Genomic DNA, 57,671 nt, shown 5'->3' with positions numbered 1-57,671 from the left:
TAAGTGAGTTTGTGAAAAATAATAAAGATCCACTGTTTTCAATTGGAGTTACAGGCTCTTTATAAAAACAAATTAGAATATTAACTCTAATTTATGGGTTTGTTTCAATTATGAATCGGAAGTTTTCGTAATAAGTAAACTAGTGGTATGATGACCGACCTCGACCCGATAACAACCGATTGGATATAAAATTAATGGTCATTAAGGCAAAAAGTCCGGCAGGCTTTGCAGAAAAGTACATTATTGAGAGTATATGGAACGGCCGCTTTGCCCCTGGCTCGATCTTGCCAGCAGAGCGTGAACTATCCGAATTGATTGGCGTTACTCGAACAACACTGCGTGAAGTACTGCAACGATTGGCTCGTGATGGTTGGCTGACAATTCAGCATGGTAAACCAACCAAGGTGAATCAGTTTATGGAGACATCGGGTCTGCATATACTTGATACACTGATGACGCTCGACGTTGATAACGTGACCAACATCGTGGAAGATTTGCTTGCTGCGCGCACCAATATTAGCCCGATCTTTATGAGTTATGCGTTTAAAGCGAACAAAGAGGCTTCTGAGCGCACGATGAGAGCGGTGATTGAGTCTTGCGAGGCGCTTGTAGCGGCTGAGAGTTGGGAAGCGTTTGTCACCAATTCGGCATACAAAGATAAGTTGTTGCAGCAGATCCGTGAAGACAACGAAAAGGATCCGCAAAAGCGTGAAGCGATTCTTATCGCAAAAACCTTTAATTACTATGACTATATGCTGTTCCAGCGCTTGGCTTTCCATTCGGGAAATCAGATTTATGGCCTTATTTTCAATGGATTGAAAAAACTTTATGACCGCATCGGCTCATATTATTTTTCCAATCCTGCGTCGCGAGAATTGGCGCTTAAGTTTTATCGCCAATTGCTTGATATTTGTGAAACGGGCGAGCGTGAGCAGTTGCTGATGGCCATTCGTCAATATGGCTTTGAATGTGCGCAAATTTGGAATGAGATGAAACAAGCGCTACCAACCAACTTTACTGAGGACGACAATTAAGTATGGTGGCTGTGCCAGCATCGCTTTGTTGTCGAGTTGTCAGGAAATAAAAAAACCGCCATCGCTGGCGGTTTTTTTATTTGTGCAGATTACATCACGCGCATACCTGGCTGGGCGCCTTCGTGCGGCTCAAGGATCCACAGATCTTTGCCACCAGGGCCTGCTGCTAGGATCATGCCTTCAGACATGCCAAATTTCATCTTGCGAGGCTTGAGGTTAGCTACCACGACAGTGTATTTGCCGACCAACTCTTCAGGATTGTATGCGGCTTTGATACCCGAAAATACTTGGCGCATTTCACCGCCGATGTCCAATTGGAATTTCAGCAGTTTGTCTGCCTTAGGCACCGCTTCACAAGAGACAATTTTAGCAATGCGCAGATCAACTTTGGCAAAGTCATCAAACTCAATTTCTGCTGCAATTGGATCTTTTTCGAGCTCGCTATGAGTTGATTGCTGAGCCGCTTCTGCTTGTGCTTTGGCAGCCATTTCAACGGCGGCATCTTCTTTAGAGGCTTCAATCATAGCTTCGATGTTTTTAGGATCGATACGATTAAACAGCGCTTTAAATGCCGTGATCTTATGAGCCGTCAATGGTGTCGCAATACCATCCCAGGTGAGCTCTTGGTTAAGAAACGCTTCGGTGCGCGCCGCTAGAGCTGGCATCACCGGTTTCAAATAGGTCATCAGTACGCGGAATAAGTTGATGCCAACCGAGCAGATTTCTTGTAACTCTTGATCTTTACCTTCTTCTTTTGCAACCACCCAAGGTGCCTTTTCATCGACATACTGGTTGGCTTTGTCAGCCAGTGCCGTGATTTCACGAATGGCGCGGCCAAATTCACGGCTTTCATAGAGTTGAGCGATACGCTCAGCCGCAGCAACAAATTCGTTGTAAAGCTCAGGCTCGGCAAAATGACTCGCTAGCTCACCATCGAAACGCTTGGTGATAAAGCCTGCATTGCGTGATGCGAGGTTAACAATTTTGTTGACCACGTCAGCGTTAACACGTTGCGAGAAATCTTCGAGATTTAAGTCAAGATCGTCAATACGGCTATTGAGCTTTGCCGCGTAGTAATAGCGTAGACATTCAGGGTCAAGGTGTTTTAGGTAAGTGCTGGCCTTAACGAATGTCCCCTTAGATTTAGACATTTTTGCGCCGTTTACCGTTACATAGCCATGAACGAATACGTTATTTGGTTTACGGAAGCCTGAGCCGTCAAGCATTGCTGGCCAGAAAAGGCTGTGGAAGTAGACAATGTCTTTACCGATAAAGTGGTAAAGCTCGGCGGTGCTCTCTTTTTTCCAGTATTCGTCGAAATCAAGGCCGTCGGTTTTGTCACACAGGTTTTTGAATGATGCCATGTAGCCAACAGGTGCATCGAGCCAAACATAGAAGAACTTGTTGCTTTCGCCTGGGATCTCAAAGCCAAAATAAGGCGCATCGCGAGAAATGTCCCACTGCTGAAGGCCTGACTCAAACCATTCTTGCATCTTGTTGGCGACTTCAGATTGCAGTGAGCCTGAGCGAGTCCACTCTTTAAGCATGCTTTCAAATTGAGGCAAATCAAAGAAGAAATGCTCTGAGTCTTTCATCACAGGTGTCGCGCCTGAGACCGCTGATTTAGGATGAATAAGCTCGGTTGGACTGTATGTTTCACCGCAATTGTCGCAGTTATCACCGTATTGATCTTCTGCGCCACATTTCGGGCATGTCCCTTTGACGAAACGATCGGGTAAAAACATCTCTTTTTCAGGATCAAACAATTGAGAGATGGTACGGCTTGAAATGAAGCCGTTCTTTTTCAACTGCAGATAAATATGTGATGCCAACTCGCGGTTTTCATCGGAATGAGTGCTGTGGTAGTTGTCAAAGCTGATATCAAAGCCTGCGAAATCTTTTTGGTGTTCTTCGCTGACGGCAGCAATCATTGCTTCAGGTGTGATACCCATCTGTTGCGCTTTAAGCATAATCGGCGTGCCGTGCGCATCATCAGCACAGATAAAGTTTACAATGTTGCCACGCAGACGCTGATAGCGAACCCAGATGTCGGCTTGGATATGCTCGAGCATATGACCGAGATGGATTGAACCATTAGCGTATGGAAGGGCGCAAGTTACCAGCAATTTCCTTGGATCGTTTGCCATACTTAATATTCGCTTCTTAGATAGGTATAAAAGAGCGACAATGTTACCCGAAGCGCGAGCTATCTCCAAGGTATCAAGTATGGTTATCTTGAGGTTACTGGGGATACGCAACCTGTTCAACCGCAAAACGCGGTGCTAGCATTGGTGTAAAGGAGGACCTATGCGTCAGTTTTCATCGAAACAGGATATATGCGATTGGCTTAACCAGTTTGAGCATGAATTGCTTGCACCAAACTGGGCCAATATTTCAGGCGTCGTGACAATGACGCCCAGCGGAGCCGTAAGTATTACCTTACCGTTTGCCAGTGTGGCATTGCAAAAAGAGCTCAACGCTTGGGTATGCCGCGAGCAAAGCGCAGGTGTGCCCAATCTACCCTATGATATTGACGTTGCTGTGCGTGCGCTTGAGACGCCAGTGAATGGCGAAATTGCTGGGGTAAAAAATGTGATAGCAGTGAGCTCGGCAAAAGGGGGAGTGGGTAAATCCACCACTGCGGTGAACCTCGCGCTAGCACTTAGCGCAGGAGGGGCGCGCGTTGGCTTATTGGATGCCGATATTTATGGTCCTTCTGTCCCCTTGATGTTGGGGAAACTCAATCAGCGCCCGGACGTTCGTGATGGTCAATGGATGCAGCCGATTGAGGCTTATGGCATTTACACCAATTCAATTGGCTATTTGATGAACAGCGACGATGCCGCAATTTGGCGCGGGCCGATGGCGGCAAAAGCATTGACTCAGTTAATCAATGAGACCGAATGGCCTAACTTGGATTATTTGGTGATTGATATGCCTCCGGGTACGGGCGATATTCAACTGACGTTGTCACAGCAGATCCCGGTAACCGGCAGTATTATTGTGACTACGCCACAAGATTTGGCGCTAGCAGATGCGCGCAAAGGCGCGGCGATGTTTGCTAAAGTGGATGTGCCCGTTCTTGGTATTGTTGAAAATATGAGTTACCACGTTTGTTCTCAATGTGGTGCGACAGAGGCCATTTTTGGTAGTGGCGGCGCGGCTGAAATGGCTCAAGAGTATCATTTGGCCTTGCTGGCGCAGTTGCCGCTGCATATTGCGGTAAGAGAAGACATTGACCGAGGTACGCCGACGGTTGTGGCAAGGCCTGATAGCGACCATGCCAAAGCGTATTATCAACTTGCGGATCAGGTCGCGAGTACTTTGTTTTGGCATGGAAAGCCCAGAGCGGAGACCATTCTCTACACTAAAGTCGAATGATATACCCAAGTGACTATGTAACCGTTAGCTGGGGCGGCAATGGTGGTTAAAACCGTTCGCCGCTTTGCTTAAAACGTCGAACACGCTCGGCTCATTCCCAAAGAAATGAATCGAGCGTGTTATTGTTGGTGCCAAGGGGATATACCCGCCTTACTTGAAGTTACAGCGTTATTCTTTAAACATTAAAGAACTGGCGCTCACAACTCACAAACCTCATTACATAGCGAGCCTATGCTCAAAGGCTTTGTTTGCTTGTCACTTACCTGGAGCGCCAGTTGTTTGGGTATATCGGCAGCCGCTTGCTTAGTTACAGCTTGCGTTTCCGATGGCTTTCCAAACACCCCATTCACCAGAGTCACTCGGATTTTGGCCTTGGGTCCACCACTTGGCTTCCCACAATGTGCCATCCCAACTTACGGTATCTCCACCTGTGTATACAGAATCACTGTTCCATTCGTTATCGCACTGCGCTGGTGGCGGTGTATCAGCGTTAACAGTGATGCTCGTCGATAGGGTATCACTCGCTTTGCCATCGCTTACCACGACAGTGAATTCTAGAATAGTGTCTTTATCGTAGCTAGGAGCATTAAACGATACTTGGCTACCATTGACGGTGGCATTGAGCCCGCTGGGTAAAGTCCAATTAAAGCTGAGCACATCACCATCTGCGTCACTTGAGGCGGATGCGTCAAGTGTGATAAGCGAGCCCGCGGCTGCCGTCGCTGGTGCATTAATGACCGCTTGTGGTGCTTGATTATCAGTTTGGTTGTTGTCTGCGGCCGTTACTGTCACTGTCACCGTGTCTTGCGCTGTTGCGCCTTCATTATCGGTTACGGTCAAAGTGAAGGTAAGCGCTTCATCTTGGCTGACTTGTGCTACTGAAAAATTGGCAGAGGCACTTGTTGCATTTTCTAGAGTGACGCCAGTACCGCTGGTTTGCTCCCAAAGATAACTAACAATTTGACCGTCGTTATCGCGTGACGCTGAACCATCCAATGTGACAGTAGCAGGCCCTTCAACTGTAACGTTGTTACCAGCGTTGGCATTCGGCGCGCGATTGCCAACGGTAGTCTGCAGCCCTTCATGCATGGCGTTCAGAATATCGCCATTATCAGCATCAATTTCCCATGAGAAGAGGCCAGCCAAACCTAAACTGCGAGCGTATGCGCCTTTGGCTTTAACAGAGCGCTCATCATCAAATGTGATAAGTTCACCAGTGGTACGATTCCAAACCCAAGCCGCTTCCGCTTGTGCATCGTAGCCGTATTCAAACCCATTGATACCTTGACTATTGGCACCAAGCATAAAGGCTTTAACCCCTTTATAGTCGATAACCCCGTCTTCCCAGACCCCTTGAGCAGTTGAGCCTTTGAGTTTACCTGTTGCGCTTCCCGTCATGGGATCGCCGGCGGTCGTTAGTGTATCCGGTGTCACGCCTTCCCAGCCACGGCCGTACATAGCGGCACCGAGAACCAGTTTATTGGCGGGAACACCTTGATCAAGGAGGATCTGAATTCCATTATCTGCGGTGTACGCTGGACCTTTATATGGAACGCCTTCGGCATCGGTGCCTGAGCCATCACACTGACCCTCGCGCATAAATTCGCCACAATAAAGACCGGCTTGATGGCCGGGAACGTTGTTCCAGCCGCCATAAAAGTCGTACGTCATTGTGAAGATGTAGTCCATGTACTGGACCGCTTCTGCATAATCAACGTCTTCAAGTTTGTCGTGCCCCATACCGATGGCAGACGAAAGCTCGTAAGTGCGTCCGTTTTGTTCTTCAAGCTCGTCAAGCATTGCACGTAATTCACGCATCAAAGCAATATACGCATCGCCATCATTTTCAGGATCGCCAAGATTAGCCGCTTCGCCGCCCCCTCCTGGGTATTCCCAATCAATATCGACACCGTCGTAAAATTTCCATGTATTAAGAAATTCTTTTACTGACGCAACAAAGACGTCGCGATTGGCTTTGTCTGTGAAGCTATAGAAGGGGTCAGATAGCGTCCAGCCACCGATAGAAGGGAGAATTTTGAGGTCAGGCTTGCGCTGTTTTAGCGCCATCAGCATGGCATAGTTCCCCTTGATGGGCGAACTGAATTCATGACCTGCTTGGGGAAAGCTTTTTTGATACGCTGCCCATGGGTCGTGAATGACCACTTCAAAATCATCCATTCCCTGACAAGCTGTTTGCAGGGCATTAAAACTGTTACCGCCAACAGATTTAACCGATTCATTCGGACCACAGATTGGAATAAATCCATAAATAATGTGGGTCAGATTGTCTACGGGAATGTTATCAACGGTGTAATCACGCCCATAAATACCCCATTCCACAAAATAGGTGCCAACAACCGTATCCGGAGTCGTGCCAAATGTTTTGTTATTGGGATCAATATTCATCGCAAGTGGATCTAAATGGGCACCATCGGTATCGGCAACAACGATTTCCGCGGCTTCGCTGGTGCTACATCCTGTGTCATCACACGCTTCTATCGTCAACTGATAGCGACCGCCTTGACCATATTGAAAATCCGCACTGGTTTGCGCACCTGTAATATCGCCAGACGCGACTTTGACGCCGTCAAAATAAATATGGTAGGTATCGCCGGGCGTACCGCTCCATTGATTGAACTTGATACTAATGTCTGCTTGATCTTTGTAAGTTACCATCTGGTCATAACCAGATGTCGTTTCCATTGCCAACTCGATTTTGGAGAACTGCAAATTATTTGAGCCGTAAACATCTACGCTTGGGGTCGCGGGCGCGGCTACTGCGGTGCCGCTAAGAGCAAAAAGCACACCAGTGGCACACAGAGTAAGTCGTTTCATATCCATATTCTCGTGTTATGTGAGTGGTCCTACCGAATTTGCGTCAAAGACATCACTATTTTTCCGTAATAAATGAAGGAGCAAAAATCGATAGTGAATCGTCAACACACGGCTCATTTCTTAAAGCAAATGACTTAAATGAGGTAAGTTGCGCTGACAAAAAACAGTATTTGTTGATGATTATTTCTTATGCAAAAAAAGAAAGCGAGAATTTGGCAGAGCACTCAAAAGAGGTCGAATGTTATCATTTTGTTGCGTTCATTTACGACGGAAAGTTAATTTTATAAAATGCAACCATGTGCACTGCCAAATGGCGCTCGATAAAATAAGAGTTGAGGTCACTTAGGTATATCTAGTTCAATGTAAAACCATAAGTTTTTCATACGACTTAAATTGTAGGAGTCGCTAATTTGAGTCAGTGTCCCACTTGGTAATCCGCTGATCACTGGCCTATTTGTTGAGGGAGCCTTGCTGATTCGAGCCGAAAAAATAGTTTTGAATGAGCAATGATATTGGTTACACCAAGGAGACAGTGAATGAAACAGATTGCACCGATCATAATGATATTCGCGCTAGCAGGTTGCACCACGATGACATACCCAACGAGCCAAAGTCCTGCTGTGTGGGAGGAGTTTGGACAGACACAAGCGTTGGACGGTGAGCTTAAAATGACGGAGACAGGACTGATGGCAAAAGCCCCTGTTGTCGATCCTGGGCTCTATCAAGCATACAGTTCGGGATATGATGCAGGCCTAGCGGTTTACTGTAATCGAGACCCTTATGAAATGGGCATCAGTGGTGAGATTTACCGGGGCATTTGCGATGGTATTAATCCTTCCTTTGCCGACGACTACAATGAGGGCATGGAGATGGGAAACAGTGGCTTCACCGGCGATTATTAGGAGAGCAAAGCCCACTCGTGTCACCTATACCCAAATAACTTGAAGATGCAGGTAGGCGACCAGCGAACAAAGCCTCTGAGCACTTCGTGAACATAGACAGACTATGTGATGAGGTTTGTAAGTGCCCGTGAACACCGCTGCTACCTCAAGTGGGACGGGTATATCCGTTAGGCAGCGAATTCGTCAGGAATAACTCATTAGTCGATTTAAACGGAAAAGCCCGCAACGAAAACGCTGCGGGCTTTAGGTGTATGGTCGGACTGAGAGGATTTGAACCTCCGACCCCCGACACCCCATGACGGTGCGCTACCAAGCTGCGCTACAGTCCGATGGAGGTACAATAGTCGGATTGGCGATGAGCGTCAAGGGGTTGTTTGCTAACAATATTCGATTTTCGGTGTGTTTGATTAAAAGCCGAGCGATTTGCCTCATTTGTGGCTAAATCGTCACATCGATTGACTGACTGTTAGTCGCGCGCCGTTCTCGTCGATAGCGTCTTTCATACCATTGATATCGTAATTTGTGATTGTCGCACGCGGATCTTCTGGCTCTGCGACGGCGCTCTTGACGATAGAGACCGTTGATTAGCACAGTGTCATCAATGTCACCCTCGTTACAAGAGGTTTGGAATGAGTGTCGATGATTTTTCATTATTCAGGTCACTTAGAATGTCCAGTCAACATTGCCTCCAGTCAGCGTAGCAATGGGCGAGGCGAGGTTCAGGTCAACAGACGAAAGTGAATTGAAAAAACAAGAGCAAGATCTCTTTTTGAGCTTTAAATTAAAAAAAGCGGTCGATTCTCTTGAAAAAGCCGCTATTGTCCCCATTTCTGAAACGTCTTATCACATCACCTAAGCTTAGCGGTGCAATTTAACACTCTGTTGCGCAGTTTTATCGCGGGTGAGGCGATTCTTTTGGTAAATTAGGCCATTGATTGCGCACATAGTGGCGCGTGTCTCGACAGTCGCGGTACAGATCGCTAGAATGTCGCGTCGAATTGCTGTCCTGAGACTAATTGGAGATACCTTTTGGGTTATCACGTTTTTGTGAGTCGTGAAGATATCGCTGAATAGTCTGATGTTGCCTTGCAGCATCAATACTCGATGAATCAAGTGTTCGGACAGAGCACAAACAAGGATGAAGCCAACTTTCGCAACATATCATGTTGAATTTGATGGCTCCTATGCTCAGTCAAACTGAGCCTTTTTTGAGGTTTATAAATAATGCAAGTTACTGTTGAAACGCTAGAAGGCCTAGAGCGCCGCCTTAACATTACTGTTCCTGCTGCAAACATCGAAGATGCAGTGACAGCGGAACTACGCAACATCGCGAAAAACCGTCGTTTTGATGGTTTCCGTAAAGGTAAAGTGCCACTAAAAATGGTTGCACAGATGTACGGCAAAGCAGTGCGTCAAGATGTGCTTGGCGAAGTGATGCAACGTCATTTCATCGAAGCGATCATCAAAGAAAAAATCAACCCAGCGGGCGCACCAACATTCGCTCCAGTTGAAAATGCTGCAGGCGTAGACTTAGTGTTCACAGCAACGTTTGAAGTTTACCCTGAAGTTGAGCTGAAAGGCCTAGAAAACATCACAGTAGAAAAGCCAGTTGCTGAAGTAAAAGAGTCTGACGTTGAAGAGATGATCGAGACACTTCGTAAGCAACAAGCGACTTGGAAAGAAGCTGATGTGGCAGCAGAAGCTGGTACTCGTGCAACAATCGATTTCGTTGGTTCTATCGATGGTGAAGAGTTTGAAGGCGGTAAAGCTGAAAACTTCCCTCTAGAAATGGGCGCAGGCCGCATGATCCCTGGTTTTGAAGACGGTATCACCGGCAAAACAGCAGGCATGGAATTTGAAATTGATGTGACGTTCCCTGAAGATTACCACGCTGAAAACCTAAAAGGTAAAGCGGCTAAGTTTGTTATCAAACTGAGCAAGGTAGAAACTCGTGAACTGCCAGAACTTAACGAAGAATTTGTGGCTAAGTTCGGCGTTGCAGAAGGTGGCCTAGACGCGCTTAAAGCTGAAGTGCGTAAGAACATGGAACGCGAACTGAAGCAAGCTGTTAAAAATCGCATCAAAGATCAAGCCATCGACGGCTTGGTGAAAGAGAACGATATTGACGTACCAAGTGCACTTATTGACCAAGAAATCAATGTGCTACGTCAACAAGCGGCACAACGTTTTGGTGGCAACGTAGAAGCGGCTGCGCAGCTTCCTCGTGAACTTTTTGAAGAGCAAGCAAAACGTCGCGTTGTCGTTGGTCTGCTTCTTGGTGAAGTGATCAAAACCAACGAACTTAAAGCGGATGAAGAGAAAGTGAAATCGCTAATCGAAGAGATGGCGACTGCATATGAAGATCCTTCAGAAGTTATTGCTTACTACGAGCAAAACGAAGAGATGATGAACAACATGCGCAATCTTGCTCTAGAAGAGCAAGCTATTGAAGCGATCATCGCTAAAGCGCAAGTTGCAGAGAAAGAAGTTGGCTTTAACGAACTGATGAACAAGCCTGCTTAATCTGCCATATCTTTGGTAGAAAAGTTGACGAACCGTTAATTTGTCTGCTAACAATGGTCCGTATGATAGTCGTCATTCGGGCCATTTATTTTAGGGATATAACAATATGAGCTACCAAGAGAAAAATGCCATGTCACCAATCATTGATGCATTGGTACCCATGGTTATCGAGCAAACCTCCCGTGGTGAACGTTCTTTCGATATTTACTCTCGTCTACTGAAAGACCGCATTATTTTTCTAACCGGACAAGTTGAAGATCACATGGCAAACCTTGTGGTTGCGCAGTTGCTTTTCCTTGAGTCTGAAAATCCGGATAAAGACATTTTCTTATACATTAACTCTCCGGGTGGTAGTGTGACTGCGGGTATGGCGATTTACGATACCATGCAGTTTATTAAGCCGAATGTCAGCACGCTGTGCACAGGTCAAGCCTGTTCTATGGGAGCGTTTTTGCTGGCAGGTGGTGCGCCGGGTAAACGTTTTGCGCTGCCAAATTCACGAGTGATGATTCATCAACCGCTTGGTGGTTTCCAAGGGCAAGCGTCAGACATTCAAATTCATGCCCAAGAGATTTTGACTATCAAGGGCAAACTGAACAAATTGTTGGCTGAACACTCAGGTCAACCATTAGAAGTGATTGAGCGCGATACAGATCGCGATAATTTCATGTCAGCACAGCAAGCGGCTGATTATGGCATTATTGACTCAGTGCTGACCCACCGCGGTCAGTAAACTAAGCAGCGCAATTTAACTGAATCTGATATACACTCAATTGTAATGAGTTAAGGCTACGAGGTTAGCGAATGACAGACAAAGGCAAAGAGGGCGGTAACGGTAAGCTGTTGTATTGCTCTTTCTGCGGCAAAAGCCAACACGAAGTCCGTAAGCTGATCGCAGGTCCTTCGGTCTACATCTGTGATGAATGTGTCGATTTGTGTAACGACATTATTCGCGAAGAAATTAAAGATGTGTTACCGAAGAAAGAATCTGAGGCGTTACCGACGCCGAAACAGATTCGCGGTCACCTTGACGACTACGTTATTGGTCAAGAACATGCAAAGAAGGTACTTGCTGTAGCGGTATATAATCACTATAAGCGTTTGCGTAATGGTGATACCACTAGTGAAGGCGTTGAGCTCGGCAAAAGTAATATTCTACTTATTGGCCCAACGGGAAGTGGTAAAACGCTACTCGCAGAGACCCTTGCACGTTTCCTTGATGTACCGTTTACCATGGCAGACGCAACAACACTAACCGAAGCGGGTTATGTTGGTGAAGATGTTGAGAACATCATTCAGAAACTGCTGCAAAAATGCGATTACGACGTTGCAAAAGCGGAGCGCGGCATCGTCTACATTGACGAAATTGATAAGATTTCGCGTAAAGCGGAAAACCCGTCTATCACTCGCGATGTTTCTGGCGAAGGCGTTCAGCAAGCATTGTTGAAGTTGGTTGAAGGCACAATTGCCTCTGTGCCACCACAAGGTGGGCGCAAGCACCCGCAACAAGAGTTCTTGCAAGTTGACACGTCTAAAATCCTCTTTATCTGTGGCGGCGCATTTGCTGGCTTGGATAAAGTGATTGAGCAGCGTGTTGCAACAGGAACAGGAATCGGTTTTGCTGCCGAAGTTCGCTCAAAAGACGACATGAAAAACGTTGGCGAGTGGTTTACTCAGGTTGAACCAGAAGATTTGGTAAAATACGGACTTATTCCAGAATTCATTGGTCGTTTGCCTGTCACGGCAACACTGACTGAATTGGATGAAGAAGCTCTGATTCAAATTCTCTGTGAGCCGAAAAACGCGTTAACCAAGCAGTATGCCGCGTTGTTTGAACTTGAAAATGCCGAACTTGAGTTCCGTGAAGACGCGCTACGCGCCATTGCAAAAAAAGCGATGGAGCGCAAGACAGGTGCGCGTGGTTTACGTTCAATTCTCGAAGGTGTGTTGCTTGATACCATGTATGACTTGCCATCAACAAACGATGTGAGCAAAGTGGTTATCGATGAATCAGTCATCAAGGGCGAGTCTGATCCCTTACTGATTTATAGCAACAGCGAAACGCAAGCTGCTAGCTCCGAGTAAATCCGCAATATCCGACTAAGGGGGTAAGTTATTACCCCCTTTTTTTATTCTTTTATTGAATCCCAAAAAATTGCCCCCATATACAGCGTAAAGTAACGCGTAAACGTAAAGCGGAAGAGAGAATTATATGAACTTGGAACGTTCCGAGCGTATCGAGATCCCCGTACTGCCACTGCGTGATGTGGTAGTTTACCCTCATATGGTGATTCCTTTATTTGTTGGCCGAGAGAAATCAATCAGCTGTTTAGAAGCAGCGATGGAAAATAATAAGCAAGTATTGCTGGTCGCCCAAAAGCAAGCTGACACAGACGAACCTACCCGCGACGATCTGTTTGAAATGGGTACAGTTGCAACGATTTTGCAATTGCTTAAGCTGCCCGATGGCACAGTCAAAGTACTGGTTGAAGGCCAGCAGCGCGCCAAAATTGAGCGTTATCTCGACAGTGAATTTTTCTTGGCTGAAGCGCAGTTTGTTCAAACTCCTGAACTGGATGAGCGTGAGCAAGAAGTGATTGTTCGCAGTGCGACGAATCAGTTTGAAGGTTTTATTAAGCTCAATAAAAAAATTCCACCTGAAGTGCTCACGTCACTCAATGGCATTGATGATGCTGCGCGTTTGGCCGACACCATCGCGGCTCATATGCCACTCAAGTTAAATGATAAGCAGCAAGTGCTCGAGCTTGTTGACGTCACTGCACGGCTTGAGTTTTTGATGGGGCAAATGGAGTCAGAAATTGACTTGCTGCAAGTTGAGAAGCGCATCCGTAACCGCGTGAAAAAGCAGATGGAAAAATCTCAGCGCGAGTATTACCTCAATGAGCAAATGAAGGCAATCCAAAAAGAACTCGGTGAAATGGAAGATGCTCCAGACGAGTTTGAAAGTCTTAAGCAAAAGATTGAAGAGTCTAAAATGCCTGCTGAGGCGCGCGAAAAGACGGAGCAAGAATTACAAAAGCTGAAGATGATGTCGCCGATGTCTGCTGAGGCGACTGTCGTGCGCAGCTACATTGATTGGATGATCAGTGTGCCGTGGGCGAAGCGTTCTAAAGTGAAGAAAAACTTAGCCAAAGCCGAAGAAATCTTGAACGAAGATCATTATGGCCTTGAACGAGTAAAAGAACGCATTCTTGAGTATTTGGCGGTGCAAAATCGTATTAACAAGTTGAAAGGACCGATTCTGTGTTTGGTTGGTCCTCCGGGTGTTGGTAAAACATCGCTTGGGCGTTCAATTGCATCAGCTACCGGTCGTCAGTACGTCCGCATGGCATTGGGTGGCGTGCGTGATGAAGCGGAAATTCGCGGTCACCGTCGCACCTATATTGGTTCACTACCGGGCAAGCTGATTCAGAAAATGGCAAAAGTGGGAGTGAAAAACCCACTGTTTTTGCTCGATGAAATTGACAAAATGTCGTCGGACATGCGTGGCGATCCTGCTTCTGCGCTGTTGGAAGTTTTAGATCCAGAGCAGAATAACTCGTTTAATGATCACTACCTTGAAGTTGATTACGACCTGTCTGATGTGATGTTTGTTGCGACATCAAACTCAATGAACATTCCAGGCCCATTACTTGACCGTATGGAAGTGATTCGTCTTTCAGGTTACACCGAAGATGAGAAGCTGAATATTGCAAAACGCCATCTGGTTGACAAACAAGTTAAACGTAATGGTTTGAAACCTAATGAGATTGTCATTGAGGACTCGGCGATTACAGGCATTATTCGTTACTACACTCGCGAAGCCGGTGTACGTGGCCTTGAGCGTGAAATTTCAAAGATCTGCCGTAAAGCGGTCAAGAATATTCTGCTTGATCCGACGTTAAAATCAGTGACTGTTTCAATGGACAATCTGAAAGAGTTTCTCGGCGTGCAGCGATTTGATTACGGTAAGGCTGACGACAGTAACCGCATTGGGCAAGTGACTGGCTTGGCATGGACGGAAGTGGGCGGTGATTTGCTCACCATCGAAACGGAAGCGATGCCAGGCAAAGGCAAATTGACTCAGACTGGCTCTTTGGGCGATGTGATGCAAGAGTCAATCCAAGCGGCAATGACAGTGGTTCGCTCACGCGCAGAAAAGTTGGGTATTAATACCGACTTTTATGAGAAAAAGGATATTCATGTCCATGTGCCGGAAGGCGCCACCCCGAAAGATGGTCCAAGTGCGGGTATTGCTATGTGTACCGCATTGGTGTCGAGCTTGACCGGCAATCCTGTTAAAGGTGATGTCGCTATGACGGGTGAAATTACCCTGCGTGGCGAAGTGCTACCAATTGGTGGATTGAAAGAGAAGCTTCTTGCGGCACATCGTGGTGGTATTAAAACCGTCTTAATCCCGAAAGATAACGAGCGTGACTTGGAAGAGATTCCGGAGAATGTCATCGCAGATCTTAAAGTGATTCCAGTACAATGGATTGATGAAGTACTCAATGTTGCTCTTGAGCGCGCACCCGAAGGGGTTGAGTTTGGTGTCTCAAAATAGTGATGTGCTCCAAAAATAAGTAAAACTCTACGCTGACAAAGTCAAAAAGGCTTGTCAGCGTTTTTTTTGGGCGCTAAGTTAATCTCCGAAGGCTGCTAGCCCTTATCTAATAAGGCTTGGCAGTAGTGGTTAGATATAAAATTATGGACGTCATCTACAACAATAACGACAGATGGCAGTAAGGGGAATAACTGTGAACAAAACTCAACTTGTAGAATCTATTGCAGCAAATGCTGATATATCTAAAGCTTCCGCTGGCCGTGCCCTAGACGCATTCATTGAAGCTGTTAGCAATACTTTAGAAACTGGCGATCAAGTAGCGCTCGTTGGCTTTGGTACTTTCAGTGTGCGCACTCGTGCAGCGCGTACGGGTCGTAACCCTAAAACGGGGCAAGAAATCCAAATCCCTGAAGCAAAAGTGCCTGCATTCAAAGCTGGCAAAGCACTGAAAGACGCTTGTAACTAAGTTTGATGTATTTTTGGTCGAACGAGGCCACGGTTGTCGGTTTTAGAAACAAGTACAATTGAACTTTTTTAATTTCTGCGCATCGTACTGATGCGCTTTTCTTTTTCTGATATTATCGGCGACATTATTTATTTCAGAAGCAATTCGCTTCGTTCGTGGAGAACAGTAACATTATGATGGATCGATTACGCGAAGGCGTGAACAGCATCGCGGTGAAAATTATCCTGGGTTTGATTATCCTTTCTTTTATCTTTACCGGCGTTGGTGGTCTTGTAGGTAACGGTGGTAACGCCGCGGCAAAAGTGGGTAACAATGAAATCCCACGCGGTGAGTTTGAAATCGCATATCAAAACGAACGCAACCGAATGCAAGCTCAAATGGGCGATTATTTTGCGCAGTTGCTTGCCGATCCTGCCTATGTTGAGCAATTCCGCCGTTCAGTACTGGATCGCATGATCAACGATGCATTGATTGACCAGCAAGCGCAGTCGATGGGGCTTCGCGTCAGTGACGCTCAAGTGCGTAGCGAAATTCTGGCCATGACAGAGTTCCAACGTGACGGTCAATTTGACCAAGAAATCTACCAAGCGGCACTTCGTCGTGCAGGTTTTACTCCGGACTCGTTTGCAAGCTACATGCGCAGCCAAATGGTTCGTGATCAATTAATGGCGGCGTTGAGCACCAGTGAGTTCTCTCTACCTAATGAAATCGCGCTACAAGGTAAGCTCTTTACTCAAACGCGCGATATTCGTACGTTAACCATTGGCCTTCAAGAGTTTGCTGACAAAGTGACACTTAACGAAGAGCAAATTCAGCAGTATTACGAGCAAAATCCAGAAATGTTCACTCGCCCTGAACAGGTCAAAGTCTCTTATGTTGAGCTGTCAGCCAATGCGCTTAAAGAGCAAATTGAGATTTCTGACGAGCAAGCTGAGCAACATTACCAGCAGCAGTTGGACAAATACTCTTCTGCTGAGCAGCGTCGCGTAAGCCATATTTTGCTTAGTGATGCCGCTGCCGCTGACGCTGTTGCGAAAACTCTAGCCGAAGGCGCTGATTTTGCAGAGCTGGCGAAAGAGAAATCAGAAGATTTTGGTAGTGCTGAAAATGGCGGCGACCTTGGCTTTATCGAAAGGGGCGTTATGGACCCAGCGTTTGAAGATGCGGCGTTTGCTTTAACCAATGTTGGTGATGTGTCTGCGGTGGTTGAGTCTGATTTTGGTTTCCACATCATTAAACTTGATGAGTTGACTAAGGCGCAAGCGAAGCCGTTTGCCGAAGTCTCTGCACAGATCAAAGCTGAGCTACGCGATAGTCAAGCGGTTGAGCAATTCTATCAATTGCAGACCGAGCTGGAAAAAGTGGCGTTCGAATACCCAGATTCCTTGGACGATGCTGCGAATGCTGTCAATTTGCCAGTACAAACGACGGATTTCATCTCTCAAATTGATGCGCCAGAGGTACTACAAAACCCTGCCATTGCTGCGGCAATTGAAAGCCCAGAAGTGAAAGAAGATGGTTTGAATTCTGAGGCAATCGAAATTGCACCTGAGCACATTTTGGTGGTTCGCGTAGAAGACGTGCGTGATGAAACAGTATTGCCTTTGCAAGAAGTTCAAGCGCAAGTTGTTGCCGAACTATCACGCGTAAAGGGCGAAGAGCAGGCAGTCGCATTAGCCGATAAAGTGGTCGCTGATTTGAATGCCGGTAACGACGCGGTATTGGCAGAAAACGGGTTGAGTTTTGGTGAATCAGAACAAATTGATCGCTCTTCAAACCTTGCGATGACTGTTTTTGCGATGCCAAAACCACAAGCGGATAAGCCTGTGTTTGCGAAAAACAAAGCTGCCAATGGTGATATCACCGTCATTGAATTGGACGCTGTAACTGCGGAGCTCGATCCAGCGATTGTTCCTCAGGTAGCTGCGCAACTTGAGCGTGTTTCTAGTCAACAAGACTTGGCTTCTGTTATCGCGGTATTACGTGCTAATGCAGATATTGAGTATTTTGTTGTCAGTAACTAATCGCCAGTTCCCCTTTTAAGGGGAGGTGATTTGTTGCACTAGCGACGTTTGCCATCGAGCAATGGATAGCGGGTGTAACTATGCTGTTTATCAAAACGGGCCATGAAAGTGGCCCGTTTTATTTTTCTTTAAAATCAGTACATTAACTGTGATTTTGTGGCTAAGGTTCTTGCTAGATTCTACAGTTTGCTAGGGGCTATGGATAGCTTTCATCACACACTGGTGCGTTAGTGTCACAAATCAATTTTAGAGAGAGGGATAAATATGCGAAAATGTTGTCATTGGTTGTTATTAGGTCAGACTGTAAAGAAACGTATTGCTGTAGTGATGTTAGCCGTGGGAATGGCGATGCCTTATGCACTGGCCGATGAGCAAATTGCCGCGAAAGGCGATCCTTTTGAAGGGATTGAGATCACAGTCAATATTAACCAAGCATCTGCGCAAGAAATTGCTGACCTACTCGTGGGGATCGGAATAAAGAAAGCCGAAGACATCGTCAGCTATCGTCAAGAGCATGGTCACTTTGACTCGCTTGAAAGCTTAGATCAAGTGAAAGGAATTGGCCCTTCCACATTGGCTAAGAATAAAACGCGAATTTTATTTAAGTAAGCCGTGCTTAACTTGCACACTGCGGTATCGTTTGTGGTAGTGCGTTATATAACCTAATACAAGACCACCTAATAGGCCGAAAGCGTGCGCCTCCGTTGCGATATCGGCCTCTATCCACTGAGCTGTTTGTGGTGATGCGCCATTCCACAGTTCGTATATCACCTTAATGATAATTCCGGTAACCAGCAGCCAGCTTGAGCGACGACCTTGAAGCGCCTCGCTGAGCGCCCAATAACTGAACAAACCGTGTAAGACGCCAGAGAGCCCCACGTAAATTGACATATTAGTGAATAAATTACTCAGCCCGATCACGACGCTCAGCGCCAGCATCAGTGCCAAAGTTTCACGCCACGACGGGCGAAAAATCCAGCCTATAGCCCATAATGCGGCAAGATTGATACTAAGGTGGACGAGGTTGGTATGAGTAAAGTTTCCTGTTACTATCCGCCACCATTCGCCTTGATGAATTGCACTGGCATGCCACTGTGCCCATTCACTGGCGGCGGGGAGTTGCAGCAATGCCGCGCAACAGCTGATAAGCAGAAATAACAACGAAAGGTTCACGTTATGGTGTCTCGCTATTGTGATCAATGTGGTAAAGCGCGCAAAGCGTGTTTGTGTGCATCCATCAGACGTATACCGTCCGACAGCGACGTTATCATTCTTCAGCACTCGAGTGAAGTCCACCGTGCGCTGGGTACCGCTCGCATTCTCGCCTTATCGTTAGAACGATGTACGCTTTTGGTTGGCGAGGATTTTTCACAGTGTGACGCATTAAACGCTCTTATCAACGATGAGCATTATCAATGTTGCGTTTTGTTCCCAAGTGAGCAGGCTCATCGGGTCAATAATGAGAATACGTGGCGTGACGTCAATAAACCATTGCGAATCATCATTCTCGATGGAACGTGGAAAAAAGCCTACAAAATGTGGCAGCTTGCGACCAATTTGCATCATCTTACGATGATTCAGTTACCTTTGGATCTCATCGGCAACTATCGAATTCGTAAAGCGCCAACAGCAAACAGTTTATCCACTGTTGAAGCTGGGTTTCATCTTTTGCGCCTCATTGAGCCGCAGCGAGACTTTTCGCCGTTGATGGACGCATTTGACGCGATGATCGCCTATCAAATTGCGCAGATGCCAGAGGGCGTTTTTGAGCGAAATTACAGTGATTCAAATCGCGCTTGATTCCTATCCGCCTAATCAAAAGGTTAAAATTGCGAGATCTTATCCGTGAGATGAAAACAGCTGTTGATGCAAGCGCCTTGCATGACCATCGGTCATAGAGGAAATGAAATCGGCAATGACGCGCATTTGAGCCGACGACGCGTCCTCACTCAGCCACTGGCTTTTCACTTCTAAGGGCAACAAGCGTGCTGGGTCGGCGCTGAATGCTTCAAAAAGATCCATGATGATCTGCTGGCCTTTATATTCCACCATCTGAACGCTTGACGCTTGAATGACGTATTCGCTCACAAAGCGTTTGAGGATCTCAAGCGCACGCGTCATTGGTGCCTCTAATGTGGCATTGTATTGCAGCAGCGGTGTGGTGAAATTCGGTTCGACCAATTCTAATCTGATGCTGGTCAATAGCGCATTCACCATCCCGCCAATCGCATCTTTGCGTTGGTAGTGATGGCCACTAAATAGCATATCGCTTAATGAGTGAACGTGTTCGGTAAACCAAGAATCACCACACTGCTCAAGTGCTGGTTCGGCATGGGCGCGCCATAAGTGTTGGTCAACGAGCCCAAGCACTATGGCATCTTCAAGATCATGAACACCGTAGGCAATGTCGTCGGCCAACTCCATGATTGAGCAATCCAGAGACTTATAACGCGGCTTGCGATGACAATCTTGGCTTATGGGCTCGCTGCGGAGCTGACTAAATCGCTGGCGATCGGCTTCACTGAGCGGCGCAAGCACCCAAGTTAGTCGCGCCTCATCACAGTCATAGATACCTTTGGCGGGCGACCACTCTTTTGCTTTGATTTGGCGCGAGTTATTAGCTGGAAATGGCCGCTGTGGCGCGCAGGTCTGACTGATAAGCGCAGGATACTTCATCAGCCCCAGCAGCGTTCGTCGCGCGAGGTTCATACCAAAGTGCTCAGTATAGGGTTCGAGCTTGGTTACAATGCGAAATGTTTGCGCGTTGCCTTCAAATCCGCCGTGCTCCCGCATCATGTAGTTTAAGGCGGCTTCGCCACCGTGACCGTAGGGCGGGTGCCCAATATCGTGAGCTAAACAGAGCGAATCAATTAAGCTGTCTGAGGGTAATAGGGCGCGGCATTCAGGGTGCTTCTTCTTCAATTGCGCCACAATTCCAGTGCCCAATTGCGCCGCTTCTAATGAGTGAGTGAGTCGAGTGCGATGGAAGTCGGTTTGACTGTCGCCATGAACTTGTGTTTTTGCTTGCAGGCGGCGAAATGCTGCCGAGTGGAGTATTCGGGCTCGGTCGCGCTGAAAGGGGCTGCGATGATCGTCACGACGAATTTTGTGTTCATCATCATGGCGTTTTTGCCAGGCCGCACTGATAGCAAATTCCACAACTCAACTCCATTTGATTGATTAGCTTATTTCGTCCAATGATAGCTCAAAGCTTGGCGCAAAAATACGCAGGAAATAATCCATTTCTTCACTGCGCCGCTCTTGTAATGTGATTTCTAGGCGTTTTTTTGCCCGAGCATACTCGTGGTTTCCTGCGCTGAGCTCTTCAACACATTTAAGATACGCACACAGAGCGTCCGCCTGTTTGACGACAGCAGCGCTTTGCACACAGGCATGCTGTGAAACGACAAAGGGGGCGAAGTCTTGTTGCAACTCTGGCGGCAACATTGAGAGTAATTTCTCCTCGGCGGCGGCTTCGATTTTTTTGTATTCTTTGGCGATGTCAGGGTTAAAGTATTTGATAGGTGTTGGCAAGTCGCCGGTGAGAACCTCACTGCTATCATGATACATGGCGAGTAATGCGACGCGCTCTGGATTGAGTGTCCCGTTAAAGAAACGGTTCTTAATCATCGCCAATGCATGGGCAACAAAGGCCACTTGTAAGCTATGTTCAGAGACGTTCTCGGCACTGACGGAGCGCATTAAAGGCCAGCGCTGAATCAGCTTCATTCGCGCGAGGTGAGCAAAAAAGTGGCTGGGGGTTTGGTCTGTCATCGCGGGCTCCAAAAACGGAAAAAGCACTCTATTTTCCTATATCTTGGTTATTAATAGAGTGCTTTTGCAAATATATACCTTTGCTATTTGAAGTGGCAGCGCTTTTCTCTAAAAAAATTAAGGGCTGGCGCTCACAAACCTCATCACATCGTTTCTCTATGTTGATGAAGTGCTCAGAGGCTTTGCTCGTTTACCGCCTATCTGTCTCTTCAAATGGTTTGGGTATACGCAGGGTTACGAACGTTTGACCCTCTACGATTATTGGCGATACGTCGCCAAGAAACGTTCAAAACGTCCGATGGCCGTTTCGAGATCGTCAACGTGTGGCAGCGTGACAATTCGGAAATGGTCCGGTTTGGGCCAGTTAAAGCCTGTACCTTGAACCAATAGCACTTTCTCTTGAACCAAAAAGTCAAATACCATCTTTTGGTCGTCAACAATATGATATTTCTTAGTGTCAATTTTGGGGAAAAGGTACAGAGCGCCCTTGGGCTTGACGCAAGAGACGCCAGGCACTTGGTTGATTAGTTCCCATGCGCGGTCACGCTGCTCAAGCAAACGGCCACCCGGTAGAATAAGCTCATTGATACTTTGATAACCACCAAGTGCGGTTTGTACGGCGTGCTGCATGGGGACATTCGCGCACAAGCGCATTGAGGCGAGCATATCAAGCCCACTGACATAACCTTGAGCAAGATGGCGCGGACCGGTCAAAAACATCCAGCCCACACGGAACCCGCAAATGCGGTAGGCTTTGGAAAGCCCATTGAACGTCACAACCAATACGTCATCGGTCAAAGTGGCTACCGAAGTATGGGTGGCACCATCGTAAAGAATTTTATCGTAAATTTCGTCTGCGAAGATGATGAGGTTATGTTGGCGCGCAATCTCAATCACTTCCAATAAAAAGTCGCGACTGTAGACCGCACCCGTTGGGTTATTTGGGTTAATCAGAACGATACCACGAGTGTTCGGCGTGATTTTACTCTTGATATCATTTAAGTCAGGGTACCAATCCGACTCTTCGTCACACAGGTAGTGCACCGCATTGCCGCCAGAAAGCGATACCGCAGCGGTCCAAAGCGGATAATCTGGCGCTGGCACCAACATTTCATCGCCGTTGTTGAGTAGCGCTTGCATTGCCATCACGATGAGTTCAGAAGCACCGTTACCGATGTAAACATCTTCAACATCAAGAGAGCGTATGCCTTTACGTTGATAATGCTGAACAACCGCTTTACGCGCAGAATAAAGACCTTTTGAATCCGCATAGCCTTGCGAGGTTGGCAAATTACGAATGACGTCGACCAAAATTTCGTCAGGGGCGTCAAAACCAAACGGGGCAGGGTTGCCAATGTTTAGTTTTAGAATTTTCTGTCCCTCTTCTTCCATACGCTTAGCATGTTTGAGTACAGGTCCGCGTATGTCATAGCATACATTGTCGAGTTTTGACGACATCTCGATATTTTGCATTTCAAAAGTCCTAAAAAAGCGCTAATTACATGATTAAGTTACATCACTTCGTTAATTAATAGAATAAAAAACTAGATATTGTCGTAAACAAATCTCGTCTTATCAGCCCATGATGTCACAAGCTCTACAAAAACTGTGATATAGCCTTGATTTGGCAAGGGTCTATACATAGAGTACGCTCAATAATCATAGGTCCCAAGGGCTTCGAGGTTACTTTGTTAAATTTTGCACACGTCGTCAACGACCTGATCACACGTGTTCAACGCGCCGATAGCTTGCAAACGCAGGTTGTTATGCCGCTGTCTTGCCCACCATTTGAGCTGATTGATTGGTTAGCGGCTCAAGAGGTCTATCCACAATGTTATTGGCAATCGCGTGATGGCAGCGAAGAAGTGGCCGCGCTTGGTCAACTTCGTATGTTTTCTGAATTGACTCCTGCCTATGAGGTGCTTTCTGCGGGCCAGCGGGTCTGGGGCGGCCGCTCGTTTGATGGTGGCACGGATAAGAATCCGCAGCACGAGGCCGCGTTCTTTTTTTTACCCCTGATTGAACTGATGCGAACTGGCGCCAAAGAGAGTGCTCAGTGGCATTGTGTCGTCAACTTGAGCCCTGATCGACAAGCTCAAATCACTGCATTGCAACAGTTGAATTGGGCACCAAAATCATTGCTAGCCATCAAATTGCAAATTCGTCATTTAGAACATACACCCAGCCAAGCTCAGTGGCACCAATTGGTCAATGATGCGCTGATTGAAATTGAGCAAGAAAACTTTAAGAAGGTGGTACTCGCTCGACAATCCACGGTGACATTAGACTCGCCACTTTTGGCGGCGCAATTGGTCAAAGCGAGTGTGAATGCCAACCACAATAGCTTTCATTTTATGTTGCGTTTTGATCCGCAATACGCGTTTGTCGGTTCAACACCTGAGCGTCTTTATATTCGCGAGCGCGCGGGGTTAAAAACCGAAGCGTTGGCCGGCACCATTGGGCGAGGGCAGAGTGCTTACGATGATGCGGCGTTAGGTCAGTGGCTGAGTCAAGATGAAAAAAACATCAACGAAAATCAATATGTGGTGGATGATATTCTTGCCAGCCTTCACCCTCTGGTCGAATGTATTCATGTGGACTCAGCAACGCAGCTGGTTCAGTTGCGACAAGTTCAACATCTCAAACGTGATATTACGGCTCAATTGAAACCCGACGCCAATGGCACTCATTTGTTGGGGGCGCTTCAACCTACGGCTGCCGTTTGCGGTTTGCCTCGCCCCAAAGCGATGAACTACATTTTGCACCATGAACCATTCTGTCGCGGTTGGTACGCAGGCTCTATCGGTTATATCAGTGCTGATAAAGCCGAATTTTGTGTGGCAATTCGCAGTGCTGAGGTCGAAAACAATCAAGTTCGACTGTATGCCGGTGCGGGTATCGTTCCGGGATCTCAAGCTGATCTTGAATGGTTAGAATTGGAAAAGAAAGTCGCGACACTGCTGACGCTTTTAGGCGATGTGCCCACGGATTTTCCTGCGGCGGAGCTAAGACAAGGAGTTCATGATGAGCCATGAGTCAGTGACGCATGACCAAGCGGTATTAAACCGATTGTGGAGCGAGATCATTCTTGAGGAGCTAGCTCGTCTTGGCGTCAACGATGTTTGTATTGCGCCTGGCTCTCGTTCGACACCGCTCACCCTCGAGGCGATAGCCCATAAAGGGTTCACGCTGCATAAACATTTTGATGAGCGTGGACTTGGTTTTCTTGCCTTGGGGTTGGCGAAAGCAACCGCGTGCCCGGTTGTGGTGATAGTGACATCCGGCACCGCCGTTGCCAACTTATTACCTGCTGCCGCAGAAGCCTCATTAACGGGTGAACGTCTCATTTTTTTGACCGCGGATCGACCAGCAGAGTTGGTTGGTTGTGGAGCGAATCAGGCGATCAATCAACTCGGACTTTTTGCCTCTCAGCAGTGCCCGAGCCTCAACTTACCCAGCCCATCAATAGCAACGCCGTTACCTTGGTTGTTAAGTGCGGTGGATGAGCTTATTGATACACAAGCCAAGCAGGGCGGACCGGTACAGATCAACTGTCCTTTTCCTGAGCCGCTTTATTCTCAGGGTGACAAAGCGTTTTATCACCATTACTTAACGTCGATTGACCGTTGGCAAGAAGGACAAGCCCCTTGGACGCGGCGCGAACGCAGTGCTCAAGTTGGTTTGGATGAGGCTGATATTGAGCAGTTAAGCCAGCGTCGAGGCGTTATTGTGGTGGGCAGTGTCTCGCTGACTCAAGCGATGGCGGCGAAACAGTTGGCTCACACGTTGGGCTGGCCGCTGCTGGCCGATCCACAATCGGGCATTACCTCTGCGTGGGCGCACTATGATATTTGGCTCTCTCAGCCCTCAGCTCAAGCGATATTGCACTCGTGCGATCTTGTATTGCAATTTGGCGCGCGTTTGGTGTCAAAACGTTTATTGCAGTGGCTTGAGCGGCATTTGTCGCAGCAAGGTGACTACTGGCTGGTGCACGCTCGAGCGCAGCGCATTAACCCGAGTCACTTATCCCAGCGCCACTGGCCCATGAGTGCGAATCAATTTGTTGAGCAGGCGCTGCTCAACATCGGTGACAATGAGATTGTGCCAGCCCATTTTGGCTGGGGAGAGGCACTAAAACCGTATTCATCACTAGTGACACAGGCCGTGGCGACTCTTAATGGTGACGCTGAAACCGATGATCTGACGGAAGTGGCTTTGGCACTGGACATGGCTCAGCGAACCCAAGAGTGCGATCTGATGCTGGGCAATAGTTTGATTGTGCGTTTAGCCGATATGTTTGCCAGCATTGATAACTGTGAAGTGTTTAGTAACCGAGGCGCCTCTGGCATTGATGGTCTCATTGCGACCGCCGCTGGGGTTGCTCGTGGGCGTCAGCGCCCGCTGCTAATTTATTTGGGGGACACATCTGCGTTGTACGATCTTAATTCTCTAGCCTTATTGAGCCAGCAAATCACGCCGGTAGTGTTAGTGGTTAGCAACAATGACGGTGGTGCCATTTTTGATTTTCTGCCTGTGCCTGCAGCGCAAAAACAAGATTGGTATCAAATGCCTCATGGCTATGATTTTGCTCACGCGGCAGCGCAGTTTCGACTCAGCTATGCGAAACCCGACTCGTTAGTGGAATTCCAAGCCTGCGTCGCGCGCCATCTCAATGGCGGTCATGGCGCACTGCTAGTGGAAGTACAAACACCACCTGAGCAAGCGTCGCAGCAGGTTAAAGCCGTTATGGCGGCCTGTATCGGCAGCGCGTGAATCCTAGAGCGATGAAATGTTAAGCTATCAACTTGTTAACACAGAGCAGAACCGGGCATCAAGGCCACCATTGTTGGTATTGGTTCATGGTTTACTTGGATGTGGCAATGACTGGCAATCGGTGCATGAGGCCTTGCCTTCCTATCCCACGTTATTAGTCGATTTGCCCGGTCATGGTAAGAGTGTTATGCAATCGTGTAGCAGCCTACAAGATGCGGCGATGAGACTTTATCAAACGATTGAGTCCGTCTACCAGCCGTTAGCTCAGCGACAACAGGTCAATGGCGTCGTGCTAATAGGTTACTCATTGGGCGCGCGAATTGTGCTTAACGGGCTTGCATCACAACAAGCGTGTGCGCTTTCAACGTCATTGCCAATCATAGGCGCTATCGTTGAGGGAGCGCACACAGGTTTGGCCAATGCCGAGCTGCGCTGCGCGCGTTGGCGACATGATCAAGGTTGGGCAAGGCGTTTTCAGCAAGAGCCAATTGCTCAGGTTCTCGCCGATTGGTATCAACAGCCGGTGTTTTCTTCGTTAAATCATGCGCAAAGACAAACTGTGATTGCCCAGCGAAGTGCTAATCTTGGCAGTACGGTCGCACAAATGCTTTTGGCGACATCGCTGGCAACTCAGCCCAATTTAATCGGGTTACTGCAGCAAACACGCATACCGATAGCCTGCATTTCAGGTGCGAGTGACGTTAAATTCACCGCATTAGTGCAGCGTAATCAATCGGTGGCTAACAATTATTGCATTTCGTCCAGTGTGGTGGACCACGCTGGGCATAACGTTCATCAAGCTCAGCCAAAGGCGTTTAGCCAAATTGTGCATCAGCACATTACACAATTTGTCGCTCGCGTGGCAGCGTCAAGTGAGGTTGGGGTTTGATGGCAAAATTATCAAAGCTAAATTAAGTGGGAACAACCATGGCGAAAACCGTAGGAATTAGCGAAGAAGAACTCTATGCGCCGGTAAATTGGACCGATTGCAGCGAAGGCTATGAGGATATTCACTATCATAAATCAGCAGATGGTATCGCCAAAATTACCATTGCACGGCCACAGGTTCGTAATGCCTTTCGCCCTCAAACGGTAAAAGAAATGATCCAAGCGTTGGCAGACGCGCGCTATGACTCACATGTGGGTGTGATTATTCTGACGGGATTGGGTGAAGACGCATTTTGCTCCGGCGGCGATCAAAAAATTCGTGGTGATTACGGTGGCTACCGTGATGATTCTGGTGTTCATCATCTCAACGTACTTGATTTTCAACGCGACATTCGCACTTGCCCCAAACCTGTGATTGCCTCTGTTGCGGGGTGGGCTGTGGGTGGTGGTCATGTGCTGCACATGATGTGTGACTTAACCATTGCGGCAGAGAATGCGCAATTTGGTCAAACTGGGCCTAAAGTGGGCTCTTTTGATGGCGGTTGGGGCGCGTCTTACATGGCAAGAATCGTGGGCCAGAAAAAAGCGCGTGAAATTTGGTTCTTGTGTCGTTTTTATGATGCGCAAGAAGCGCTTGATATGGGGCTGGTCAATACCGTCGTGCCGCTTGCGGATCTTGAGCGTGAGACAGTTCGTTGGTGTCGAGAGGTGCTTCAACACAGCCCAATGGCACTGCGTTGTCTAAAAGCGGCGCTCAATGCTGACTGTGATGGTCAAGCTGGTTTGCAAGAGCTCGCGGGCAATGCCACTATGATGTTCTATATGACTGATGAAGGTCAGGAAGGGCGTAATGCCTTTAACGAAAAACGTCGCCCAGACTTTAATAAGTTTCCTCGTAATCCTTAACGTTAGTGAACGTCACTGACGTAATACTCGGTCTATTTGATGTAGCCGCTAAGTGCAACGTCAACGTGCTCGAGTATTACCGACTATTGGCAAAGGCACGATTTTCAATCAAGGTCAGATTATGAAATCAGCAACTCTTTACCGTTACGATCTTCCTATGGACAGTGGCGTCATTTTACGCCAAGAGCGTTTGTCGGTACGTAGTGGTTTTATTCTTGAACTAAAGCATGACGATATTCTTGCGCGTGGAGAGGTGGCGCCGTTACCGGGATTTAGCCACGAGAGCCTTGAACAAGCGGGCGCGCAGCTTCAAACGCAACTTGAGCATTGGTTAAAAGACGAACCCATTGATTTTGACACTTTATATCCCTCGGTCGCTTTTGGTCTCTCAATTGCGTTAGATGAGTTAAGTGGGCGTTTGCCCATCGAGGGAAATTACCAAGTTGCGCCTTTGTGCAATGGTGATCCGGATGAACTTTTGGCGCAGCTGAGCGAGTTGTCAGGAGATAAAGTCGCCAAGATTAAAGTCGGACTTTATGAGCCTATTCGTGATGCCATGATGGTGAATCTCTTTTTGGAGAGCATTCCCGATTTGTCTTTGCGCCTTGACGCTAATCGCGCTTGGACACCGGATAAAGCTGAGCAATTTGCGCGAAAAATTCCGCCGTCACGACGTGGTCGAATCGCTTACTTAGAAGAGCCTTGTCATCATCCTGGAGACAGCTTGGCGTTTGCTATCGATACAGGCATTGCCATCGCTTGGGATGAAACGTTGCAAGATGCGCTGCACCACAGCCATTTTGATTTATCCGATCTCACGGGCGCAAAAGTTATCGTCATTAAACCGACCTTGATAGGCTCAACCGAACGCTGCCGAATGCTGGTAGAAAAAGCGGCAACGCTCGGCATTAAAGCGGTGATAAGTTCAAGCTTGGAATCCAGTCTTGGGCTGAATTTATTAGCGCGCATGGCATATTGGCTTACGCCTGAGCAAGTTCCTGGACTCGATACGGTATCGCTCTTTAAAGCTCAGCTTGACCAGCCTTGGCCTGATTGTTTACTTGATATCACACCGCTGCATGACCAAACGCGAGTGTGGCACCAAACCGTATAATGACCCGCTTAAATAGAGTTGTAGAGTGCGCCGAGAGCAATCATAACGCGCAAATACCAAAGTTATGGCTATGGCAAGAATGGGCACGCAGCGCCCCGAATGCGACGGCGCTGCGCTGTGGTTCGCTTACGCTGAATTGGCGTGAGCTGAACCAAGACATTGCACGTTATCGAGCGTTACTGGTGCGCAGTGGTGTCCGTGAGGGCGATGTTCTTACCATTGTCGGAAAAAACACCGTAGCAAGCGTGCTCTATTATCTGGCCGCGCTGGAATTAGGCATGACGACCGCTTTTGTTATGCCAGCGCCTGCTGAGCTTATCGCGCAAAAACTCACCACGCTCTATTCATCGCACGAGACGGTATTTATCGCTGATTCGAATTTCGAACCTAGAGGCGATTTTGCCGCGGTTTGCCACCTTCCGCTAGCGAGTGATTGGGAGCAGCAAAACGCATTTGTACGAGGCGTTGCCGAGCCCGATGTTTCATTGCGTGTTGATGTTGATGTTGATGCTGGCCGTCTCGCGAGTTTAATTTTCACCTCGGGCTCGACAGGAGCGCCAAAGGCCGTTGCGCACACTTTAGAGCAACATATGGCGTCTGCGCAGGGATTGTTAGAGCAATTGAAATTCGGCCAAGAGGATACTTGGCTGCTCAGTTTACCCCTGTACCACGTGTCAGGTTTAGCGATAGTGCATCGCTGGCTTGTGGCTGGCGCAACGCTAAAATTGGTTGAGGCTTTACTGTTTGACGATTTGGCCGGAGTGACGCACGCTTCTTTGGTGCCCGTTCAATTGCAGCGACTGTTAGCCAGCGGCGTACCGTTAGCACTGACTCACGTTTTGCTTGGCGGCAGTCATATTCCGCTTGAACTTGCAACTCAAGCGGCCGCTTTGGGTATTGAAACTTGGGTTGGCTATGGTATGACAGAAGCCGCGTCGACCGTGGTGGCAAAGTGTTTAAACCATTCAGGGGACCAGCAAAATAGCAGTGTTGGGTCGGTATTACCCAAACGCGCGATACAACTCATCGATGGCCATATTTGGATTGGCGGTGAAACGCTAGCAAGTGGTTACTATCACCAAGGCACCTTGAAACCCTTGACGAATGCCGCGGGTTGGTTCGACTCACGCGATCTCGGTACGATTTGCAATCACGAGCTGACAATTATAGGTCGAGCTGATAATCAATTTATCTCTGGCGGTGAAAATATTCACTGTGAAGAGATCGAAGCGGCGTTATTGCAACATCCTACGATCACTCAAGCTTTCATTGTGCCCATTGTCGATGCTGACTATGGTGCCAGGCCTTTGGCGTTGATTGAAGGAGGGCCCTTATTGGCATCAAATCAATATGATTCGGTGGCGCTTACCCACTGGCTGGCCCCGCGTTTAGTGCGTTTTAAGCACCCAGAACACTATTACCCGCTGCCTCAATCGCAAGATGCTAATACGGTTAAAATCTCTCGTGCCGCGCTAAAAGAATGGGTTGCCACCCACACTAATTTTCAACCAGCATAATACTGATTGCAGTCAATAATGGTTATGTCATAGAGCAAAAGCGAATTTCGCTCTTTATTACGCAAGGTCATAATTACCCCCATATTCTCTTAATTATGGAATATGGGAGAGCCTAATGCATCGATGGATGAAAAGAGTATCGCGCACACCACAATCGCTACTAAATACGATTTTAGTGTTATTAATGGTGCTGGGGGTCGTCACTCAGGGATTGATACAATCACTGAGTTTGTTGGCCGCTTTTGCCACATTAATCCTAATTGGGCAGCAGCGGCGCAATCGTTAGGTGATTAGCGCGTCGCTAACAGCCAGGTGAGTGAGCTGACGGAAATGGCGATCCAAAGCGATACACCAAGCAACATTGGCTGTGTGCCAGCTGCCTTGAGTTTTGCAATTGAAAGACTGCAGCCAATCAAAAATAAACAGACGACCAGCGCCTGTTTCGCAATGGCAAAAATAATCTCATACACCGCTTGCCCTTGAGGCACCAAATCCGCAAACACAACCGCTAAACAGTAAAAGCCAATGAAATACGGAATCGCCACTTTTTGTGAGTGCGATTTAAATAACATGGCACTGAAAAGTGCAATTGGCACAATCCATAATGCGCGTGCTAATTTTAGCGTTGTCGCTGTGGTAAGGGCTTCTTCACCATAAGCGGACGCCGCTCCCACTACAGATGAGGTGTCATGAATGGCAATGGCCGCCCACGTTCCAAAAGTGTGTTGATCAAGCTCGAAAGCGTGACCCAGTGCCGGAAATAAAAACAGTGCGATCGAGTTCAGAACAAAAACGGTAGCCAGCGCAAGGGCAATTTGCTCGTCATCGGCCTTAATTGCCGGAGCAACAGCGGCAATCGCGCTACCACCACAAATGGCGGTGCCAGAAGCAATTAGGTGAGCTGTCTTTTTTTCGAGTTTAAGCAAGCGGCCGATAAGATAGCCCAGCGCTAGCGTGCCAATAATGGTGGCAAGAATAAGTCCAATGCCTTGCTGGGTAACAGCAATTGCTTCATCGAGAGAAATACCAAAGCCAAGGCCAATAATCGAATAGGCCAGCAGCTTTTTAGTGATCGCAGCGGGCTTAATTTGTATTGGTAGAGCATTAAATGTTGCAAGGGTAAAGCCTAAAATTAACGCCATGGGGGAGGTGATCCATGGGGTCAAGCAAAGAACAAAAGCGCCAGCAAACAGCGCATTACGAATCAAGGGCGTCATAAGTTTAAAATGAACAAAAAAGAGCGAGCAGTGTACTCGCTCTTTTTATGCGGGAGAAGCGCTATTGCATAAAAATAGGTCAATCTCACTTTCCATTTTTCAGCGCCAACTTCCTCTTAACTGAGCGACTTGGTCTTTTAAGTGAGCACTCGTGGCATCATCGGCGGCAATAGGTGGCGCGGCTTCAATTTCTATTTGAGAATAAAAGCGTCTTGGTAACTGGTGGCAGGCTCGCCCGTGGCAATGGCTGAAAAAGCTGCCCCAAAGACCTTTAATTGCCAGTGGGATCACTGGCACTGGGCTGCGGCGCAGGATCAAATCCATGCCGCGTAAGAAGGGACCAATCTCGCCATCTGTAGTGAGCTTGCCCTCTGGGAAAATACAGACCAAGTGCCCCTCACGAAGTGCTTTTTCGATCTCGATGAAGGCGCGTCTTAGTGATGTTTTGTTGTTCGCATCAATCGGGATCACGCCGGCGCGGCGTAAAAAGCGTTTCAGAGGTGGTAAATTGGCGTACTCTTCTTCCATGACGAAACGAATTAATCGTGGGCAAACGGCACTGAGCAGCAGAGCATCCATATAACTGACATGGTTACAGACCAGTAAGGCGCCGCCGTGTTCTGGTAAATGGTGCAAATTTTTATGCTTTACACGATAAAACGTATGAGTCAGCACCCAAACCAAAAATCGCACCGCGAAAATAGGCACTTGCAAAAAAATGTAACCTGCCACAATAAGATTCAAGATGGCGATCAGTAAAAACAGTTCAACAATTGAGCGTTCAAATAACACCAACATGACCATGCCGAGTAAGGCACTGGCGACCATAAACAGCGCATTATAGATGTTCAGCGCAGCGATGACTTGCGCTCGCTGTTTTGGCTGCGCGCGCTGTTGTAATAGTGCGTATAAAGGAACAATAAACAGTCCACCACTGATGCCAATGGCCAATAAGGCGCCAAACAGCGGCCACAATGCACGCTGAGCGATAAAATCGCTTAATGAGCTCACCACTATGGGGAAGTCAGGGACGCTGGTGGCGGCCAGTGCGCCAAACAGCGTTAACCCGAGAGCGCCAAGCGGCACAATACCGATTTCGATGCGATGATTGGAAAGCCTATCACAGGCAAGTGAGCCGACAGCGATACCGATTGAAAAAAGCGCCAGCAGAAACGCCACTGCACTTTCACCGCCACCGAGGAATTGTTTAGTGAAGTTAGGAAACTGGGTAAGGTATGTAGCGCCAAGAAACCAGAACCAGCTTATCGCCATGATGCACTGAAAAATAATGCGGTCTTGTCGCGCGATTGCTAATGTGGCGCGAGTTTGTCGAATCGGCTGCCAGCGAAGTTTCAGGGTAGGGTTACTCGCGGGTGCGAGCGGAATCGAGCGACTTGCGAGGTAGCCCAAAAGTGCAAATACCACGACGGCTGCGGCCGCAAGCCAATGAGCATTGGGAGCAGAGGCAATAAAGCCAGCGCCGATGGTGCCGAGTAAAATAGCGAGAAACGTTCCCATCTCAACCAGCGCATTACCAGGGACTAGCTCTTGTTGCTTGAGGGCTTGAGGCAATAACGCGTATTTAACGGGACCGAAAAAGGCCGATTGAGTGCCCATCAAAAACAGCAATAAAAGCAGCAAAAGGTAGTGTTGTGTAACAAACCCGATCGCCGCCAATATCATTATCGCGATTTCAGCGAGTTTCACCTTGCGAATTAATGCCGATTTTTCACACTTGTCGGCCAGCACACCCGCTGTCGCGGAAAAGAGAAAAAAAGGCAGAATAAAAAGGCCCGCGGCGAGATTAATAAACAGATCACTCGAAAATGGCAGGGCGTCATGGGCACTAAAAGCGACGAAAATCAACAACACATTTTTGAAAATATTGTCGTTAAACGCACCAAAAAATTGGGTGACAAAATAGGGCAAAAATTTCTGTTGTCGCAACAGTGAGCGATTCGAGCGCACGGTCATAGGGTCCTTCCTCGTTGCGAAATAAGGGGATTTAAGCCGCGAGATATTTAGTTAATAAATTATCAATCAGGGCTTTACCATCAATAGGAACCTCAGCAAAAAATTTATCGTCAACACTGAGTAAGGTGATGCCATGTACGCCGGCCCATAATACGCGACTGGCTTCTATAATCGCATTGTCGTCTTGATCTGGGGTAAGTTGGCGCAATAACGTTTCCAGTAAATGGGTCATGCTATCAATCCGCGTTGCGTGCCATTCTGGCAGCGTCTCCCCATTCATATTATGTTCAAAAACCAGCTGCCAACGATAACGATTTGCCATAGCAAAATCATGATAACAGTAAGCAAGTTGTAATAGCGCCTCGCGTGGCGATGAGGCATGGCAAATTTGGGCTTGTACTTGCGCAGATAGTGAATCGAGGGTTTTCGCGACCACATGTAAAAGCAGCAGATTGTAATTGCCAAAGACATTGACCAACGTGCTGGGCACATATCCCACCATCGCGGCAATTTTACGTAAGCTTAATTCGTGGTAAGAGTGATGATCTAAAAAGTCATTAACGGTTGCTAACGTGAGAGCGGTTAACTCTTCTCGAGTATGATCGTTACGGCGTGCCATGGGTAGAACCGTTCATTCGTGATTTATTTTTGAACATTGTTCAATATTCTATCGTCGTGCTGTGCATTTGGTCAACAAGTCTGCGTGAACAGGTACTAAATCGTGCGTCTTTACGTCGCTTGGTGTGATGTCCATGAAGTGACGCAATATTCTGATACAAGTAGCACGTGATGTGGGGTTTGAATATCGCCGCTTAGCTTGTATGATTTAAACAGCATTCTAGAATGAGTCTGTAAGGTAAAACATGAAACGTTTATTTTCTTTAGTCGCACTGATTATGGTGTCTGTAATGGTAACGCCCATTGCCGAAGCCAAACGGTTCGGCGGTGGCAAGTCGTTTGGTAAGAGTTACAAAACGGCGCCTGCGCCAAAACAACAACAGCAAAATACCAACACCATCGGGAAAGAGCAGGGGGCAAAACCTGCCAGCTCAGCTAAAAAAGGTTTGATGGGTGGTCTACTTGGCGGGTTACTCGCAGGTGGTTTGCTCGCGGCGTTCTTTGGTGGCGCTTTTGATGGTGTTAATTTCATGGATATCCTTATCCTTGGGTTGATTGCCTTTGTTATCTTCAAACTAGTAAGAGGCTTGCTCGGTTCTAAGCAAGGCAGTCTCAATCAGCAGCGCCAGCAACCGGCGTTTGGTGGCAATTCAGCAAAGTTTGAACGACACAATTTCGAACAGAATCAACAACCAGGCTTTGGCCAAGCGGCAAGCGGCTCAAGCGCTGCGGGTTTTGGCGCAAAAAGTGACGTACCGTATAACTTCCCTCCTGGTTTTGACCAAGCGGCCTTTATTAATGGCGCTCGTGAACACTACCGAATTTTGCAAGGCGCATGGAATCACAACCAACTTGAAACCATTCAAGAGTATGTATCACCAAGCTTGTTTGACGATCTTAAAGCTGAGCGTGCGAAACTTGAAGGTGAACAGCATACTGATGTGATGTATGTTGATGCCGAAATTGTTCGAGCGGATCACGATGCATCCCACGCACAATTGAGTCTGCAGTTTACTGGGCGTTACCGTGATGCTGTGGAAGGCGTGGAAGAAGCGATTACCGACATTTGGCATCTAGAGCGCGATCTGACCGTTGCCAATGCACCGTGGTTGATTGTGGGTATTCAAGGTTAATCTTGAACCATTAACTTAAATACCGTTTGTACTCGAAATCCCGCGTTATGCGGGATTTTTTTTGCGTCAATACCCTGAACCCTGAACCTTGATCTCTGACGTTGCGTGTGGCTGACATGTTTATCGACCTAGGGCGAATTATAACGGCAGGCAAACACGCTAAATTGAAAAAGCGAAGACGCAAAAAAACCAGCGTTACAGCTGGCTTTTTAATATGGTGGAGGGGGACGGATTCGAACCATCGAAGGCGGAGCCGGCAGATTTACAGTCTGCTCCCTTTGGCCACTCGGGAACCCCTCCAGGGTGTTTTGATGCTAACGCATCCTTAAGACAGTGGTTTCCCAACCCAATGCTCAAGTGTTTATATTAAAGGCGTATTCATCACCGTTAATATAGAAGATGGTGGAGGGGGACGGATTCGAACCATCGAAGGCGGAGCCGGCAGATTTACAGTCTGCTCCCTTTGGCCACTCGGGAACCCCTCCTAAGGGTATGTTCATGTTGCAAAGCACCATGCTTAAGCGGTGTTTCCCGACCCATCGCTCAAGTTCGGAGCGAATCATAGCAAAACCGTTTGGGCTGTAAACCCTTTTTATTATGTTTTGATGTTAAGTGCTCTCTTTTTGGACAAAGCAGGCGAAAAGTCACCATTTTGCTTGAAAAGTCGCCGTGCTGACTGATTTTGCTCAAGTTAAATCATGTTGAACCATTTCGCTAAAGTTGCATCTTAATCTGGTGCGGAGCGTCTTACTTGGCGTGGTGATGATGTGCCGCAAGATAATACCCACAAGTTTTTTGGTAAATTTACACTCCTTGACGTTTTGATTCGTATCAACTGATACACTAACGCAAGTTGATTTCAGCTTAGAAGTACTCGTGCCCCTATGAAAAACAAAGTCTTTCTTTCTTCTTTAGTTGCAGTTGCTGTCAGCAGCGCAGCATTTGGTGTTTTTGCTGGACCTGGTAATGGAAAAGGGTCGAACAGCGCGTCGAAGGCGGTCAGTGTGGTGACTGAAACTGTTCAGATCCACCAAATTAATCAATCTCTCGATCTTATCGGCAAATTAGAGTCGGCGCAGTCGGTTACTGTGGCATCAGAAGTTTCAGGCGTGGTTGCGTCGATACATGTTGCTGCCAGTGAGGCCGTTAAAGAAGGCCAATTACTCATTACCTTGGATGACGCGAAAACCAAAGCCAGTGTTGCCGAAGCACAAGCCTATTTAGCGGATGAAAAACGTAAATTGGCTGAATTTGAGCGCTTAGTGAAGCGCAGTGCCATTGCGCAAACAGAAGTTGATGCACAGAAAAACAGTGTTGAGATCGCCAAAGCGCGCTATGACGCCGCAGTGGCTAACTTAGCTGATCACCATATTAAAGCCCCTTTTTCTGGTACGGTCGGCTTTGTCGACTTTAGTCGTGGTCAGTTGGTAAGCACGGGCGCAGAACTCGTCTCTTTAGATGACTTATCGCTGATGCAATTGGACTTGTCTGTACCAGAGCGTTATTTGTCGCAGCTCAACGTCGGCATGTCGGTGAAGGCCATTGCAAGTGCATGGGGTGATGAGCATTTCGTTGGTGAAGTCACCGCAATTGACACTCGAATTAATCCAGAAACATTGAATCTGCGAGTACGAATCGAATTTGCAAATGATGAGGGTAAATTAAAACCAGGTATGTTACTTGATGCGCACTTGGCTTTTGCGCCGATTGAAGCCCCCATCATTCCAGTACAAGCATTAGAGTACTCGGGCACCAAACGATTTGTTTACGTGGTAGACAAAGAGAACAAAGCGCATCGCACCGAAGTGGTCCTTGGCGCTCGCGTGGAAAACCAAGTCGTGATCACCGAAGGTTTGACAATCGGTGAAACTATTGTGGTTCAGGGTATTGTTAACATGCGTGATGGCGTTGAGGTCAGCCCGATGAGTCTTGCGACAGTGCAAGGCGCTGCGGGTGAAACCGGCGAGAAAAAAGCCAGTAAGAAGGAAAGTAACTAATGCTACTCTCTGATGTTTCGGTAAAAAGACCAGTCGCTGCGCTGGTTTTGAGCATGCTACTTTGCGTTTTTGGCTTGGTGTCGTTTTCAAAGCTTGCCGTACGTGAGATGCCTGATATTGAAAACCCAGTGGTCTCGATTAGCACGCGCTATGAAGGCGCGTCAGCGACCATTATTGAAAGCCAAATCACGTCAATATTGGAAGAGCAGCTTTCGGGGATCAGTGGCATTGATGAAATCTCATCGACCACTCGTAATGGTTTTTCCAACATTAAGATCACTTTTGAGCTTGGCTATGATCTCAATACCGGTGTGAGTGATGTTCGAGATGCGGTTGCTCGCGCGCAGCGTGCGTTGCCTGAAGAGTCTGATGACCCGATAGTGTTTAAGAATAATGGTAGCGGCGAAGCGTCGGTATACATTAACTTAAGTTCGTCGGAAATGGACCGCACTCAACTAACGGATTATACCGAGCGCGTTCTGCTCGACCGTTTCAGTTTGATCACAGGTGTGAGCTCAGTCGACCTGTCGGGCGCGCTGTATAAAGTGATGTATGTCCAACTTGATCCTGTGCTGATGGCCGGTCGCGGCGTGACCGCATCAGACATCACCGCGGCGCTCAATCGCGAGAACCTTGAAGCGCCTGGCGGTCAGGTACGCAACGACCAAACCGTCATGTCGGTGCGAACCGCTCGTAGCTATGCCACCGTTGAAGATTTTCAATATCTGGTGGTTAAGCGCGGGGCAGACAACAGCCCAGTCTATTTAAAAGATGTCGCGAACGTTTACGTTGGCGCAGAAAACGAGAACTCTACGTTTAAGAGCGATGGCGTTGTTAACGTGAGCTTGGGTATTGTGCCGCAATCGGATGCGAACCCATTGGAAGTGGCACAAGCGGTACGTCAAGAGGTTGACAAAGCGCAGCAGTTCTTGCCTGAAGGCACGCGCCTTGAAATCGATTACGACGCAACCGTGTTTATCGACCGTTCAATTGAAGAAGTTTACAGCACGCTTTATATCACAGGTGCGCTCGTAATTTTGGTGCTCTACATTTTTATCGGTCAAGCGCGTGCGACCTTGATCCCAGCCATTACCGTTCCGGTGTCATTGATTTCTTCATTCATTGCCGCCTATTACTTTGGCTTTTCTATCAACCTTATCACGCTGATGGCACTGATTCTGTCAATCGGTCTGGTGGTTGATGACGCGATCGTTGTGGTTGAGAATATTTTCCACCATATTGAACGGGGTGAATCGCCGTTACTTGCTGCCTATAAAGGGGCGCGAGAAGTTGGCTTTGCGGTTATTGCTACCACGCTAGTGCTGGTGATGGTCTTCCTGCCGATCTCCTTTATGGACGGTATGGTGGGTTTGATGTTTACCGAGTTCTCGGTATTGCTTGCTATGTCGGTGATATTCTCGTCTTTGATTGCACTGACACTAACCCCAATGCTTGGCAGTAAAATTCTCAAAGCCAATGTGAAAAAAAGCCGCTTTAACGACTTTATCGACCATCTCTTTGGTAAGTTGGAGTCGGGCTACCGCAGCAGTTTGGCGTATGCGATGAAACTGCGCTGGTTAGCACCTTTGGTCATTATTGGCTGCTTGGGAGGAAGTTATGGCGTGATGCAGCTTGTGCCAGCGCAATTAACGCCACAAGAAGATCGCGGTGTGATTTTTGCCTTTGTTCGCGGCGCTGATGCAACTAGCTATAACCGAATGTCAGCCAACATGGATTTGGTGGAAGACCGCTTAATGCCTTTGTTAGGCCAAGGATTTTTAAAATCCTTTAGTATGCAGTCACCGGCGTTTGGCGGTATGGCTGGCGACCAAACTGGCTTTGTTATCATGATCCTCGATGATTGGACCGAGCGTTCAGTGACCGCGCAAGAAGCGTTAGGTGAAGTGCGCAAAGCTTTGGTCGGGATCCCAGACGTACGAATTTTCCCGTTCATGCCGGGTATGCGTGGCGGCTCGAGTGAACCAGTTCAGTTTGTGCTAGGTGGCTCTGATTACGCTGAGCTCAATCAATACGCCGAAGAGTTAAAGAAACGCGCTGAAGATTCACCCATTATGGAAGGCGCGGAAGTGGACTATTCTGAGCGTACGCCAGAGCTTGTGGTTACGGTAGACAAAAAGCGCGCGGCTGAACTTGGGATCAGCATCAAAGAGATTTCGGACACCTTAGAAATCATGCTGGGTGGCAAACGTGAAACCACCTATGTCGAGCGTGGCGAAGAGTACGACGTATACCTTCGTGGTGATGAGCGCAGTTTCAACAACGCAGCAGACTTGAGCCAAATCTACTTGCGAACTGGCACTGGCGAATTGGTGACGCTAGACACCGTCACTCATATTGAAGAAGTGGCTTCGGCGATTCGTTTGTCGCACTACAACAAGCAGAAATCGATAACCATTAAAGCCAATTTGTCTGAAGGCTACACCTTAGGGGAAGCGCTGGACTTTTTGGACGCGCAAGCACTTGAGATTCTGCCTAGTGATGTGTCAGTGAGTTATTCTGGCGAGTCCAAAGATTTTAAAGAGAACCAATCAAGCATCATCATGGTCTTTGGCTTGGCATTGCTTGTTGCGTATTTGGTGCTTGCCGCGCAGTTTGAGAGTTTTATCAACCCGCTGGTGGTGATGTTTACCGTGCCAATGGGGATATTTGGCGGCTTTCTTGGCATGTTGATTATGAGCCAAAGTTTGAACCTATATAGCCAGCTTGGCATGATCATGCTAATTGGTATGGTAACCAAAAACGGCATTTTGATTGTCGAGTTTGCGAACCAGTTGCGCGACCGTGGCTATGAGTTTGAAAAAGCCATTGTGGATGCATCTGCGCGCCGCTTGCGCCCGATCTTAATGACCGCATTTACTACTTTGGCAGGGGCGATTCCGCTGATTGTTTCAACTGGCGCGGGTTACGAGAGTCGCGTGGCCGTCGGGACGGTCATTTTCTTCGGTATGGCATTTGCGACATTGGTGACTTTATACGTCATTCCTGCAATGTATCGCTTGATTTCAGGCCGTACTCAAGCGCCAGGTCACGTAGAAGCAGAACTTAACAAAGCCTTAAGTTTGGATAATAAAGCGCGTGTTACCCACGGTGAAATCGACTAACGTTTGATTGCAAAAACCTAATCGCTCATCAGTAATCACAATAGATGAGCCTTAAAGCCCACTGAGTACGCTGGAATATATTCAATCTGGCGACTCCGTGGGCTTTATTATTTTCCGGCAGCTTCAAGTGGAAAGGGTATAGCTGCTTGTGCAAAAACAGCAAGCCGACATGGTGCGATGTTTGTAAACCTGTCACTAAAGGTGTTTGATAAAATAGGAAAAACATCGGAAAACTTTACAAAAATGTAAGGTAATTTTAAGTATTACATTTTGAAACATTTGTTATGATTTTTCGCGAAGTCAGTCTTACAACGAATGAGCAAAAAATGAAGAAAATCGCTTTACTTATTTCATCCGCACTTCTTGCGGCTTGCGGTGGTTCAAATTCTGATAACGGTGGCACGACTACCACGCCATCTTCCACTCTCCCCCATGTGATTGAAGGGCAATTGTCGGCGCTTGACCGTATTAGTGGCGCCGCAACCGTTGGACGTTACAATGTTGACTTGAGCTACTTAGCCACCAGTCGTAGCGTTGTGACATTAGATAATCTGCAGCTTGGCATGGTACTGACGCTAGAAACCGATGGCGATAAAACGGTACAAAACGTCATCTATGATGAACTGTTAGTTGCAGGAGTCACTTCGGTTGATGTTACTAAGCAGCAACTGGTTATCGCAGGCAAAACAGTGTTGGCGCAAGGTGCTAAGCTCGAAGCTGGTTTAACCATTAGCAACGCGCTAATCGGTAAAGTTGTTGAAGTGAGTGGCTTTACTCTGGACCAAGATACCATTCAAGCGACCTATATTGAGATTGACGATGATGCAGAACATACACGCTCAATCGAATTGACGGGCGTGATTAGCGAATTGGATAGCACTGCCAAAACGTTCAAGCTTGGCGCGATGAGTGTGAATTACAAAGATGCGTTGGAAATGCCACACCAGCTTGAAAATGGCCAATGGATCGATGTGGAAGGTACGTTGGTCGATAACGTGATTCACGCAACTGAAATTGAGCTTGAGGATAAAGCGGACGATTACAATGATGACGACCGCTTAGAATTTGAAGGGCTTGTCACGCACGTTAGCCTTGATGAAACCACAGGTCGCGCGACTAAAGTACTGCTTAACGGTACTCGCACTATCGCGATTCCAGCATCAGGTGTTGAGTTTGAAGACTTTCCTATTGTGAATAATCAAGCACAAATCAAAGCGAATATGCTCATTGAAGTGGAAGGCGTATGGCAAAACGGCGTGATGCAAGCGTCCAGTGTTGAGTGTGAATCAGGCGGTTGTGTCGACGGTTCAACCTCGCCATCGATCCCTGACGCGCTTAAAAATGAATTTGAGCTGGAAGGTTGGGCAAGTTTTGATGCCACGACTCACATTGTCACGCTAAACGGAGTTGAGTTTGTTACTACGCAATCTACTCAATGGGAAGACCTATCGCCCGCTCAGTGGGTTGGAAATAAATGGGTCTCGCTATCTGGTTCAATGAAGCGTGATGATGTAGCGGCTTCAACCCATCAAGTATGGGAAGTCGAACATGAATTTTTGCCAGAGAACGACCTCAGTTTGCAAGGTGTTGTTGCAGATGACGCATCCCTATGGGGTTACAGCGCCACAGATGCATCGCTAGAACAATTTATTGGCCAGTACGTTGATGTGGAATGTCAATATGTTCCGGGCAACGGTGAAGTTGCAGGGACATTGTCCATGTGCCGCCTCGATGACTAAATAACTATCTTAAAACATTCAACTTAGCACTGCGGCTACTCAGCTGACGTTGTGTTGAACTTTAAAGCTCGCTTGAGTTTGATGACATTGTGTTATTAAACCGAGCGAGTTTTTTACGTTTTGGGCCTGAAAATATGACAAGGTGCACCTTCAAGTGGAAAGGGTATATAGTAATTGGATATGTCCGTGACATCTCGTTACCAAAGAGTCATACGGGCTAATTCAATCAGTGGTGATAAAAGCGTAAGGAGACCATCATGGCGAACTTTAAGTATCAAGAGCTATCTCAAGCAGAACAAGACAAACTCGACGCCGCGACTTTTCGCCGATTGTTAACCCATTTGGATAACAATAAAGATGTGCAAAACATTGATCTTATGATCCTCGCAGGGTTTTGTCGTAACTGCTTTAGCAAATGGTATGCGGCAGAGGCAGTTGAGCTGGGGTTGGATCTCGACTTAGATGATGCGCGTGAGCGCGTATATGGAATGAGCTACGATACGTGGAAAGCAGAGCACCAGCTCGAAGCAACGCCAGAGCAAATGGCGGCGTACCAAGCTAAGCACGCCAAATCTTAGTATCTCTTTAACTTTGCAGCTCCCTTGGCGTTAGTATAAAAACGCCAAGGGGATTAGCTCAAAATAAAGGCGGGTTAACCGATAGATCTCAAGTTAACAAACAGGCGCTGAGTTAACGAACAGGCGATCAGTTCGCCAATAGACGGTCAGTTAACAAATAAACATCAGTTAACAAATAGGCGCCGAGCACCCGTGCTGTTCAATCTCTTTCAACTGATTGAGATAAGGTGTGAGTGAGCCAATATTCTCAGCAACCCAGTTGGGATCAAAATAGCTATCAAGGTAGCGCTCGCCACTGTCGCACAGTAACGTCACAATCGAACCCGTTTCGCCACGGCTTTTCATTTCACACGCCAGTTGCAATACGGCGTAAAAATTCGTTCCTGTTGAGGCGCCGACTTTGCGTCCTAAAAGTTCCGAAAGCCAATGGGCTGTTGCTACAGATGCCGCATCAGGGATCTTGCGCATTTCATCGACGACGCCAGCAATAAAACTGGGCTCAACACGGGGACGTCCAATCCCTTCAATCTTGCTGCCTTGCTGACAGGTCAGATGCGGATCATTGGTATGATAGGCGTCAAAAAAGACCGAGTTCTCAGGATCGGCGACGCACAATTTGGTATTGAATTTCTGATAACGAATATAGCGGCCAATGGTTGCAGAGGTGCCTCCGGTGCCCGGACTCATCACAATCCATTGTGGCTCTGGATGTGGCTCGAGCTTCATTTGCGAAAAGATCGCGTTAGCGATGCTGTTGTTGCCACGCCAATCGGTTGCACGCTCGGCGTAAGTAAATTGATCCATATAGTGACCGTTGAGCTCTTGCGCAAGACGACGCGATTCATCGTAGATTTGCGCAGAGTGGTCAACAAGGTGAGCACGACCGCCATAAAATTCGATCTGTTCGATTTTTTTCTTCGCGGTATTTTTAGGCATTACTGCAATAAACGGCAGGCCAAGTAAACGAGCAAAGTAGGCTTCAGATACCGCAGTGCTGCCGGATGACGCTTCAATGACCGTGGTTTCAGGTCCAATCCAGCCATTACAAATCGCGTAAAGAAACAGTGAACGCGCTAAACGATGTTTAAGCGAGCCCGTTGGGTGCGTACTTTCGTCTTTAAGGTAGATGTCAATGCCGTCAAGAGCGGGCAAATCAAGCTTGAGTAAATGAGTATCGGCAGAGCGTTGAAAGTCCGCTTCGATTTTGCGAACAGCAGTATTAATCCAATTATGATCCTTGCACATGGTGACATCTCTTTTGAAAGCAATGTTCAAAAATTACCTGTGAAGCGTGAGAAAAACTTTGCTAATTTTTCATTATTTTGGCTCAATTGGATAAATTTTTTCTCTTATTTTTCAATCTGGGAGAATGGTAATGAAAATGTCGCAACTCGATTCCATTGATAAGCAGTTATTGCAGCGATTACAGGCCGATGGCACCTTGTCTCTCAATGAGTTAGCAGAGCTGGTGAACTTAACCACAACGCCTTGTTGGAAACGGTTAAAGCGCCTCGAAGAAGCGGGCGTTATCGAAAAGCGAGTCGCTTTACTCAATGCCGAACAACTGGGGCTATCGTTTACTGCGTTTGTCCAAATTAAAACCAGCAATCATTCTCAGGCCTGGTATCACCAGTTTGTGGCGACGGTCACTGAATTTCCTGAGGTGATGGAGTTTTATCGTATGGCGGGTGAATACGATTATATGCTGAAAGTCTTGGTTCAAGACATGAAGCGTTTTGATACCTTCTATAAGAAGCTGGTCAATAGCATTGATGGTTTGTCCAATGTGACGTCAAGCTTTGCCATGGAGCCATTAAAGTACACCACCGCACTTCCGATAGAATGATATACCCAAGTATCTAAAAGTCACTTGGGTATAACCATAATGGCACGCATCGTTAAGCAACAGGTTCTTTTCAGGTAAAACGCATCACGCCTTCTTGAACCGCACTTGCCACAAGATGCCCTTGCTGATTGTAGATCTCGCCGCGTACCAATCCTCTTGAATTTGATGCCGTTGGGCTTTCAATCGCAAACAACAACCATTCGTCCATTTTGAATGGGCGATGGAACCAAATGGAGTGGTCGATGGTGGCAACCTGAAATTTAGGTGTCAGTAAAGAGACGCCGTGCGGTTGCAGTGCGGTGGTTAAAAAGCCCCAATCCGATGCATAAGCCAGTAAATACTGGTGAATTAATAAATCGTTTGGTACTTCACCGTTGGCGCGGATCCACAAATATTGTTTCGGTTCGATTTTCTCAGGTTTTAACGGGTTTGATACCACCACTGGCCGTGTCTCAATCGCTCTTTCATTACAAAAGGTGTGACGCAGCTTCTCAGGCAGATATTGCGCAATGCTCTGAGCCAATTCGGTTTCAGAGGCAAAATTTTCAGGCCCCGGAATGTTTGGCATGGTGTTTTGATGATCAAACCCCGGCGTTTCACCATGATAAGAGGCGGTAAGATAGAAAATAGGGCGACCATTTTGAATCGCTTTGACGCGGCGCGTACTGAAACTGCGGCCATCACGAAGTGTTTCAACATCGTAAATAATCGGTTTTTCTGGATCGCCCGGCAGCAAGAAATAGCTGTGAAAAGAGTGTACGCTGCGCGCATCGTCGACAGTATAGCGCGCAGCCGATAAAGCTTGGCCAATCACTTGCCCGCCATAAACCTGAGGCAGCCCCAAATTTTCACTTTCTCCTCGAAAAAGTTCTTGTTCAAGTCGTTCTAATTGCAATAGATGGAGTAGGTGATCAAGAGGTTTGCTCATAGTGTATTCCTTGTTGTTTCTAGCTGTCATACCTGAACCCAGAGATGCATTGGCGCGCTCACTAACGGAATGACAATCAACGAAGTCCTCAGGTGTGCCGTTTGCTTGTTAGCGTCATGCGATGTCATGTTAAGCCGATTATAGGTATAGTATGACGTCTTTCTAGAAGGGTATTCGCTTTCGAAAGGGCGACAGTATACCTAAGTCATTCAGATAGCGTCATTTCTAATTTTCAACACGAGTCAATTTCGTGTTAAATCTCTAACTGTTCCCAGACAAAAACACCCTTGCCGTTTTATACTGTTCAAGCAGACTTTGTTATGGTCAAAAATGAGTCAATTAACATTAAGTTTAAGAGGCGTTATGAAAAAAGCAGTACACGTTTTGGCAACTTTAGCGCTTGGCGCTTCTTTGATTGGTTGTCAATCTACACCATTGGTTGATGCTCAAGCAGAACAAGTGGTGCACGGAGTGACCATGAATACATTAAGCGGCGAAGCATTTTATCGTGAGCGTATCGCACTGCCTGAGCATGCGGTAATGGTGGTGACGTTAGAAGATGTTTCGATTGCAGATAAAGCGGCAACCATCGTTGCTCAAAAGCGAATGACAACCAAAGGAAAGCAAGTGCCGTTGGCGTTTGATCTCGCTTACGCGGCCGATGCAATAGACAGTCAGGCCCGTTATTCAGTTCGAGTGCAAATTTGGGTTGATGATGAGTTGCGCTTTACCAGTGATGCGGCTTATCCAGTCATTAACAATGGCGCACCAACAGAAGGGCTCAAAGTGCTGCTTCGCGGCGTTCGCTAAGTTAAATTTGCGTAAAAGGCAGCTCGTTAGGGCTGCCAACGAAAGCGTTTCAATGAAATTTTCCCAGTATCGGAAACCTCAACTCCCTCTGCTCGCAGCGCTTGTTTTTGGCGTTCCAAACTTTCTCCTTGTATCGAAATCTCTCCCTTTGCATTAATCACTCGATGCCACGGTAATTGTGTATCTCGAGGAAGTTGGCTTAATGCATAGCCAACTTGGCGCGCATATCCGGGATATCCAGCCCATTTTGCGACATCGCCATATGTTGTGACGAGTCCACATGGAATTTGGTGAATTACCGCAAAGATTTGCTGCTGAAATGATCCCATACTGTCTTTAAGCCCAAAGGATTGTTTGGGGCGATTATACCTGTTCTGATTGAAGAAGCAGGTTTTTCTCAAGGAAGCCGTTTTGACGCAATGTCAGTGACACTCAACCGTAGCAATTGCAGCAGTGTGTCATTATCGGTCTAGACAGAGAATAGGGTATCTGGTCGCACTACCACCAACCCATTACGCACTTACCCACGATCCTTTTTCCGGCGAACAGAGCGGACCAACATGCCTTTGTGTTGGTAAGGAGGGACCATGCTATTTTCCACTCTACAATTTATCGTCGCCTTACTATTGGTGATGTTCTGCGCCCGGTTTGGCGCTGATTTTTCCGAGCAATTTCACTGGGCAGCGTTCGCGATTCCAGTCTTGTGGCTATGGCCGGTAACGCAGTTGCGAGCAATGATTTTTGCCTTGGCATTGGTGGCGTTTGGTTGGACCCTCAGTTATCAGCCGTTCTCGTTGTCGGTAGCAATATGGATGCTTTGTCCAATGTTTTCGGTGGTCAGCTCTAAACGCAGTAATTGGGGAGTATTGGCGACGGTCGGGGTGATTGCTGTGACGTTATTGGCCAGTCTATTTGTCACTCAAGAAGCGGGGAAATTGGCAGGATTACCTTGGGTTACTGTGACACAAGCGCTTTTGGTTGGTGTGATTTGGTGGGCGTTGCGAGATTGGAAAATGCAAAGTCAGCCGCAGTGGCCTGCTTTATTATTGCTTGTGCCACTATGGATATCTGGCGATACCATCGCCGTGCTCATGGCGCTGTCACTTGTGGCACTATTGCTGGTGGGGCAAGCGCTGCACGCTCGTCAAGATTTCGATTGGGACAACTTACTCGCGTGGTCACTTCCTGCGGTGAGCTTTGCAGCGCTTGAATTGACCCAAGCCATAGAGGTGCCTAAACCTGTGTTTGTGATTTGGCTTTGTTTATTAGGCACTGCGTGGATGGCCGACTATGTGCTGCGCACAACGGAAGAGTGCGAAGATGACGATTGGTGATTCCCTCGCCAGTTAAACGGGATTTTACGTTAATTCAGAAGGATGGCCTTGCAATTGAGCCAACCATACAGGATAATCACCCCACATTAAGCGACGCCTTAACCCCAGAATTATGGGGCCCTGGTCCTCTCGCAACAATAGCTCGTGAACTCGGTCAGGTCCGGAAGGAAGCAGCCGCAGCGGGTGACTTGTGTGCCGGGATGTGGCTGGGGTCCCACCCTTTTTGAAGCCTGCAATATATGTTATATCTATAGCAGATAAACATATACTAGAATCGGCTCTGAGCCAGAGTAAGATTAGTTTCTTACTCTGGCTTTTTTATTAGATTTATAGTAGTCACTGTACTAAACCTACTAAAACCGATTTATTCAAAGTAGGTTTATGGTTGGGATCGTAAAAGTCACTGCTCAAATCAAAACGGATCATTCAGGCGCCGTTCTTGAAGTTCCCGTCTTATTGACACATCAAGGGGTGTTCGAACCTCTGCTCGATTACGTCCTCAGTCAATCTCATCGCAATAGTCTTCCTTGGATGAACCGCGTCGTGTTCTCCTGTCAGTTGCTTCTTGAGTATATGGAAGCGAACAAAGGACTGTTTTCAGAACCCAGTAAATTATTTCTCTCGTTTGTCCAAAAGCTATCGACAGGAACCATTGGTAAGGATGGAAGTGATCCGTCACAACTTTACTGGTTGCCACGTTCGGTTTCTAACGTAAATCAGCTTCTTTCATCATTGAACGGTTTGACAGATTGGTTGGTGCTCAACAATCAAAACCAAAGCATTAACCCATTTGAGCAAGCCACAAGTCATCAAGAACGTCTAAATTACGCCGCTTGGTTTAAAAGAAATCAGCACAATTTTCTTGGCCACATCAAAAATAATGCACTGACAGAAATGCTCAAAAAAGTCAGAAAAGTGCGCGGAAAACAAGATGTACTGAAAGTTGACGGTGACGCCATTTCTTTTCCTGAAAACTTATTTAAGTCTTTCTTTATCGATGGTATTGGCTCTGCAAGAGATGTGCGGGTGGCCGTGCGGGATCAATTGATTTTGTTATTGATGCACGGGGCTGGCGTGAGAGAAAGTGATGCGCTGCATTTGTGGGTTGATGATGTTTTTTATGATCCTGAAAACAGCAATAGCGTGATTGTCAGGCTTTATCACCCAGAAGATGGGAAAGCACCAAACAATTGGCGAGGTCGAAAGCGACAAACAACGAGAGCGGCGTATTTAGCTGAGAAATATCATCTTAAACCACGCAATAAGCTAACAGGCACGGCGCGAATTGGCTGGAAAACCAGAGTAGTCGATGACAGCGATAATTTTATTCATCTTCATTGGTTCCCCGCTTATTACGGTGAGCTGTTTGCAAAGTTGTGGCGGCAATATTTGCTGTACTTACTTCCACTTGAGCGAATGCACCCGTACGCATTCGTTAGCTTTTCAAAATATCAGTTAGGCCAGTCACTGACGCTGAACGCGTTTAATCAAAGTTATAAAGCGGCGATGGCACGGATAAAGCAAACCGTTTCTAAACCCACAGGTCGAACGCCACATGCCCATCGTCACGCTTATGGGCGCCGATTATCGAATGCGAAAGTTGACCCGTTGCTGATCAAAAAGGCACTTCATCATGCTTCACTTCTGTCGCAATCGGTCTACACCCAACCGGGCATTCGAGATGTCACAGAAGCGTGTGAAGAAGCAATGACCCGCCTAGATAGGCAAGAGCACGCGATATTTCGGCAAGATGTCGAACTGAGTTGGAAAGAAATCATGGAAACGGGGTTTGACGATATCGACCCTGATGGTTTGTTCGCTGGAAAATACCCCAAATTTCGATAGGTGATGGATGAAATCAACTGACTATGAATTCTCTTGGTTTACGCAAAATAATGGCTCTGGATGGGAAACTTGGCGTGAATTGGCGGCAACATGGTTGAACGAAAAGAAATACGGCATTGACCATAAACGAAATGCATTAACTCGTTTTCTGGAAGAGTATTTGGTGCCTCTTTTCATCACTGACCCTGCCGAATTGTTTGATATGGGCTCACAGGACTACAATCAATTTCTAACAAAATTCGACTTGTCAGAACGTTACCGAGTTAGGCAGAACAATGAGGTTTGCACGTTTATCGACTGGGTATTGGAGACGTATTACTCCCAACCGGATGATAATGGTGATCCAGTGCCAATGTTTAAAAATCCGTTCCGCAAAGAAAGTAATCCAATCAGTAATCAAGAAACGGTCTATAACACGCTACCTTTTTACTACATAAAAAAACTGAGGAAAATCATCTGTCCTACACCAAGAGGAAACTTTTCAGATTGGCGTTGGGCCATTGAACAATCCGATGCCTTTCTACTTAATGGCAGACATACTAGAGACTGGTTTATTGTCGATAAAGCATTAATTGACCCAAGTGATCACGATTGTGTTTGGCGAGAGATCAAGCTTGATAAGGATCGCTCTATTCGCGTCAACGGCGCATTAAAGCGATATAAAGCGGGTGAATCGCTTTATCTGATTTGGTCACCGGTGCGGGCAATGGTGCTCTATGTGAAGCTGCAATTGCCTCTAAGGACGTATCAAGTTCGGATGTTAGATTCTGGCGAAGCGGATACTTGGCGATACGAGCGTGGTCAATGGGGGCACAACAAGAAACACGATTTTGTTCAAGGCAATGAGAAGCGACCATGGCAAAAAGGTGCCATGCACAGGATTGTTACGCCGGACATCGGCGATGTGATGACGGGTTTATACATCAATACCAACAAAACAGCCGATAGAAACAAAGATGAAATTACGCGAGGTTATGTCATCCCTTGGCAGAATGAAGATGTACTGTATTGGCTTGAAAAATTACGCAACTGGCAAGAAAAGTACAACCCAATCAGTAAGCAGACTTCAATTTATGATCTAGATTTCAAGCACTTTGGTAGCACCAAATCGCCGACGCAACGGGATGAGATTGGCAATATTTGTTTTCTCTTTCGCAATGCAGCCGCCCCAATGGAGCGAGAAAGAGAACTTCCCGTGACAGCAGGGTTTGTCAGTACCCTCTGGCTTGAATTACTTAGTCAGCTAGAAAAGGATGTTTATAAGGTCGGTCACACCTTAACGGATGGTGGCAAACTACATTTTGTTGATCCGAAGAATCCTCGTAAGGCACTGTTCCCTCTTCATTCACTGCGCGTTTCGCTGATCACCTGTTATACCCTCGAAGGCGAAATTCCAACGCCCGTACTTTCAAAGCTTTTGGTTGGACACAGTCGTCTCATCATGACGCTGCATTACACTAAAGTGAGCGCCGTGATGATGGCTCGGAAAATGAAGCAGGCCGAGGGCAAGATCACCGAAAAAGATCACGAGAGTTTGCAAACATTCCTTGTCACTCAATCCATAGAAGCGATAGGGCTACAAACGTCATATCAAGATTTGGAAGCGCTGCAGAATATTTTCCGAGTTCGCAATCCAGCAGGCTGGCAAGAAAAAGCCATTGGGATCTGTTTAGCCGGTGGTAATACCCAACCCTCTGTTGAGAATACGCCAATTCCTGGTTGTTGGAATGGTGGGGAGAGGTTAAAACGAGCCAACCGAAATCAAGCGGATCTTTATGGCCCGGTTCCTCATGGCTTAGAAAACTGTGTTCGCTGCCGCTGGTTTATTACAGACTTAAATTATCTCCGTGCCTTAAACGCGCATTTAAATAATCTCAGCTATCACGCCTCGGAGTCAGCCAAAATTGCAGCAGAGCTCGAACAGCAGCAATCCTTATTGCTTGATGAAGAGTACTTTTGTGAAATCAATGGGCAAGCATTTACTAAATACCAAGATTTGCATGTACTCGAACGCCGCCTTGAAAAGCAACAGAGCGATGCTGATGAATACGCGAAAGATCTCGTTGCATGCTTTCAGATCATTCGTAATCTGTTAGCACTAGAAACGCAGCGAGAAACTGGAGATGATAAAGACAAAGTGGTGGCATTAGGTTCACCAGAAGATATTTCGCCTTTCTTTAGCTTTTTGGATACCGAGTCTGAATTTCGGCAACTGATTCAGATTTGTGATGATGCTGAGATCTATACCGATTTACGTGACGATCTTAGGAAAACATCCGCTATCGCGCACCGCAGTAACAAACTCAATAATATGCTGATGAAATCAGGATACATGCCATTTTTGCTGCAGCTAGATGATGAAACTCAGTTGTTAGCTGGCAATGCCATGGTCAATGCAATGCTCAATGCCACAGGTGAAACCGATAGATACAAAGCAATGACTCAAATTGCTGGTTATTTAGACGCAGAGGCATATTTACAAGATGCCGGGCTACTTGAGGCAGGGGTAAATGGCATTGAAGCGAAAACAGGCATCAACATCCTAAGGCTTGCTGATTTAACGAATAAAAAAGCGAAGGGGCTTGATGATAATGGCTGAAATCATCCATCCAGACATTGTTCTTGAAGAGTTGTGTTCACAAGCGACAACGCGCACAGAATCAGCATTGAGAACGCTGAATGCCGTATTGGCAAAGCAGAGCCAAATTGAACCATTGGATTTTTCCATCGCCACAATCGGTAAGTTGTCTAAAACTCAGGGCGGTCCCTCAACTCAGACTATCCGCAATCGTACAGGTAAGCATTTTCAGCATTTGATAGATGCGTGGGCTGCGTATAGTGGCACGACGCGTAAGAAGCCCCTCTCGGTAAGACAAAAACAACTGCTAAACAGCAATGATCAACACATACTCGATTCCATTGATGATCCTGTGATCCGTGCTGTAGTGGGCTCTTTGATTGCAGAGCGAAACAAATACCGTGATCAACTCAATGTACTCAAAGCCAACAGCGATATCGTTATCGACAGAACACAGCCAAGAAACCAACCCAACGCGCACATAAAGAATGAACGACAGCGCCCAGATAGCACCATGACTCCGTTAGAATTAGAAGCCATTCGTGATGCCATTTCGGATGAAAAAATGCAGGCAATGGAATGGGTTGTGATGCCAACAGGGCAGGTGAAAGACAAAGATGGGCAGGAAATCTACCGCAGAGGCTATGTGCATGTGTTGAGTAAGTTGCTTGAGAAGTAGTGCTTTAGACTCTGAAAAGAAAGAAGAAAATACATCGACCGTGTAATTTATGGCCCCATCAAAGTTAGTTACCGTAATTGAATAGGCAATTTATTCTAAATGATTTTTGCCCCTTTCTAAGTTACGCCGATATGTGTCTAACTTCACTAAGCCACTATTTGACTTAGTTTTTGTAATGCTAGTAATCTATCTACGGGTTTGTGAGAAGAGGCTACTCTAGTGCTAGAATATGTTGCCGAGCTTGAAGTTAAATTGGGTGTTCCAGAAAATTTCATATGGAGCCTTACTAATGAAGACGATTGGTCTTTCGTCATAAAATTGAACGCTCTATTTGAAGCCATTGCGACACAAGCCATAGTCGTTAAGTTAGGTTGTGCTGAGTTAGAAGATAGCTTGTCATATATTGACTTTGGCAACAGCAAATTCGGTAAGGTCACCTTGCTCAAAAAGTTGGGATGCATTACATCCTCAGAAGCAAAGTTCCTTCAAATGCTCTTTGAATTGCGTAACAAACTGGCACACAACATAAGCTTTGTCACTTTTACGTTTCAGTCTCATTTAAACTCAATGGATTCAAATCAATTTAAATCGTTTGTGACGGCAGTCAAGTGTGACAAAGAGAAAATCTACTGGAATTGCAAAGAGCAACCTAGAGAACAATACGTAATATCCCATACGAAAATACTAATTCTTCTCACCGCTACCGACCTTTTAGTTTCCTTACATCAGAGCGCCCAATCGTAAAGAATAACCATACCGAGGAGATGTGTTGTATGAATGATGACAAAATAAACACTGTCATAGACTTTACGAATCAGGTTACTCAGCATATGAGAGATAAATTTCAAAATCCAGATGCACAACTCGCATGGGATGTTTTGGATTTTCGAAAGACATTAACTCATGAATCAGATAGAGCCGCAGCTTTAATGTCTGCAGCGTATCTTGATGAGCAATTGAAAACCCTTTTAAATCGGAAGCTTGTTGACGACGCAAAAGTTAAGGAACGCATTCTTGGTACTAGTGGCGCTATTGATAGCTTTTCATCACGAATAGATCTCGCATATCTACTCGGCCTTATTCCTAAGAATTTTCGAGATGACCTAGAACTTATAAGGCGGATTCGCAATGAGTTTGCACATACAGCTCAGAAAATGGATTTTGAAACTGATGCTATAAAAAGTCGTTGTTTTCTTTTGAAAAGTGCTTTTGGAACCGAAAATATGGATGCTCATCAAAAGTTTCTTAGGACATCAATTGTAATCGCTACCAAGTTGACGAACTTTATAATTGATAACAATGCCATAGAGGCAATGCTTGATTACGATGATAGCGTTTCTTTGAAAGGTTTATCTCTAATTGATGAGTTTGTTAAAGAGAATTTTGACATTGATATGGCTGAACTAAGGGGGTATGGCACACAAGCAGTCGACGATTAAATTAGGGTAGCCATATAGAGGCTTTGTATTACTCGATATAATCCATTAGATACTAATTTATTGATATACATAACAAAAAAATATCCAGCTTCGAACTGGCGAGGTAGATCATCGTAACTCAGAACTGCCCCTAAGTTTGTTACGTACCTGAAGACGTTATAGAGAATCAGCAAGTTTAGTATAAAAAATAGTACGTTGTAGCATGTAAGATCTGCTATTTCGCCTTGGGTATTTTCCCTGTCAGGCCTCTACATTAGAGTTTTAAATGTGTATCTTTGACGTAGGAATATAAGTGAAGGTGATGCTGATGGGGCGAGTTGGTTCTAAGATCAGGATGAAAAAAGTGCGTAAGCAAATGCGAGAGTTCTTACGCTTAAAAAATGAACCGTTTAAGGTTGTTGAGAGAATGGCAAAGTCAAAGATGTACCCTATTCGCTTCGGGAAGAAAGGGGAGTATGAGTTAACTGAGTCTTCTCTCAAACATATTTTTTTCGGTGATACTGCAATTAGACCGGTAAGTTCACAAGGTGTCAGAACGACCGAAGTAGTTCTCTCTGGTGGACTTCACTCATGGGACGGTTGGGAGAACTTACTATCACACCATACAAACATTGCACACCTTCTAGAGTACGATGTTGATAGACATGACGATTGGTTCTTCGCTCGAGAACTTCAGAACGGAGTTATTACCTTAAAAATTCCCCGACAGTTATTTACAGGTAGTGCTGCTAAAATAACTATGCAGCCTGATAACTATTATAAATCAGGTTACCTTTGGAAGACGCTATACCCTATAGGGCATACAGAAGATGATATTATCAAGCTCCTCACCGAAGCCTTTGATAATATTGATGACGATGATTCTACTTACCCAACATCAGAACAAGGAGCAGGAGTGCTTTATGGGTACGCTTTGGTGAATTCCCCTCTAAAGACTATAAAGTTGCGAATACAACTTAGAGGAAACCAGATTCAATCAGCTTTTCCTGCTTGGGAACAACCTTTCACTGGAAATAATGGTAAACCATACTCGCATTCAAACTCAATAAGCTTCAATATTGCTGGATCAACAGTTTTTCACGAAAAATTCTCAAATCCTTGGGGCCATATCTTTCAAGAGAAATCCCCCAGCACGGATGCGTTACTCGATATCACTCCAACCTTTATCCTACAAAGGCCACGTCGTGATTCTTCAATTACCATTGATAATTGGCGTGATATGCGTGAGAAAGAATTGATGGAGATAGCTCCTTCGATGTCTTATGAAGAGTTGCAGGGCATAGAGATTTATTTACGAGACTATATATGTAGCAAAGACCCTTATGGCGTGCAGTGTAGTATATACACCTGTCTTTTAGATCAAGTATGTCAGGATGATGAGTTATTTAATGCCGCTCAATTGTTTGAGAATATTGCTGAGTGTATTCAAGTGTTGACTCATAGTGATATAGGAAATGGCACTAGGAGGGCTATTGATGTCATAGTTCGTTTCATAAGCATGGCCGTAGTGCACACTGATGGACTCTGTACTTTACAGTTCAAGAGGGTTCTTGGTGAGTTTTTAGAGGCAGTTCTAGAGCATCCAGATGCGAACTCACGTCGTGACTTCTTTACCGCGTTGGCGAATTCACCATGCCGTTCAGCATTATACAGTGAGTTTGATCTTAGTCCTTTCGTAAAAGAAAACAATAATTTAGGGCGTAGCATTATCGGGTTTCCAGAAGTAGATATCGAGCTGAAACCAGAACACCTCTATGAGTACTTGTCTTTGAACTTAGGGGAAAACTACCTATTAACTCTATCCAAGGGTGAGAGACTGGCTATCGCACGCGGACTTTTTCCTACAGCCGAACTATATGCCATGGTAGCTGACACTGTGTTGTTTCTATCTGGTATCGATTTCCAGTTCTTCATGCCGATACGCTTGAACCCAGAAAGGCTAGCAGAGAAATCGCCCCCCAGCGAAGAAGACCTAACTGCAATAGTGAGAGACTATAGCAGAATGCTTGTGATATATCGGCAAAGGATCGTGATGGAAGATCCCGACGCGTATAAAGCAGAAATAGACCCAGAAAATGTAGCAACAGAGGAGAGCTTCAATCTCATTCGCCAGAAACACAAACGTGCGTTCGTATTGATAATGCATGAAGCAATGCTAGAACAGATCATCAAATTAGCAGATCACTTGGGATATGAGAACCTAAAAGCAAAGAGTGAGAGCATGCTTTCACAGCTTCCAAAGGAGGTAATCCCTACTCCGAAGCCAGTTCCTGACTATATCTTAGATCGTCAAGATAAACTGGAGGTGCCAGTACAGGATGGGAGTGTTGACAACTTAGTGGAGTTAATATTGGGATTCGATTCTGATGTTCCCGACTGATATTCGTTGATTATTGGTTCTTAAAAAGTATGTTTAAGTCTAATAGCAGGCTTGGTGGTCAATTTTGCGACATGTCAAGATACATTATCAATCCTGTTATATCGTGTGTCAGTCGCTTGGGATAACCAATGTCTCTACAAGACATTTTCAATCGGTTAGAGAACCGGAATGGGTGAGTTGCTTTAGCCAATCGCCAGGAGGATTTGCAATACCTCAGATTATCCGCTAGATGCTAATTTACTAACGTCGCAGACTCGATTTTGTCCAAAAGTGATTTGGTTGGAATCTTCTGTGGCTTGTGATTTTCTGTGGCGGTCTGAAGAACTGTTACTAAATTTAATTTAATCAACATCGTCATTATTCAGATGAAGATTAGCGATGATCTCGGCAAGTTGTTTCTTCTGCTCTGTAGAAAGCTTAGAGATTGCAATAGCTAGCTCTGCCGATACCTCATCCTCACAAAAAAAGTAATTCAGTGGCACGTCAAGCGCATCAGCGATGAGCTTCAACGTACGCACATCTGGCGTGTGGCGTCCCTTCTCGTATTGGTTCATTCTGGCACTCGCCGTACTCTCATCCATGCCTATATGAATTCCCAAGGCTTTTTGGGACAATTTTGCTTGCTTGCGGGCCTCTTTGAGGCGCTGCGGAAATGGGTTTTGGAATGGCACGTAGTCATCATATGTAATAGCCCCCAATTAAAACGGACACTCATTAGTTAAGCGATAGGCTTAGACCTATCTTTAAGGAGTG

Annotated in this window: 45 protein-coding genes, 3 tRNA genes and 1 other RNA gene; 33 read left to right on the top strand and 16 right to left on the bottom strand. The window is 46.6% G+C overall.

Going from position 1 to position 57,671, the window contains the following annotated elements; all coding sequences use genetic code 11:
* The first annotated feature begins 194 nt into the window (after positions 1–194).
* On the top strand, positions 195–1,034 hold the full coding sequence (gene fadR, locus HGP28_RS13425) for a fatty acid metabolism transcriptional regulator FadR (RefSeq protein WP_168836983.1): 840 nt from the start codon (positions 195–197) through the stop codon (positions 1,032–1,034).
* Between the two features lie 89 nt (positions 1,035–1,123).
* Here the strand turns inward: fadR and metG are convergent, their stop codons facing one another.
* Positions 1,124–3,181, bottom strand: a complete 2,058-nt coding sequence (gene metG, locus HGP28_RS13420; protein ID WP_168836982.1) for a methionine--tRNA ligase — start codon at positions 3,179–3,181, stop codon at positions 1,124–1,126.
* Positions 3,182–3,341: 160 nt separating this feature from the next.
* On the opposite strand from metG, the gene apbC reads away from it, so the two are divergent.
* Positions 3,342–4,415 (top strand): iron-sulfur cluster carrier protein ApbC, encoded by a 1,074-nt coding sequence (gene apbC, locus HGP28_RS13415; protein WP_168836981.1) that lies wholly within the window; start codon positions 3,342–3,344, stop codon positions 4,413–4,415.
* Between the two features lie 303 nt (positions 4,416–4,718).
* Here apbC and HGP28_RS13410 read toward each other — a convergent pair whose 3' ends face one another.
* A complete protein-coding gene (locus HGP28_RS13410; protein ID WP_168836980.1) occupies positions 4,719–7,250 on the bottom strand; it encodes a glycosyl hydrolase family 18 protein in 2,532 nt (843 codons plus the stop codon).
* Positions 7,251–7,786: 536 nt separating this feature from the next.
* Between HGP28_RS13410 and HGP28_RS13405 the strand changes: the two genes are divergently transcribed.
* Entirely contained in the window at positions 7,787–8,152 is a 366-nt protein-coding gene (locus tag HGP28_RS13405; RefSeq protein ID WP_168836979.1) for a DUF2799 domain-containing protein, read from the top strand.
* 252 nt (positions 8,153–8,404) lie between these two features.
* Here HGP28_RS13405 and HGP28_RS13400 read toward each other — a convergent pair.
* Positions 8,405–8,481, bottom strand: a tRNA-Pro gene (locus HGP28_RS13400).
* A gap of 895 nt (positions 8,482–9,376) precedes the next feature.
* On the opposite strand from HGP28_RS13400, the gene tig reads away from it, so the two are divergent.
* From tig to HGP28_RS13365, 7 genes are all read left to right on the top strand, one after another.
* On the top strand, positions 9,377–10,675 hold the full coding sequence (gene tig, locus HGP28_RS13395; protein ID WP_168836978.1) for a trigger factor: 1,299 nt from the start codon (positions 9,377–9,379) through the stop codon (positions 10,673–10,675).
* 106 nt (positions 10,676–10,781) lie between these two features.
* Positions 10,782–11,408, top strand: a complete 627-nt coding sequence (clpP, locus tag HGP28_RS13390; protein ID WP_168836977.1) for an ATP-dependent Clp endopeptidase proteolytic subunit ClpP — start codon at positions 10,782–10,784, stop codon at positions 11,406–11,408.
* Positions 11,409–11,479: 71 nt separating this feature from the next.
* Positions 11,480–12,760 (top strand): ATP-dependent protease ATP-binding subunit ClpX, encoded by a 1,281-nt coding sequence (clpX, locus tag HGP28_RS13385; RefSeq protein ID WP_168836976.1) that lies wholly within the window; start codon positions 11,480–11,482, stop codon positions 12,758–12,760.
* A gap of 127 nt (positions 12,761–12,887) precedes the next feature.
* A complete protein-coding gene (gene lon / locus HGP28_RS13380; protein ID WP_168836975.1) occupies positions 12,888–15,239 on the top strand; it encodes an endopeptidase La in 2,352 nt (783 codons plus the stop codon).
* Positions 15,240–15,411: 172 nt separating this feature from the next.
* Positions 15,412–15,705 carry an HU family DNA-binding protein gene (locus HGP28_RS13375; protein ID WP_211091997.1) on the top strand — a complete coding sequence of 98 codons (294 nt, stop codon included), beginning with the start codon at positions 15,412–15,414 and terminating at the stop codon, positions 15,703–15,705.
* A 173-nt stretch (positions 15,706–15,878) separates the two neighbouring features.
* Positions 15,879–17,729 (top strand): peptidylprolyl isomerase, encoded by a 1,851-nt coding sequence (gene ppiD / locus HGP28_RS13370; RefSeq protein ID WP_168836973.1) that lies wholly within the window; start codon positions 15,879–15,881, stop codon positions 17,727–17,729.
* 342 nt (positions 17,730–18,071) lie between these two features.
* Complete coding sequence (locus HGP28_RS13365) at positions 18,072–18,338, top strand: ComEA family DNA-binding protein (protein WP_343033898.1); 267 nt, start codon at positions 18,072–18,074, stop codon at positions 18,336–18,338.
* Here the strand turns inward: HGP28_RS13365 and rrtA are convergent.
* Positions 18,327–18,902 carry a rhombosortase gene (gene rrtA, locus HGP28_RS13360; RefSeq protein ID WP_343033892.1) on the bottom strand — a complete coding sequence of 192 codons (576 nt, stop codon included), beginning with the start codon at positions 18,900–18,902 and terminating at the stop codon, positions 18,327–18,329. The two genes, HGP28_RS13365 and rrtA, sit on opposite strands and share 12 nt — an antisense overlap.
* Before the next feature lie 6 nt (positions 18,903–18,908).
* Between rrtA and HGP28_RS13355 the strand changes: the two genes are divergently transcribed.
* Positions 18,909–19,529, top strand: a complete 621-nt coding sequence (locus HGP28_RS13355) for a DTW domain-containing protein (RefSeq protein ID WP_168837034.1) — start codon at positions 18,909–18,911, stop codon at positions 19,527–19,529.
* Between the two features lie 39 nt (positions 19,530–19,568).
* Here HGP28_RS13355 and HGP28_RS13350 read toward each other — a convergent pair whose 3' ends face one another.
* The 3 genes from HGP28_RS13350 to HGP28_RS13340 form a co-directional block, all read right to left on the bottom strand.
* Complete coding sequence (locus HGP28_RS13350) at positions 19,569–20,888, bottom strand: anti-phage deoxyguanosine triphosphatase (RefSeq protein WP_168836972.1); 1,320 nt, start codon at positions 20,886–20,888, stop codon at positions 19,569–19,571.
* Positions 20,889–20,909: 21 nt separating this feature from the next.
* Positions 20,910–21,503 (bottom strand): 5'-deoxynucleotidase, encoded by a 594-nt coding sequence (yfbR, locus tag HGP28_RS13345; protein ID WP_168836971.1) that lies wholly within the window; start codon positions 21,501–21,503, stop codon positions 20,910–20,912.
* 258 nt (positions 21,504–21,761) lie between these two features.
* On the bottom strand, positions 21,762–22,976 hold the full coding sequence (locus HGP28_RS13340) for a pyridoxal phosphate-dependent aminotransferase (protein ID WP_168836970.1): 1,215 nt from the start codon (positions 22,974–22,976) through the stop codon (positions 21,762–21,764).
* Positions 22,977–23,191: 215 nt separating this feature from the next.
* On the opposite strand from HGP28_RS13340, the gene HGP28_RS13335 reads away from it, so the two are divergent.
* The 7 genes from HGP28_RS13335 (at position 23,192) to HGP28_RS13305 (ending at position 30,995) form a co-directional block, all read left to right on the top strand.
* Complete coding sequence (locus tag HGP28_RS13335) at positions 23,192–24,538, top strand: isochorismate synthase (protein ID WP_246225715.1); 1,347 nt, start codon at positions 23,192–23,194, stop codon at positions 24,536–24,538.
* A gap of 4 nt (positions 24,539–24,542) precedes the next feature.
* On the top strand, positions 24,543–26,276 hold the full coding sequence (menD, locus tag HGP28_RS13330) for a 2-succinyl-5-enolpyruvyl-6-hydroxy-3-cyclohexene-1-carboxylic-acid synthase (protein ID WP_168837031.1): 1,734 nt from the start codon (positions 24,543–24,545) through the stop codon (positions 26,274–26,276).
* Positions 26,277–26,292: 16 nt separating this feature from the next.
* Positions 26,293–27,165: a 2-succinyl-6-hydroxy-2,4-cyclohexadiene-1-carboxylate synthase gene (gene menH / locus HGP28_RS13325; RefSeq protein ID WP_168836969.1), complete on the top strand. Its 873-nt coding sequence runs from the start codon at positions 26,293–26,295 to the stop codon at positions 27,163–27,165.
* Between the two features lie 38 nt (positions 27,166–27,203).
* Positions 27,204–28,070 carry a 1,4-dihydroxy-2-naphthoyl-CoA synthase gene (menB, locus tag HGP28_RS13320; RefSeq protein WP_168836968.1) on the top strand — a complete coding sequence of 289 codons (867 nt, stop codon included), beginning with the start codon at positions 27,204–27,206 and terminating at the stop codon, positions 28,068–28,070.
* A 121-nt stretch (positions 28,071–28,191) separates the two neighbouring features.
* Positions 28,192–29,184 carry an o-succinylbenzoate synthase gene (menC, locus tag HGP28_RS13315; protein ID WP_168836967.1) on the top strand — a complete coding sequence of 331 codons (993 nt, stop codon included), beginning with the start codon at positions 28,192–28,194 and terminating at the stop codon, positions 29,182–29,184.
* Positions 29,184–30,701, top strand: coding sequence for an o-succinylbenzoate--CoA ligase (menE, locus tag HGP28_RS13310; RefSeq protein WP_168836966.1), 1,518 nt, complete (start codon positions 29,184–29,186; stop codon positions 30,699–30,701). Before menC ends, menE begins: the two co-directional genes overlap by 1 nt.
* 102 nt (positions 30,702–30,803) lie before the next feature.
* Positions 30,804–30,995, top strand: a complete 192-nt coding sequence (locus HGP28_RS13305) for a hypothetical protein (RefSeq protein ID WP_168836965.1) — start codon at positions 30,804–30,806, stop codon at positions 30,993–30,995.
* Here the strand turns inward: HGP28_RS13305 and HGP28_RS13300 are convergent.
* From HGP28_RS13300 to HGP28_RS13290, 3 genes are all read right to left on the bottom strand, one after another.
* A complete protein-coding gene (locus tag HGP28_RS13300) occupies positions 30,992–31,918 on the bottom strand; it encodes a YeiH family protein (RefSeq protein WP_168836964.1) in 927 nt (308 codons plus the stop codon). The two genes, HGP28_RS13305 and HGP28_RS13300, sit on opposite strands and share 4 nt — an antisense overlap.
* Before the next feature lie 99 nt (positions 31,919–32,017).
* Positions 32,018–33,892, bottom strand: coding sequence for an MFS transporter (locus tag HGP28_RS13295; protein WP_168836963.1), 1,875 nt, complete (start codon positions 33,890–33,892; stop codon positions 32,018–32,020).
* A gap of 31 nt (positions 33,893–33,923) precedes the next feature.
* Complete coding sequence (locus tag HGP28_RS13290; RefSeq protein ID WP_168836962.1) at positions 33,924–34,511, bottom strand: TetR/AcrR family transcriptional regulator; 588 nt, start codon at positions 34,509–34,511, stop codon at positions 33,924–33,926.
* Positions 34,512–34,755: 244 nt separating this feature from the next.
* Here HGP28_RS13290 and HGP28_RS13285 point away from each other — a divergent pair, with 244 nt between their 5' ends.
* On the top strand, positions 34,756–35,643 hold the full coding sequence (locus tag HGP28_RS13285) for a Tim44 domain-containing protein (RefSeq protein ID WP_168836961.1): 888 nt from the start codon (positions 34,756–34,758) through the stop codon (positions 35,641–35,643).
* A 215-nt stretch (positions 35,644–35,858) separates the two neighbouring features.
* Here the strand turns inward: HGP28_RS13285 and HGP28_RS13280 are convergent.
* A tRNA-Tyr gene (locus tag HGP28_RS13280) sits at positions 35,859–35,943 on the bottom strand.
* A gap of 100 nt (positions 35,944–36,043) precedes the next feature.
* Positions 36,044–36,128, bottom strand: a tRNA-Tyr gene (locus HGP28_RS13275).
* 399 nt (positions 36,129–36,527) lie between these two features.
* Here HGP28_RS13275 and HGP28_RS13270 point away from each other — a divergent pair.
* The 4 genes from HGP28_RS13270 to HGP28_RS13255 all read left to right on the top strand — a co-directional run bounded on the left by HGP28_RS13270 (position 36,528) and on the right by HGP28_RS13255 (position 43,079).
* Positions 36,528–37,640, top strand: a complete 1,113-nt coding sequence (locus HGP28_RS13270) for an efflux RND transporter periplasmic adaptor subunit (RefSeq protein ID WP_168836960.1) — start codon at positions 36,528–36,530, stop codon at positions 37,638–37,640.
* Positions 37,640–40,762: a vibriobactin export RND transporter permease subunit VexH gene (gene vexH / locus HGP28_RS13265; RefSeq protein ID WP_168836959.1), complete on the top strand. Its 3,123-nt coding sequence runs from the start codon at positions 37,640–37,642 to the stop codon at positions 40,760–40,762. The genes HGP28_RS13270 and vexH overlap by 1 nt, the downstream gene beginning before the upstream one ends.
* A 326-nt stretch (positions 40,763–41,088) precedes the next feature.
* On the top strand, positions 41,089–42,501 hold the full coding sequence (locus tag HGP28_RS13260) for a DUF5666 domain-containing protein (protein ID WP_168836958.1): 1,413 nt from the start codon (positions 41,089–41,091) through the stop codon (positions 42,499–42,501).
* A gap of 257 nt (positions 42,502–42,758) precedes the next feature.
* Positions 42,759–43,079, top strand: a complete 321-nt coding sequence (locus HGP28_RS13255) for a DUF1244 domain-containing protein (protein WP_168836957.1) — start codon at positions 42,759–42,761, stop codon at positions 43,077–43,079.
* A 168-nt stretch (positions 43,080–43,247) separates the two neighbouring features.
* Here HGP28_RS13255 and HGP28_RS13250 read toward each other — a convergent pair whose 3' ends face one another.
* The gene (locus HGP28_RS13250) at positions 43,248–44,324 is read right to left on the bottom strand and encodes a PLP-dependent cysteine synthase family protein (RefSeq protein ID WP_168836956.1); all 1,077 of its coding nucleotides are present in this window, start codon (positions 44,322–44,324) and stop codon (positions 43,248–43,250) included.
* A 136-nt stretch (positions 44,325–44,460) separates the two neighbouring features.
* Here HGP28_RS13250 and HGP28_RS13245 point away from each other — a divergent pair, with 136 nt between their 5' ends.
* On the top strand, positions 44,461–44,925 hold the full coding sequence (locus HGP28_RS13245) for an Lrp/AsnC family transcriptional regulator (protein ID WP_439333862.1): 465 nt from the start codon (positions 44,461–44,463) through the stop codon (positions 44,923–44,925).
* Between the two features lie 70 nt (positions 44,926–44,995).
* Here HGP28_RS13245 and tesB read toward each other — a convergent pair whose 3' ends face one another.
* Complete coding sequence (tesB, locus tag HGP28_RS13240; protein WP_168836954.1) at positions 44,996–45,853, bottom strand: acyl-CoA thioesterase II; 858 nt, start codon at positions 45,851–45,853, stop codon at positions 44,996–44,998.
* 363 nt (positions 45,854–46,216) lie between these two features.
* Here tesB and HGP28_RS13235 point away from each other — a divergent pair, with 363 nt between their 5' ends.
* Positions 46,217–46,663, top strand: a complete 447-nt coding sequence (locus HGP28_RS13235; RefSeq protein WP_168836953.1) for a YbaY family lipoprotein — start codon at positions 46,217–46,219, stop codon at positions 46,661–46,663.
* 26 nt (positions 46,664–46,689) lie between these two features.
* Here the strand turns inward: HGP28_RS13235 and HGP28_RS13230 are convergent, their stop codons facing one another.
* Positions 46,690–46,992: an MGMT family protein gene (locus HGP28_RS13230; protein ID WP_168836952.1), complete on the bottom strand. Its 303-nt coding sequence runs from the start codon at positions 46,990–46,992 to the stop codon at positions 46,690–46,692.
* A 258-nt stretch (positions 46,993–47,250) separates the two neighbouring features.
* Between HGP28_RS13230 and HGP28_RS13225 the strand changes: the two genes are divergently transcribed.
* The 8 genes from HGP28_RS13225 (at position 47,251) to HGP28_RS13190 (ending at position 56,918) form a co-directional block, all read left to right on the top strand.
* On the top strand, positions 47,251–47,997 hold the full coding sequence (locus tag HGP28_RS13225) for a VP0952 family biofilm-associated protein (protein WP_168836951.1): 747 nt from the start codon (positions 47,251–47,253) through the stop codon (positions 47,995–47,997).
* 118 nt (positions 47,998–48,115) lie between these two features.
* An RNA gene (gene ffs, locus HGP28_RS13220) (signal recognition particle sRNA small type) lies at positions 48,116–48,212 on the top strand.
* A gap of 166 nt (positions 48,213–48,378) precedes the next feature.
* Positions 48,379–49,842: a gamma-mobile-trio recombinase GmtY gene (gmtY, locus tag HGP28_RS13215; RefSeq protein ID WP_168836950.1), complete on the top strand. Its 1,464-nt coding sequence runs from the start codon at positions 48,379–48,381 to the stop codon at positions 49,840–49,842.
* 7 nt (positions 49,843–49,849) lie between these two features.
* Positions 49,850–52,441, top strand: coding sequence for a gamma-mobile-trio integrase GmtZ (gene gmtZ / locus HGP28_RS13210; RefSeq protein ID WP_168836949.1), 2,592 nt, complete (start codon positions 49,850–49,852; stop codon positions 52,439–52,441).
* Positions 52,434–53,099: a gamma-mobile-trio protein GmtX gene (gene gmtX / locus HGP28_RS13205; RefSeq protein WP_168836948.1), complete on the top strand. Its 666-nt coding sequence runs from the start codon at positions 52,434–52,436 to the stop codon at positions 53,097–53,099. Before gmtZ ends, gmtX begins: the two co-directional genes overlap by 8 nt.
* Positions 53,100–53,318: 219 nt before the next feature.
* Positions 53,319–53,843, top strand: a complete 525-nt coding sequence (locus tag HGP28_RS13200; protein WP_168836947.1) for a hypothetical protein — start codon at positions 53,319–53,321, stop codon at positions 53,841–53,843.
* A gap of 29 nt (positions 53,844–53,872) precedes the next feature.
* The gene (locus HGP28_RS13195; protein WP_168836946.1) at positions 53,873–54,538 is read left to right on the top strand and encodes an MltR family transcriptional regulator; all 666 of its coding nucleotides are present in this window, start codon (positions 53,873–53,875) and stop codon (positions 54,536–54,538) included.
* Positions 54,539–54,839: 301 nt separating this feature from the next.
* The gene (locus tag HGP28_RS13190) at positions 54,840–56,918 is read left to right on the top strand and encodes a hypothetical protein (protein WP_246225719.1); all 2,079 of its coding nucleotides are present in this window, start codon (positions 54,840–54,842) and stop codon (positions 56,916–56,918) included.
* A 341-nt stretch (positions 56,919–57,259) separates the two neighbouring features.
* Here the strand turns inward: HGP28_RS13190 and HGP28_RS13185 are convergent, their stop codons facing one another.
* A complete protein-coding gene (locus tag HGP28_RS13185; protein ID WP_168836945.1) occupies positions 57,260–57,589 on the bottom strand; it encodes a helix-turn-helix domain-containing protein in 330 nt (109 codons plus the stop codon).
* Positions 57,590–57,671 lie beyond the last annotated feature (82 nt).

It is taken from the genome of Vibrio agarilyticus, assembly GCF_012641465.1.
Taxonomy (GTDB): domain Bacteria; phylum Pseudomonadota; class Gammaproteobacteria; order Enterobacterales; family Vibrionaceae; genus Vibrio; species Vibrio agarilyticus.
Note: the sequence above shows the minus strand (reverse complement) of the source record. Positions and strands in the feature narration are given on the sequence as shown.

What these genes read in the sequence shown, in the direction of transcription:
- fadR (WP_168836983.1), top strand. Translation starts at nt 195, where the DNA reads ATGGTCATTAAGGCAAAAAGTCCGGCAGGCTTTGCAGAAAAGTACATT.
- metG (WP_168836982.1), bottom strand. Translation starts at nt 3,181, where the DNA reads ATGGCAAACGATCCAAGGAAATTGCTGGTAACTTGCGCCCTTCCATAC.
- apbC (WP_168836981.1), top strand. Translation starts at nt 3,342, where the DNA reads ATGCGTCAGTTTTCATCGAAACAGGATATATGCGATTGGCTTAACCAG.
- HGP28_RS13410 (WP_168836980.1), bottom strand. Translation starts at nt 7,250, where the DNA reads ATGAAACGACTTACTCTGTGTGCCACTGGTGTGCTTTTTGCTCTTAGC.
- HGP28_RS13405 (WP_168836979.1), top strand. Translation starts at nt 7,787, where the DNA reads ATGAAACAGATTGCACCGATCATAATGATATTCGCGCTAGCAGGTTGC.
- tig (WP_168836978.1), top strand. Translation starts at nt 9,377, where the DNA reads ATGCAAGTTACTGTTGAAACGCTAGAAGGCCTAGAGCGCCGCCTTAAC.
- clpP (WP_168836977.1), top strand. Translation starts at nt 10,782, where the DNA reads ATGAGCTACCAAGAGAAAAATGCCATGTCACCAATCATTGATGCATTG.
- clpX (WP_168836976.1), top strand. Translation starts at nt 11,480, where the DNA reads ATGACAGACAAAGGCAAAGAGGGCGGTAACGGTAAGCTGTTGTATTGC.
- lon (WP_168836975.1), top strand. Translation starts at nt 12,888, where the DNA reads ATGAACTTGGAACGTTCCGAGCGTATCGAGATCCCCGTACTGCCACTG.
- HGP28_RS13375 (WP_211091997.1), top strand. Translation starts at nt 15,412, where the DNA reads ATGGCAGTAAGGGGAATAACTGTGAACAAAACTCAACTTGTAGAATCT.
- ppiD (WP_168836973.1), top strand. Translation starts at nt 15,879, where the DNA reads ATGATGGATCGATTACGCGAAGGCGTGAACAGCATCGCGGTGAAAATT.
- HGP28_RS13365 (WP_343033898.1), top strand. Translation starts at nt 18,072, where the DNA reads ATGGCGATGCCTTATGCACTGGCCGATGAGCAAATTGCCGCGAAAGGC.
- yfbR (WP_168836971.1), bottom strand. Translation starts at nt 21,503, where the DNA reads ATGACAGACCAAACCCCCAGCCACTTTTTTGCTCACCTCGCGCGAATG.
- HGP28_RS13340 (WP_168836970.1), bottom strand. Translation starts at nt 22,976, where the DNA reads ATGCAAAATATCGAGATGTCGTCAAAACTCGACAATGTATGCTATGAC.
- menH (WP_168836969.1), top strand. Translation starts at nt 26,293, where the DNA reads ATGTTAAGCTATCAACTTGTTAACACAGAGCAGAACCGGGCATCAAGG.
- menB (WP_168836968.1), top strand. Translation starts at nt 27,204, where the DNA reads ATGGCGAAAACCGTAGGAATTAGCGAAGAAGAACTCTATGCGCCGGTA.
- menC (WP_168836967.1), top strand. Translation starts at nt 28,192, where the DNA reads ATGAAATCAGCAACTCTTTACCGTTACGATCTTCCTATGGACAGTGGC.
- menE (WP_168836966.1), top strand. Translation starts at nt 29,184, where the DNA reads ATGACCCGCTTAAATAGAGTTGTAGAGTGCGCCGAGAGCAATCATAAC.
- HGP28_RS13305 (WP_168836965.1), top strand. Translation starts at nt 30,804, where the DNA reads ATGGGAGAGCCTAATGCATCGATGGATGAAAAGAGTATCGCGCACACC.
- HGP28_RS13300 (WP_168836964.1), bottom strand. Translation starts at nt 31,918, where the DNA reads ATGACGCCCTTGATTCGTAATGCGCTGTTTGCTGGCGCTTTTGTTCTT.
- HGP28_RS13295 (WP_168836963.1), bottom strand. Translation starts at nt 33,892, where the DNA reads ATGACCGTGCGCTCGAATCGCTCACTGTTGCGACAACAGAAATTTTTG.
- HGP28_RS13290 (WP_168836962.1), bottom strand. Translation starts at nt 34,511, where the DNA reads ATGGCACGCCGTAACGATCATACTCGAGAAGAGTTAACCGCTCTCACG.
- HGP28_RS13285 (WP_168836961.1), top strand. Translation starts at nt 34,756, where the DNA reads ATGAAACGTTTATTTTCTTTAGTCGCACTGATTATGGTGTCTGTAATG.
- HGP28_RS13270 (WP_168836960.1), top strand. Translation starts at nt 36,528, where the DNA reads ATGAAAAACAAAGTCTTTCTTTCTTCTTTAGTTGCAGTTGCTGTCAGC.
- vexH (WP_168836959.1), top strand. Translation starts at nt 37,640, where the DNA reads ATGCTACTCTCTGATGTTTCGGTAAAAAGACCAGTCGCTGCGCTGGTT.
- HGP28_RS13260 (WP_168836958.1), top strand. Translation starts at nt 41,089, where the DNA reads ATGAAGAAAATCGCTTTACTTATTTCATCCGCACTTCTTGCGGCTTGC.
- HGP28_RS13255 (WP_168836957.1), top strand. Translation starts at nt 42,759, where the DNA reads ATGGCGAACTTTAAGTATCAAGAGCTATCTCAAGCAGAACAAGACAAA.
- HGP28_RS13250 (WP_168836956.1), bottom strand. Translation starts at nt 44,324, where the DNA reads ATGTGCAAGGATCATAATTGGATTAATACTGCTGTTCGCAAAATCGAA.
- HGP28_RS13245 (WP_439333862.1), top strand. Translation starts at nt 44,461, where the DNA reads ATGTCGCAACTCGATTCCATTGATAAGCAGTTATTGCAGCGATTACAG.
- tesB (WP_168836954.1), bottom strand. Translation starts at nt 45,853, where the DNA reads ATGAGCAAACCTCTTGATCACCTACTCCATCTATTGCAATTAGAACGA.
- HGP28_RS13235 (WP_168836953.1), top strand. Translation starts at nt 46,217, where the DNA reads ATGAAAAAAGCAGTACACGTTTTGGCAACTTTAGCGCTTGGCGCTTCT.
- HGP28_RS13230 (WP_168836952.1), bottom strand. Translation starts at nt 46,992, where the DNA reads ATGGGATCATTTCAGCAGCAAATCTTTGCGGTAATTCACCAAATTCCA.
- HGP28_RS13225 (WP_168836951.1), top strand. Translation starts at nt 47,251, where the DNA reads ATGCTATTTTCCACTCTACAATTTATCGTCGCCTTACTATTGGTGATG.
- gmtY (WP_168836950.1), top strand. Translation starts at nt 48,379, where the DNA reads ATGGTTGGGATCGTAAAAGTCACTGCTCAAATCAAAACGGATCATTCA.
- gmtZ (WP_168836949.1), top strand. Translation starts at nt 49,850, where the DNA reads ATGAAATCAACTGACTATGAATTCTCTTGGTTTACGCAAAATAATGGC.
- gmtX (WP_168836948.1), top strand. Translation starts at nt 52,434, where the DNA reads ATGGCTGAAATCATCCATCCAGACATTGTTCTTGAAGAGTTGTGTTCA.
- HGP28_RS13195 (WP_168836946.1), top strand. Translation starts at nt 53,873, where the DNA reads ATGAATGATGACAAAATAAACACTGTCATAGACTTTACGAATCAGGTT.
- HGP28_RS13190 (WP_246225719.1), top strand. Translation starts at nt 54,840, where the DNA reads ATGCTGATGGGGCGAGTTGGTTCTAAGATCAGGATGAAAAAAGTGCGT.